A 54,528-nucleotide genomic window follows, 5' to 3' on the forward strand; every position below is an offset into this window, starting at 1 on the left:
GGCGCTGGCGTTCGGCATGAGCTCGGTCGCGGCGGTCAGCAGCGCGGCCGACACCGGGGCTCCGGCCGACAGGAACAGCCGCACGCGGCCGAGTGCCCGGCGGTCGTCGTCGGTGAGCGCCGACGCCGTCGCGACGACGTTCGCGATCGCGGCCGGCGACAGGAACACGACGGTGGCGTCCGCCGCGGCGACGGCGTCCGCGACCGCACGGGCGGTCAGGGTGCGCGGCGCGGTGACGTCCATGTCCGGTGCCACGGAGCGAGCGCCGAGCGCGGGACCGAGGAGCGCGAAGGGCGCGAACCCGGCGACGAGTCCGGTGCCGACGCCGACGTCGTACTGCCCGGCGAGCGCGTCCCGCACCGCGCCGAGCTGGCCGTGCGTGTAGACGACGCCCTTGGCGGGCCCGGTCGACCCCGAGGTGAAGAGCACCGCGGCCGGGGCGTCGGGCGCCGGGGCTGCCGGCAGCGCGGTGCCGGCAGCGAGGCGTGCTGCTCCCCGGCGGGCGACGGCGGCGAGGGTGTGCTCGACGCGCAGGGCCGCACGGGCCGGTGCGGGGAGCGCGATGGTGGCGATGCGGCGGCCGGGCCAGCCGAGCGCGCGTGCGGCGGCGAGTCCGGGCAGCGCGCCGATGACCCAGTCGGGCCGGGCACCGCGGACGGCACGGGTCAGCCCGCGGAGGCCGAGACCGGCATCGGCGACGACGACGACCGCGCCGACGCGCACGCAGGCGTACAGGGCGGCGGTCAGGTCCGCGCCGGGGGGTCACGAGGAGCGACACGCGGTCGCCGGGACGGACACCGAGGTCGACGAGTCCCGCGGCGACCTCCTCGATCCGTCGGGCGAGCAGCCGCCAGCTGATCGTGCGGGTCCCGCCGGGGGGCGGCCATCTCGACCAGGGCGGCGTCGTCGCTGTCCCGCAGCTCCTCGAGGTGGGCCCAGAGCGGGCGGCCCGGACCGGCAGGGAGCGGGCGACCCGGACCGGCAGGGAGGGGGGCGGCCAGGTCCGACAGCGACCGGCTCGCCCGCATCGGCATCGACATCGGCGGCCGGGAGGCCCGCACCACCGTCCGGCAGGCGGTCGCCGAGCCAGTCGAAGACCGTCCCGGCCACGTCGGCGTCGTCCGGCAGCAGGTGACCGGCGCCCTCGAACCGGTGCACGTCGGCCTGCGGCAGACGGGCCGCGAGGTCGTCGAGGTACCGCTCGAGGAACACCGGGTCGCGCGGTCCCCAGAGGAGCAGGGCGGGGACGTCGAGCGCGGCGACGCCGGCTGCGATGCGGTCGAGTTCGGCCGCGCTCGGGTGCTGCGCGTCGACGGGGATGTCCGCGACGAACCCGCCGACCGCCCCCCGTCGGGCAGCGCCGCGGTACGGGGCGCGGTAGGCGTCGGCGGTCGCCCGGTCGAGCCGCGGGTGCGCGATCGCGAGGGTGGTCTCGATGAACGCCGGCGTCACGACCGTGGCCCGGCCGAGCAGGTGCGGGCGGAGTGCGAGGCGCAGGGGTGCCGGGATCGGGGCGTCGTCGGGCTGGTGGACCGCGGTGTTGCAGGTCGTCACCGCGACGACGAGGTCGGGGTGGTCGACGGCCCAGCCGAGCGAGACGACACCGCCCCAGTCGTGACCGAGCGTGACGACCGGCCCGGTCAGGCCGAGCTCGTCGGTCAACGCGCCGAGGTCCGCGACCCGGTCGGCCAGACGGTGGTCCTCGCCGGTGCGCTCCGAGAAACCCATCCCGAGCTGGTCGACGGCGACCACACGCCACACGGGGCCACCGGCCGCGGCGACCTCGAGCGAGCGCGCGAGCACCGAGCGCCACAGGTAGGACCAGGTCGGGTTGCCGTGCACACACAGCAGGGTGCCGACGGGCTCCAGGCCGAGCTCGTCGAGCTGCCCGGCCGTGTCGAGCAGGTGCCAGGTGCGCTCGGGTCGGGCCGTGCCCGCCGTCGGACCGGCTGACGCGGGGACGGTGACCAGACGGGACCACGCCGAGTCGAGTCCGGGCAGGGGCGGTGGGAGCGTCGCCGGAGCCGTGGTCGCGGCGGCGCGCGGCAACCGCGGTGTCACCAGCGCAGTTCCATCATCGCCGTGTTGATGCCGGAGCCGACACCGCCGAGGAACACGCGGTCCCCGGGGCGGATGGAGCCGCGGGTGACCTCGTCCGCGAGGGTGATCGGGATCGACGCCGGGCCGACGTTGCCGAAGCGCTCGTAGGTGGTGGGGACCTTGTCGCGCTCGACACCGATCGCCTGGACGAAGGCGTTCGTGTGCACGTCCGAGACCTGGTGCAGGACGTAGCGGTCCATGTCGGCCCAGTCGAAGTGGGCGCGGGCCTCGTTCCAGGCGGCGACGACGAGTTCCATGCCGCCCTTGAGCAGCATCTTCGCGTCCGTGAACATCCCGTCCACGCTGCCGACGCACAGGTCGTACCACTGGGTCGCCGCGCGGGTGACGCCGCCGACGATCCGGTGGCCGGCCGGGTGCAGGTCGGCCGGGCCGAGCACGGCGGCGGCAGCGCCGGAGCCGAGCGTCAGGCTGGCGAACTCGCTCATGAAGTCCTTGCGGTTCCGCCCGCCCTGGTTCAGGCGGTCGATCGTGTTGAGCTGCACCTGGTCGGCGTCCTCGCCGTCCACGATGAGCGCGTACTTGATCTGCCCCGAGTCGATCATGCCCGCGGCGACGCTCATCGCGTTGACGAAGCCGAGGCAGGCGTTCGCGATGTCGAAGTTGATCGCCGACGTCGGCAGGCCGAGACCGTGGTGCAGCCGCACGGCCACCGAGGGCTCGAGGTGCGGACGGGTCACCGACGTGTTGATGAGCAGGCCGACGTCCTCCGGCTTGATCCCCGCGGCCGCCATCGCCCGACGTCCGGCGTCGATCGCGGCGGTCTGGAAGGACTGGTCCTCGCCCCAGTTGCGGCGCTCCCGCACCCCGGCGACGCGTTCAAGCAGCCCCATCGGCAGGCGCAGGCGGCGGAGCACACCGCGGAGCTTCTCCTCGATGTCCGCGGACGTGGTCACGCGCTCGGCGACGGTGGTCTCCACGGCGAGGATCGCGGCGTTCTGGAAACGGACGGTCGCGTTGCCGGGTCGCTCCGTCTCGGCGCTCGGGGTGTCCTGCTGAGGCCGCTCGGTCATGATCGTCACTTGCACATACTTCCGTATCGAGGCTGGGTCTCCGTTGCGACTGCGTCGAACGGACCCCGGGGTTGTCGTCCCCGTTGCCGATCCGGCAATCGTACTGGCCCTGGATGAGCGCCGGTGGGATGCTGCGCGCATGACTGCGTACCCCGCTCCCCGGTCCGAAGCCGAGACGTTCTGGACGGCCCGCTACGGGGACTCACCGATCTGGTCCGGGCGGCCGAACGCATCCCTGGTCGACACGCTCGGGCCGCTCGTCCCCGGAACGGACGACGATCGCGCGTCGGACCACGTCGGCGCCGAGACCGGCCCCACCGCCCTCGACCTCGGGTCCGGCGAGGGCGGCGACGCCCTGTGGTTGGCGGCGCAGGGGTGGCGGGTGACCGCGGTGGACATCGCGCCGAACGCGCTGGACCGGGGCCGGGCCGAGGCGGAGCGTGCCGGGCTCGGCGACCGGGTGCGGTGGGTGCAGGCCGACCTGGCCGGGTGGGACACCGACGACCGGTTCGACCTCGTGTCCGCGTCGTTCCTGCACTCGTCGGTGTCGTTCCCGCGGGCGGCGGTGCTGCGCCGTGCGACGACGTTCGTCGCCCCGCGGGGACGCCTGCTCGTGATCGGGCACGCGGGCTCGCCGTCCTGGGCCGCTCACGAGGAGCACGCGCACGCCGAGCCCCTGGTCGGGCCCGGGGAACAGGTCAGCCAGCTCGCACTCGGTGCCGGGTGGACGGTCGAGGTCGCGGAGCTGCGCACGCGGACCGTCACCGGACCGGACGGTGGCACGGCGACGCTCGAGGACTCCGTGGTGCTCGCCCGACGCACCTGAGGGCCGGACGTACGACCGGCCCGGACGGCCGGCTCAGACGACCGGAGGCCCGGGATGACGGGAGGCCCGGGGCCCGCCGGACAGGGACGTCGCCCTGCCTGCGTGCCCCGGGCCTCCCGGCCGGGCGGCGGCGTCAGCCGCGCAGCTCGAGGTACTTCGCGATGAGCGCCTTCGTCGAGGAGTCCTGCGCGTCGAGGACCGCACGGTCGCCCTGCACGGCCGGGGTGACCTGCAGCGCGAGCTGCTTGCCGAGCTCCACGCCCCACTGGTCGAACGAGTCGATGCCCCAGATGGTCCCCTCGGTGAACACGATGTGCTCGTAGAGGGCGATCAGCTGGCCGAGGACGCTCGGGGTGAGTTCGGGCGCCAGGATCGACGTGCTCGGCTTGTTCCCGGTGAAGGTGCGGGCGGCGACGATCGCCTCGTCCGTGGTGCCCTCGGCGCGGACCTCGTCAGCGGTCTTGCCGAACGCGAGCGCCTTCGACTGGGCGAAGAAGTTCGCGAGGAACAGGGTGTGCACGTCCTGGCCCGGCTGCACGGCCTTCCCGTCGCCGGTCTCGTCCTGCAGCGCGTGCGCGGGCTTCGCGACCGTGATGAAGTCGGCCGGGATCAGGCGCGTGCCCTGGTGGATGAGCTGGTAGAACGCGTGCTGGCCGTTCGTGCCGGGCTCGCCCCAGAAGACCTCGCCGGTGTCGGTGACGACGTCCGAGCCGTCCCAGCGGACCCGCTTGCCGTTCGACTCCATCGTGAGCTGCTGCAGGTACGCGGGGAAGCGGTGCAGGTACTGCGTGTACGGCAGGACCGCGTGGCTCTGGGCCCCGAGGAAGTTCGTGTACCAGACGTTGAGCAGGCCCATCAGGACCGGGACGTTCTCGGCGAGGGGCGCGGTGCGCATGTGCTCGTCGATGGCGTGGAAGCCGGCGAGGAACTGCTCCCAGTTCTCCTTGCCGATCGCGATGACGACGCTCGTGCCGATGGCGGAGTCGACCGAGTAGCGGCCGCCCACCCAGTCCCAGAAGCCGAAGGCGTTCTCCGGGTCGATGCCGAACGCGGCGACCTTGTCGAGCGCGGTCGAGACGGCGACGAAGTGCTTCGCGACGGCGTCCTTCTTCTCGTCGTCGCCGGCGTCGGCGAGGCCGAGACCCTGCCACAGCCACTGGCGGGCGAGACGGGCGTTCGTGAGCGTCTCGAGGGTGCCGAAGGTCTTCGACGCGACGATGAAGAGCGTGGTCTCGGGGTCGAGGCCGGCCGTCTTCTCGGCGATGTCGGCCGGGTCGATGTTCGAGACGAAGCGGACCTCGAGCCCCTGCTGCACGTACGGCTTGAGGGCTTCGTAGACCATGACCGGGCCGAGGTCGGACCCGCCGATGCCGATGTTGACGACGGTCTCGATGCGCTTGCCGGTGACACCGGTCCACGCGCCGGAACGGACCTGCTCGGCGAAGCCGTAGACCTTGTCGAGCGTGGCGTGCACGTCGGCGTCGACGTCCTGCCCGTCGACGGTCAGGGGCGCGGCGGGCACGAGGCCCTCGGTCGCCGCCGGACGGCGCAGCGCGGTGTGCAGGACGGCGCGGTCCTCGGTGACGTTGATCCGCTCGCCGGAGATCATCGCCTGGTACCGCTCGGCGACGCCGGTGTCCTCGGCGACCTGGAGGAGGGCCTGCAGGACCTCCTCGGTCACCAGGCCCTTGGAGAGGTCGACGGTCAGGTCGGCTGCCTGGAAGGTGTACTTCTCGGCACGACCGGGGTCGGCGTCGAACCACCCACGGAGGTCCGGGGAGAAGCCGTCGGCGATGCCGGCGAGCTGCTTCCACCCTGCGGTCGTCGTGGGGTCGACGGGTGCGGATTCGGTCACTTCGGTCCTCCTGGACGCCAGAGTTCGGTCAGCCCGCAGACCTGGCGCAGCATCGCGTCGCGGGCCGCGTCCGAGCGTAGTGCCGTCGCACTCACCTCGCGCACAGGGGGAGGCGCCCTGGGCGAGCAGTACGCCGACAGTCGTACTGTGGACGGGCCTCCCGGCGGCTCCACGTCCGCCGGCCGGTCCCCTGCACGACCAACGGAAGGACCCGCGTGACCCACGCACTCTTCGACCCCATCACCCTCCGCGGCCTCGAGATCCGGAACCGCGTGTGGATCCCGCCGATGTGCCAGTACATGGTGGAGGCGCAGGACGGCGTCCCGACCCCGTGGCACCTCGTCCACCTCGGCGCCCTCGCCCGTGGCGGTGCCGGTGCGGTCGTCGTCGAGGCCACCGGCGTCGTCCCCGAGGGCCGCATCAGCCCGCAGGACCTCGGCCTGTGGAACGACGACCAGCGAGACGCCTTCCGACCGATCACCGACTTCATCCACAGCCAGGGTGCGGTCGCCGGGATCCAGCTCGCGCACGCCGGCCGCAAGGCCTCGACCAGCCGCGAGTGGGGACCCACCGCGGGCGGCGGCAACGTCGCGCCGGAGCAGGGCGGGTGGCAGCCGGTCGGTCCGTCGCCGATCGCGTTCCCGGGCCTGCACGTCCCGACCGAGCTCACGACCGAGGGCATCGCCGAGGTCGTCCGTGCGTTCGCCGCTGCGGCCCGTCGCGCCGTCGACGCCGGCTTCGACCTGCTCGAGCTGCACGGCGCCCACGGGTACCTGCTGCACGAGTTCCTGTCACCGCTGTCGAACGAGCGCACCGACCAGTACGGCGGGGCACTCGAGAACCGGGCGCGGGCCCTGCTCGAGACCGTCGACGCCGTGCGCGCCGAGGTCGGCGAGGCCGTCCCGCTCGTCGTGCGCCTGTCCGCGACCGACTGGGTCGAGGGCGGCTGGGACCTCGCCGAGACCGAACAGGTCTCCACGTGGCTCGGCGAACACGGCGTCGACCTCGTGTCGGTCTCCACCGGCGGCAACGTGGCGGACGCCCGCATCCCGGTCGGCCCCGGGTACCAGCTGCCCTTCGCGACCGCGATCCGGCAGGCCACCGGGATCCCGGTCGCGGCCGTCGGCATGATCGACGACGCCTTCCAGGCCGAGCAGATCGTCGCCCTCGGGCAGGCCGACGTGGTCCTCGTCGGACGGGGTGCGCTGCGCGACCCGAACTTCCCGATCCGGGCCGCCCAGGCGCTCCGGGTGGACCTGCCGTACAAGCCCGCCCCGTACGAGCGCGCCTACCGCTGACGACCGGTCCGCCGCCGGGCGGCACGGCCGTGCCGCTACCGTGGTGGCATGACGGGCACGGGGGGCGACCGCCGGGGGGCGGTCCGACGCAGGACGACGGCTGGTCACGGCTGCCGGTGGGCCCCCGCGAGCACCGGCAGGACGCGGTCCTGGCGCTCGTGCTCGCGGGGGGCGCTCGCGGTCTCGGTGACCCTGTACTCCGCCGTGGGGCTGTACGACGACCCGGCGGCGTGGTGGGTGTGCGCACTGATGGTCGTCGCGAACGCCGGGCCCCTGGCGTTCCGCCGCCGGTTCCCGATGACGGTGGCCGTCGTCGCCGCGCTGGCCTTCGCGGCCACGCAACTGCTGCACGTGCCCGAGGGGCTCTTCACCAACTTCACGCTCTTCATCGCGCTCTACACCGTCGGGGCGTGGTGCTCCGACCGCGTGCGGGCCGAGGCCGTGCGCTGGGTCGTCATCGCCGGGATGTTCGCGTGGGTGTTCCTGGCGATCGTCTTCCGCTGGTCGGTGCCGAGCGCGCTGCCCGACGACGGTCACTCCGTCATCCCGCCGTTCGTCGCGAGTTCGCTCCTCACGATCGTCATCAACCTCGTCTACTTCGGCGCCGCCTGGTACTCGGGCAACCGGGCCTGGGCAGCGGCCGTCGCCGCGCACGAGCTCGGCCAGCGCACGGCCGAGCTCGCCGCGGAACGCGAGCGGTCGGCGGCGCAGGCGGTCGCGCTCGAACGCGTCCGGATCGCCCGTGAGCTCCACGACGTCGTCGCCCACCACGTCTCGCTCATGGGCGTCCAGGCCGGTGCCGCGCGGCGCGTGCTCGACCGCGACCCGGCGCAGGCGGCGGCGTCCCTCGGCGTCGTCGAGGACAGCGCCCGGACCGCGGTCGAGGAACTCCGCCGGATGCTCGGCACGCTGCGGGAACCCGGTACGGACGCCCCGACGACCCCGGCGGAGGCGCCGAGCACCGAGGGCCTCACCCGGCTGCCGGAACTCGCCCGGGCCGCCACGGACGCCGGGCACGAGACCGGGTTCAGCGTCGTCGGCGACGAACGACCGGTCCCGCCGACCGTCGCCGCGGTGACCTACCGCATCGCGCAGGAGGCGGTGACGAACGTCCTCAAGCACGCCGGACCGGACGCACGGGCCGACCTGCGGCTCCGGTACCTGCCGGACGCGGTGGAGCTCGAGGTGACGGACACGGGCGCCGGGGCACGGGCCTCCCGGTCGGCGGGCGGCAGCGGGCTCGGACACGTCGGCATGCGTGAGCGCGTGGCGGCGGTCGGCGGGCGGATCGAGATCGGACCGCGGGACCGCGGCGGCTACCTGGTGCGGGCATGGCTGCCGACGACGTGATCCGGGTGGTGCTCGCCGACGACCAGGACCTGGTCCGCGCCGGCTTCCGGGTCATCCTCGAGTCGGAGCCCGGTGTCCGGGTCGTCGCCGAGGCCGCCGACGGTGCGGGCGCGGTGGCTGCCGTCGCCGCGCACCGACCGGACGTGGTCTGCCTCGACGTGCAGATGCCGGGTGTCGACGGCCTCGAAGCGGCGCGCCGGATCACCGCCGGTGCGAACCCACCGGCCGTGCTCGTCCTCACGACCTTCGACACCGACGAGTACCTCTTCGACGCCCTGGCCGCCGGGGCGAGCGGGTTCCTGCTGAAGAACGCCTCGCCGGAGAAGCTCATCGAGGCCGTCCGGACCGTCGCCCGCGGTGACGCCCTGCTCGCTCCGGACGTCACGCGCCGGGTGATCAGTCGGGCGACCACGGCCAGCGTGCCCGTGGTCGACCAGGCCGTGCCCGACGCGGACGTGGCCCTGCCGGGTCTGACGGAACGCGAGACCGAGGTGCTGCGGCTGCTCGGTCGGGGGGCTCAGCAACGCCGAGATCGCCGGCCAGCTGTTCGTCGGCGAGGCGACCGTCAAGACGCACGTGTCGAACGTCCTCCAGAAGCTCGGCGTGCGCGACCGGATCCAGGCCGTGGTCTGGGCGTACGAGCACGGGGTGGTGCGCTCGGGCGAGTGAGCCGCCGCGGTCCTCCCCCGCGCGGCGGAGACGCCGACGCACGCGATCCCCGTCTCGTGCCGGAGGCGCCGCCGCCCGCCACCGCAATAGCGTCGGAGGCGCAGCGACGGCCGCTGCGGAAGGGGACCCCATGCTCACCATCGAGGGAGTGACGAAGCACTTCGGCGAGCGCCGTGTGCTCGACGACGTCGGCTTCAGCGTCGGACGCGGACGACTGACCGGGTTCGTCGGCGGCAACGGTGCCGGCAAGACGACGACCATGCGCATCATGCTCGGCGTGCTCGACGCCGACAGCGGCACGGTCGCGCTCGACGGCGCACCGATCGGACCGGCCGACCGCCGCCGGTTCGGCTACATGCCGGAGGAGCGCGGGCTGTACCCGAAGATGCCCGTCGCCGAGCAGGTCACGTACCTGGCCCGCCTGCACGGTGTGGACCGACGGACCGCCGCGGCCCGGACGGCCGAGCTGCTCGAGCGCCTCGAGCTCACCACGCACGCCGGCGACCCCGTCGAGAAGCTCTCGCTCGGCAACCAGCAGCGCGTGCAGGTCGCCGCCGCGCTCGCCCACCGGCCCGAGGTGCTCGTGCTCGACGAACCGTTCTCCGGCCTCGACCCGATGGCGGTCGACACCGTGCTCGGTGTGCTGCGGGAGACCGCGGCCGACGGTGTCCCGGTGCTGTTCTCGAGTCACCAGCTCGACGTCGTGGAGCGGCTCTGCGACGACGTGGTCGTCATCGCCGACGGCCGGATCCGTGCCGCCGGACCCCAGGACGAACTGCGGCGGGCCGCCGGTCCCGCCGCGTGGGAGCTCCTGGTGGCGGACGACGTGGCGTGGGTCCGCGACGAGCCCGGCGTCCGCGTCCGCACCTTCGACGGCGGGTACGCCCTGTTCGAGGCGGACGAGTCCGTGGCGCAGGCCGTCCTGCAACGGGCCGTCGCACGCGGCACCGTGGCGTCGTTCGGTCCGCGGGTCCCCCCGGCTCAGCGAGGTCTTCACGGAGGTCGTCCGATGAGCCTCCTCGACAGCAGCACGATCGACGCCGTCCGGCTCGTGACGGTGCGCGAGATCCAGGCGCGGCTCCGGAGCAAGGCGTTCGTCGTCTCGGCGGCGATCCTGCTCGTGATGGTCGTCGTCGGCATCGTCGTCGGCGGGATCGTCGGGAAGTCGGCGGCGGACGCCACGACCCCCGTCGCCGTGGTGAGCGGCGTGACCCTGCCGACGACGGACGGTCTCGACGTGACCGAGACGGCGGATCGGGACGCGGCGGAGCGCCTGGTCCGCGAGCGCGAGGTCGACGCCGCGGTCGTCCCGGACGGCGGCCAGCTCGGGTTCCGGCTCGTCGGCCTCGACAGCGCCCCCACCGACGTGGTGTCGGCGTTGAGCGTGTCGCCGCAGGTCGATCTGCTCGACCCCGACGCGCTCCCGCCCGGCCTCGTCTCGCTCGTCGGCATCGCGTTCGGCGTCGTGTTCTTCGCCTCCGCGGTGACGTTCGGTCAGTCCATCGCGCAGAGCGTCGTGGAGGAAAAGTCGACCCGCGTCGTGGAGATCCTGATGGCGGCGATCCCGGCACGGGCGCTGCTGGCGGGCAAGGTGATCGGCAACAGTGTCATGGCGCTCGGGCAGATCGTCACGATCGCGATCGCCGCGGCCGTCGCCCTGGCGGTCACCGGGCAGGACAACCTGTTCACGCTGCTCGGTCCGAGCGCGCTGTGGTTCGTCGGCTTCTTCGCGATCGGGTTCGTCCTCATCGCGGCGCTGTTCGCGGCGTCGGCGGCGCTGGTGTCCCGCCAGGAGGACGTCGGCAGCGTCACGACACCGGTGATGATGCTGCTGATGATCCCGTACTTCCTCATCGTGTTCGCCCCGGACGACCCGACGGTCCTCGGCATCATGTCGTACGTGCCGTTCAGTGCCCCGATCGGGATGCCGGTGCGGATCTTCCTCGGGACGGCGGCGTGGTGGGAGCCCGTGCTCTCGCTGCTGGTCGTCCTGGCATCCGCCCTGGTGGTCGTGCTCCTCGGCGCCCGGGTGTACGAGAACGCCCTGCTCCGCACCGGTGGCCGGGTGAAGCTCGGCGAGGCGATCCGCGGCTGAAGGGCTCGACCACGCCGACTGTGGCCCCGTCACGGCGGTTCCCGGACACGGGACGCCGGACGGGGCCTCCGACGTGCGACTCTTGAGGCGATGCCGATCGACGACGCGATGCCGGTGCGTCTCGAGGTGACCGGGACGGACATCGACGATGCCGCAGCCCACCTCGCCCGTGTGTACGACGCCGAGCTCGTCGCGACGCCGAGCGCCGTCCCGTTCGCGTTCCGGTACGCGTCCATGGGTGACGACACGATGTCACTGCACACGTCGCGGTTCGCCGGGCACATCGACGGCTCGCTGCCCCCCGTCGTCCTCCGTCATCGTGCAGTGGCTCCGGTCGGGGGGCGTCCCGGCTCGACACCGGCGGCGACCCCGTGGACATGGTGCACGGCGTCCCGGTGCCCCTGCTGCCGGACCGCACGTTCTCGTTCGAGATGGACGACTACGAGCAGCGGCTCGTGCACCTGTCCCGCGAGGTCGTGGAGCGCGTCGCGTCCGAACAGGGCGCGGACGTGACGGGTGGACTCCGGTTCGACGTCACCGCCCCGCCGTCGGAGCAGTCGGTGCGGACGTGGCACAACACGGTGTCACTCGTCTCCCACACCCTGCGTGACGGCGTCCCCGGGCGCCTCCTGCACGCCGAGATGGCACGGCTGGCGTCGGCGGCCCTGCTCGAGATGTACCCGCAGCAGCACGCCGCCACTCCCGACGTGCCCCCCCGCGCAGTCCCCGCACGTGCGCGCTGCGGTCGACTACGTGCACGAGAACGCCCGGTCGCCGATCACGACGAGCAGCCTGGCGCGCCACCTCGACATCGGCTTGCGGGCGTTGCAGGAGGCGTTCCAGCGCGACCTACAGACCACCCCGAACGCGTTCATCCGGCAGGTGCGACTCGACCGGGTCCGGCAGGAGCTCCTCGCCGCGGACCCGGCGACCCGGACGGTCCGCGAGGTCGCTGCGGCCTGGGGCTTCGCCCACCTCGGACGCTTCGCCCAGCAGTACGCGGCGGTGTTCGGCGAGCGGCCGAGCGACACCCTCGCCAGGTCCTGACCGCGACGGACGCCGCACGGTTGCCGGACCACCCGTGCCGCAGAGCGGACGGCGGCGACGTCAGATGAAGGCGGAGGCCGCGGTCGGCCCGTAGGCACCCATGAGCGTCACCACGGCGAGGCGTGCCGACCGGGCGGGTCGGGTCGTCCCGTGGATGGCCGCCTCGACCTTCGCGCCGTGGACGAGCAGCGAGAGCGCGTCGGCGACGTGGACCGGGAGTCCGGCGCGGGCGGCGAGGGCGTGCAGGTGCGCCTCGAGGATGGTGAGGTGCTCTTCCGCCAGTGCGGCGACGAGCGGCTCGGAGTGGCCGAGCTCGCCGTAGCCGTTGATGAACGCGCACCCGGTCCAGGCGTCGTCGTCGAACGAGGCCTCGAGGTGTGCGAAGACGGTGAGGATCTCGTCGCGGGCGTCCTCGACCCCGTCCGCTGCGGCGGCCAGCCCCAGCGTCCAGCGTTCCTGTCGGAAGCGGAGGACCGCGACGACCGCGTCGATCCGCTCGGGGAACAGCGCTCGCACCGTTTCGGCATCGGTCAGCGCGGCTCCCGCCACGCGGCCCGCGGAGAGTCCGGCCGCGCCGGAGGTGCTGAACACGCGGTCCGCGGCCTCGACGATCCGGGCCCTGACCCACGGGTCGTCAGCTCGTTCGCCGACCCCGCCCACGTCAGCGGTTCCTGGTCGGGGTGGTCGCGTCGCGGGAACAGAGCCGTTCCAGACGACCGAGCCGCGACCAGATGTGCTGGTGTTCCGCGGCGATGCCGGTCGCGCTCGTCCCGACCCGGAGCGGGCGGGCCACGGGCGCGACAGCGTCGGTCACGCTGCGACCAGGAAGAAGTCCGCGTAGGTCGGCTCGGCAGCGGTCCCCAGGGAGAGCTTCGTCTGCACGATGCGGTCGATCTCGGACGGGGAGGTCATGCCGTGTCGGCGCCACTCGAGCGGGTCTTCACGGAGGTGTTGCATCACGGACGGTTCACGCATGGAGGGCCTCCTGCTCACGCATCAGGGCGGTCATGTCGATCGGCTCGGTCAGGGCGACGGTGTCGTACCCGGACGGGGCGGTCGGGGCGCTCACGCGGCCACTCCGAGGACGATCACGGCGAGGGCGGAGGCGGTCACGGCCGCGAGGCCGACGACGAGCGCGCTGGCTGCCAGCAGACGGCGCCGCGCCGTCTCCCGGACCTCCGAGAACCCGGTCGCGGGGCGCGAGCTGGGAGTGACGGCGGACCGGGCGGTGGCCGTGGAGTGCTCGACGACGAGCGCGACGAGCGGATTGCGGACGACGGTGGTGGCGTGCATCTGCGACGCCTCCTCACTGGGACCTCGGACGGCCCTGACTGCGGCCAGGATCACCGTGTGAACGGCCTCCGCAGATCGCGGAGGATGTCTGAGGACGACGGTGGGGCGTGCGTCCTGGCACCCTCCACGCTAGGTGACGGGTCGGCCGTGCCACGAACGAACCGGACGATCCGCGAATCGCGGACACGGCAGCGCCGCGCATCCCGAGTGGTGGTGCCGCGCAGTCCGTCCCCGCGGGTCGGTCTGCGCCTGCGAGGGCCAGCCCGGGGACGCTCCGGTCAGCCCCGGCGCGTACCGTCCGAGGCATGAGCAACGTCATCATCCTCGGCGGCCACGGCCGCGTCGCCCTCCTCACCGCGCAGCTCCTCACCGCTCGCGGTGACACCGTCTCGTCGGTCATCCGGAAGGCCGAGCAGCAGGACGACGTCCGCGCCACCGGTGCCGAGCCGGTCGTCGCCGATATCGAGCAGCTCGACATCGCCGGGCTCACCGACCTGGTCCGCGGGCACGACGCCGTCGTCTGGTCGGCCGGTGCCGGTGGCGGGTCCGCTGACCGCACGTGGGCCGTCGACCGCGACGCCGCCATCCGCACGATGCACGCCGCGCTCGACGCCGACGTGCACCGCTACGTGCTCGTGTCCTGGTCGGACGCGGGCCTCGGTCACGGCGTCCCCGAGGACGACGACTTCTTCGCCTACGCCGAAGCGAAGACGGTCGCCGACGCCGTCCTCCGCGACTCCGCCCTCGACTGGACGGTCGTCGCGCCGAGCACCCTGACGGACGACGAGCCGACCGGGGCGGTCGAGACGGCTGACCCGTCGTCGAGCATCGCCCGCGGGGACGTCGCCGCGCTGGTCGCCGCCGCGCTCCACGACGACGCGTCGGTCGGCAAGACCTTCCGCGTCAACACCGGGAGCACGCCGATCGAGCAGTTCGTCCGCGACTGACCCGCGACCCACGCCGAGACGCCGGCGTCACCCCGGAACGCCGCCGAGTCCCCGAGACGCCGCCGGATCCGGCGGCGTCTCGCTCGTTCCGCGGCGTCGCACGCAGACGGGTCCGTCCCGCGTCGCACCGCCGTCAGTCGAGCAGGGCCGCGGCAACCGTCCGCGCGGTCGCGGTGTCCCCGCCGCCGTCCCGGAGCCGCATCGCGAGCGAGCCCGACACGACGAGGAGCAGCTGGTCGGCGAGGACCTCGGCGCGGTCGCCGACGAGCGGGACCGCCCGGTCGCGGAGCCGCTCGCGCAGCGTCGACGTCTCGCCGTGCAGGACGGCGGCGATCTCCGCTGGGGCGTCGGCGTACTCCGAGGCCGTCCCGAGGAACGCGCACCACCGCGACCCGGTCGGGGTCGAGCGGAAGGCATCGAGCGCGTCGAACACGGCCAGCAGGCGCCCGCGGTCGTCGACCGCCCGCGCCACGGCGTCGTCCCAGGTCCGGATCCACTCGTCGTGGCGACGGGTCAGCGCGGCCGCGACCAGCGCCTCCTTGCTGGGGTACCCGCGGTAGAGCGTCGCGGCGGAGACACCCGCCCGTTCCAGGACGGCGTCGATCGGGGTCGCGGCGATGCCCCGCGTGAAGAAGAGTGCCTCGGCGGCGTCGAGCAGCTTCCGCTCCGTCCCTGGACGCATGGTCATGGCAGCACCCTAGGGTGTGAAAAGTGAAACGACCGTTTTCGTTCTTCGCCCGTCCCGGAGCACTCATCGCCAGCGGCACGGCGCTCATCGCCGCGACCTACGGGCTGGTCCGCCTGGCGTACGGCCTGTTCCTGCCGGACGTCCAGCGGTCCCTGTCCCTCGGAGACGGTCCCGCGGGGCTCATCGCGGCCGGTTCCTCGCTCGTGTACTGCGTCGGTGCGCTCGTCGGGTTCCTGCTCGCCCCGACCCGGCCGCGCATGACCGTGGCGCTCGCCTCCGCGTCGGCCGGGCTGGGCGTCGCGGGGATGGCCACCAGCGCGACCTCCGCGGTGTTCGGCGTCACCGCGGTCGTCGCCTCCGCCGGGGCAGGGCTCGCGTCCCCCCGCGCTCGTCCGACTCGTGCAGCGGGACCTCCGCGCCGGTCGCGCCGACCGCGCGCAGGCCGTCGTGAACTCCGGGACCGGGCCGGGACTCGTCGTCGCCGGGCTGCTCGCCCTCGTGCTCCTGCCCGACTGGCGCACGGCGTGGACGGCTGCGGCGGTCGTCACGGTCCTGGCCGGAGCGGCGGTCCTCGTCGCGGACGCGTACACACACCCGCGTCGGCAGGTCCGGGAGGACCACCCGCAGCCCGTCGGTCTCCCGCCGTGGAGCTGGTTCGTCGCCCACGGCCGCCTCGTGGTCGTCGCGCTGCTGCTCGGCACGGGGTCCGCCGCGGTGTGGACCTACGGACGGTCACTCCTCGTCGACGCGGGAGCCCCGGCGTCCCTGTCGGTGCTCGCGTGGACCGCCCTGGGCGTCGGCGGTGCAGCGGTGGCCCTGACGGCGCGTGTGCTCGCTCGGCTGCGCGCACGGACGGCGTGGACGGTCACCTCGGCGGCGGTCGCGGTCGCCACGCTCGGCCTCGGACTGGCACCGGTCGCTCCCCCCGCGGCCCTCGTCGCGCTCGCGCTCGCCACGTGCGTGCTGTTCGGCTGGGGCTACACCGCGGCGACCGGGGCGCTCATCGCGTGGACGACCGAGGTCGACGCCGGGCGGGCGGCCTCGGGGACGTCGGTGCTGTTCGTCGTGCTGGTGCTCGGACAGGCACTCGGAGCGGCTGCAGCCGGAACGGTCGTCGCCACCGTGGGGACCGGGCCGGTGTTCGCTGCCGCGACGGCCGTGGTGGCGGCCGCAGCGCTCCTGACGGTCAGGGCTCCTGCAGGTCGGGGTACTCGTCCAGGTCCGGCACGTCGGTCATCTCCTCGCCCCAGGCCGGACGCGCCGGCTGCAGGCGGAGGGTCTCGCGCTCGAGGTACACGATGACCTCGTCGTCACGGGGATCGTCGGTACCACTGTCGACCGGCACCGAGAAGATCTCGCTCGCGGGGCCGATGAGGAGATGTGCGGTGGCGGCGTCCCCGGTCTCGGTGACGACGGGGACCTCGACGACGTCGGACCGGTCGGCCACCGCGAGCGCGCGGCAGTACCGGAGGAGGGCCTTGCAGGTGCGGTCAGCGACGAGGAAGGAGCTGTTGACGTAGTGGACACGGCGCATGTCGGTCAGGCTGTCCGCCGTTCGCTGGGTGAGCGCCTAGGATCAGCCGGAGCCGGCCAGAACGGCGCGGAAGGACAGCACCATGGGCAAACTCGTCTACGACTCGACGTTCACCGCGGAGTTCGACGACCGCCTCCTGACGCACCTGCAGATCGTGATCGGCATGAAGTTGCGCCGCGGTGAGTCGTTCATGTTCTCGTGGAAGGACGACGTCGAGCTCGGCGACGGCCGGACGGCGATCTGGCTCGACCGGTCGATGCCACTGGTCTTCCGCTACTCGGGCAGCCGCGTCCCCGCCGTGAACCGCGCCTGGGTCGAAGCCCTCGGTCTGACCGCGGGGTCGTCGGCCGGCCTCCGCATCGTCCCCGAACCGACCGACACCGGAGAGACCCTGTGAAGCGCACGGTGATCACGTACGGCGGAAGCCGTTACACGATCGCGAACGAGGACGTCGCATCCGTCCAGGCCCGGATCACCGAGGGGCTGCGGAACGAGCCGTGGATGTGGCTCGAGGTGAACCACGGTGACGGCCGCGCCACCCCTGCCCGCCTGCTCGTCTCCCCGGCGACCCCGGTGGCGATCATCAGCGAGCGCGACACCGATCAGCAGGACGAGGAGTCATCGGTCGCGCGGTACATCCTGCCCGACGAGCTCCGGCCGGTGTCCGTCGAGATGGGACCCGCCGACTCCTGACCGGGACCGGCCCCGTCAGGACCGTCCGCCCCCCGAGGAGCGCTCGGAGCGCCTCCTCGAGCGGGCCGGCGACTGCTTCGACCTCGGCGGACGCCAGCGGTTCCACGCGCGTGGCGGTCCGGAGCATCGTCATGCCGAGCACCACGGACAGTGCGATCTCGGCACGGACGAGGAGGTCCTCGTCGACGACGCCGTCCGGCCGGACCGCGCCCGCCAGACGATCGGCGTACCCCCCCGCAACGTCTCCCGACGGATGTCGTCGACGGCTTCGTCCCCGGAGCTCCGGAGCAGGAGCAGCAGCTGCATCGAGTCCTCGTCGGTGGGGGGAACGGATGATGTGCCGGATGAGTCCGCCGATCGCGCGCTCCAGGTCGGGCCCGGGCCGAGGCGTCGTGGACGTCGGCCTGGTGCGGACGAGACAGGCGCGGAACAACCCCTCCTTCGAGACGAAGTAGCGGTTGATGAGCGCGACGTTCACCCCGGCGTCGGCGGCGATGTCCCGGACGGTGGTGGCCCGGTACCCGTCGAGGGCGAAGCGCCGACGAGCCGCCTGGAGGAGCGCGAGACGGGTGGCGGCGGCGTCCTTGCTCATGCCGCGATCGTAGCGCGACACCGCCCGATGTAATCAGTTGTTGACATCTCGCCCGTTCCGCGTACCCTCGTCGAGTCAGCAACTGTTGACATCGACAGCGTCGTCGGCGTCCCCATCGACCGGACGGAGCACGATGTCCACCGCCACCGCGAGCCCACGCACGGGTTCCACGCCGACTCCCGCGCCCGCGCACCGCCCGAACAGCACGGCGATCATCGTCTTCCTGTCCCTCGGCGGCTTGTCCTTCGCGGTCCTGCAGTCCCTCGTCGCCCCCCGCGCTCGCGACGATCGGCCGAGACCTCGACGCCTCGACGAGCGACGCGAGCTGGGTGCTCACCGCCTACCTGCTGTCCGCGTCCGTGCTGACGCCGATCCTCGGTCGCCTCGGGGACATGGTCGGCAAGCGCAAGGTGCTCATCGTGGTCCTCACGATCCTGCTGGTCGGGGCGGTCCTGGCCGCGCTCGCCCCGAACCTCGGCGTCCTCATCGTCGCCCGCGCACTGCAGGGTGCGGCCGGCGCCGTGATGCCCCTGTCGATCGGCATCGTCCGCGACGAACTGCCGAAGGAGAAGGTGAGCGTCACGATCGGGCTGCTCTCCGCGATCTTCGGCATCGGTGCCGGCGTCGGCATCGTCGCCGCCGGTCCGATCGTCGAGCACCTGTCCTGGCACTGGTTGTTCTGGCTGCCCGCCGTCCTCGTGGTGATCGCCCTGCTCGGCACCGTCTTCGGCATGCCGGAGTCGCCGGTCCGCAAGCCGGGCCGCCTCGACGTGGTCGGGACCGCCGTCCTCGCCGTCTCCCTCGTCGCGGTCCTCCTCGCCGTCAGCGAGGGTCAGACCTGGGGCTGGGGTGACGGCAAGACCGTCGGCCTGCTCGTCCTCGGCGCCGTCGCCCTCGTCGCGTTCGTGCTCGTCGAGCTCCGCGTCGCCGAACCGCTCATCGACGTGCGGCTCTTCGCCGTGCGCGGGGTCTGGACCGCACACGTCGTCGCGCTGGTCTTCGGCTTCGCCATGTTCGGCACGTTCGTCCTCGTCCCGACGCTCCTCCAGCTCCCCGCTGCCACCGGGTACGGGTTCGGCAAGGACGTCACCGAGGCCGGGCTGTTCCTGCTGCCGACCGTCGTCATGATGGTCATCGCCGGCCCCGTCGCCGGCATCCTGGTGCGGAAGGTCGGACCGAAGCCCCCCGATGCTGATCGGCGGGGTCGCGATCGTCGCCGCGTTCGTCATCCCCGCGGTCGCGCACGCCGAGCTCTGGCAGGTCGTCGTGTCCGGCCTGCTCACCGGCGTCGGCATCGGCATGGCACTGGCCGCCTGTTCGAACGCCATCATCGAGAGCGTCCCCGCGAACCAGACCGGCGAGGCGATCAGCGCCAACACGGTCGTCCGGACGATCGGGTCGAGCGTCGGCACCGCGGTCATCGCAGCGCTCATCACCTCGCACAGCACGCCGCAGGGCCTGCCGACCGACGACGCGTTCACCATCGGCTTCTGGGCGTGCACCGGTGTCGCGGTCCTCGCGGTGGTCGCCGCGCTCGCGGCGCCGTCGATGCGCGCCCGTCGGGCAGCGGCCGTGGCCGCCGGTGTGACCGACTTCGACGACGTCACGCGCTGACCCAGCGGCCCGGACACACCGTCCGACGGGAGGCCCGGACCGGGTGGGCAGATCCGCTCACCCGGTCCGGGCCTCCCGTCCGTCAGGCGCGGCGGCCGGTCGGCTGCCGTCAGGCGCGGTGGTGGTCCCGGCTGAAGACCGCGGCGAGCCGCGCCACCAGGGCCTCCCGGATCCGGACGCCGACCGGCGGCGCGGCCGGGACGGTCCGGACCGGCGCGGTGAAGGCGAGGTCGTGCAGGTTGTTGCGCTTCGAGCCGTCCCAGTTCGCGAACAGGTAGGGCGTGCCCAGCGCCATCAGGCTGCGGACCGGCGCCCGGCGGCTGCCGGCGGCCGCGACGGCGTACCCGGAGTGCCCCGCTGAGATGGCACGGATGACGGTGTCCGCGTCGCTGACACCGTTGGCGGTGACGACGGTGGTGATGCCCGTGCGGTCGCGGGCGACGAATTCGATGATGTGTTCTGTCACGAGGAGCTCAGGGTCGCGAGTGACGTCTCGGCGGGGGTGGGCCGCGCGAGGCTTGGCCGGAACCGACGTTGCTTCCGTCCCAGAGGATACGTCCCACCTCGGGTACGGGGTCGCGGACGATCCCGAATGCGTCGCTGCAGGGCGGTCAGGGAACCCAGACGACGATGCCGCTGAGGTCGTTCAGCGTGGCGGCGACACCCGCGCGGAGCGCCCGCCCGGCCCGCTCGTCGGTGAAGGTGGACGGGTCGTGGTGGCTCGAGACGCCGAGGCCCTCACCGCGGAAGCCTGCACCGGTCCAGTCCGCGGCCGTGACGTTCGACGTCGGCTCGGCGATCTCGGCGCCCAGCACGAGGAACTGCTGGTGCAGGGCGGACGGTGACACCGCGGCGATCGGGTCGACCATCTCGTCGCCGACGCTGATGACCAGGTCGGACCGCTTCGCGATCGCCGTCGCGACGGACGACAACCGCTCGTCGACGGTGTCCGCGACGACGGGGACCACGGTGACGTCCTCGGCGTCAGCCCACGACTCGACGGCGTCCATGAGCGTCTCGGTCTCGGTGCTCGGGTCGGCGGGCGACAGGAGCACGACGCGGTACCCAGACGGCGGCGCGACGTCGTCCCATGAGCCGGGCGCCGGGTTCACCGTGGCCTCCGGGGCCGGCGGTTCCTCCGGGTCGACGAAGTCGGAGCCGAGCGTGCCCGTGCCGCGGACGGCCGTGGGGACACCGGCGGGTGCGCTGTGCCGGCTCGTCCCGGGGTCACGGTCCGCGGCCCCGTCCGACTGCGCCGAGCAGCTGGTGACCAGGACCGTGCCGGCCGCCACCAGGGCAGCGGCGGCGAGGACGACGGAGGCGCGGGGGACGAGTCGGGTCACGAGGTGCCATGCAAGCACACCGAGGACCCGCGACGGGCTCGGGACGGTCGCTGTCCAGCGCCCGTCCATCGGTTCGTTGCCGTCTGTTCGCCTGCGCGTCGCTCTCGGCCGCGATGGTCGGGCCGGTGAAGCACCGAAGCACCCTCCCCGCCCCCCGGCGGGCTGTCCCTCCTCCCCCCCGTCCGTCACGCGGATCGTCGCAGCCCTCGTGCTGTTCGGCACGGTCGTCCTGAGCCTGCTCGGCGGAGCGTCGGCGGCGAGCGCGCACGGCTTCAGCTCCGTCGTCTACGCGGACGTCAGCGGTGACGGTGCCGACACGGTCCGCGCCGGACTCGGGCTCGAGTACGACCTCATGCTCGTGTCCGTCGGCACGAGCGAGGACGACGACGCGCTCTACCGCCAGGGTCAGGCGGCCTGGGACGACGGTGACGACGCCGGGATGGTGCGAGCCGCCGAGGCGCACCTCGACTCGATCGGCCGGTACGTGTTCGACCGCTTCGCGGTGACGTCCGGTGGGCACGAGTGCACCGGCACGCTCGACGACTCGGTCCGTGTCGAGATGCGCGACGAGGTCCCGTACGCGATGCTCACGGCGGACTTCGCGTGCCCGGAGCCCGGACACACCGCGTCCGGCCACGTGGTGCGCTCGGAGCTGTTCCCGGACAGCGAGACGTTCGTGCAGGACACCAAGACGATCGTCACGTACGACGTCGACGACCAGGAGGGCACCGCGACGCTCGACGCCGACGAGCCGTCGTTCTCCACGGAGCAGTCCGCGGGCGCACGGTTCTGGGAGTTCTTCACCCTCGGCGCCGAGCACCTGCTGACCGGGATCGACCACATCCTGTTCCTCATCGCGCTCATCGCCGGCTCCCGACGGCTGCGCGAGGTCGTCTACACGGCGTCGGCGTTCACCATCGCGCACTCGATCACGTTCATCCTCGCCGCGCTCGGCGTCGTGAGTCCGCCGTCGATCGTCGTCGAACCGCTCATCGCGCTGTCGATCGCGGCGGTCGCCGGGTGGTACCTCTGGCGGCTGTTCCAGCGCCGGTCGCGCGCCGACGAGCTGGTCGTGGCCGACCACGGCCGGTTCGCCCTGGACCGGTCGGGGTGGTCGCGTCTCGCCGTGGTCTTCGCGTTCGGGCTCATCCACGGGCTCGGGTTCGCCGGCGCCCTCGGCATCCAGGAGGCGTTCTCGTGGCAGCTGCTCGTGTCGCTCCTCATCTTCAACGTCGGCATCGAGGCGGTCCAGCTCGCGATCATCGTCATCGTGTTCCCACCGCTGTCCCTGCTGCGGCGGAAGGCGCACATCGCGTCGCTCTGGGTGACCGGTGCCGTGACGGCAGGCGTGTTCGTGATGGGGATGGTCTGGTTCGTCCAGCGGCTCGTCGAGGGCTGATCTCCTACCGCTTCAGAGCTGTGAGACGGATGGTCACACAGCGTTTACTCACCATCCACCAGGGCGATGCAGAGTCTCTCTGCTGCACCATCCCTTCCCTTGAGAACGGACCCACATGAGTCTCCTGTCCGGCGCCCCTTCCCGGCGCAGAACCACCACCAGCCGCTTCGGCGGGGCCGTCATCGGCGCGGCCCTCATCGCCGGCGCCTGCCTCGTCGGCGCCAACCCGGCGACCGCGGCCACGAACACCCCGACGAGCAACGTCTCGTCCGGCGGCCCGCTCCACATCCTGCTCGGCGTCGGTGCCACCGAGAGCCAGCGCATCGCCTCGTGGTACTTCCCCGCGAACGTCGCCCAGTCGCTCGAGATCCAGAAGACCGACAGCATGACCGGCGGTGTCTTCACCGACGCGAAGAAGACGATCGACGCGTCGGAGGCCGCCAACACGGCAGCCGACACGAGCACGACCGACCGGTCGACCCGCTCGATCCCGGGCATCACCGCCGAGGCCGGCTACATCAACGCCCACGCGACGATCTCGGACCTCGAGCCGAACACCACGTACACCTACCACGTGGGTGCCGCGGACGGGTCGGCCTGGTCCGCCCCGTACACGTTCACGACGAAGAGCTTCAGCGGCGACTTCGACTTCCTGTTCTTCGGTGACCCGCAGATCGGTTCGTCGGGCTTCGTCGACGACGATGGTGCCGGCTGGGCCGACACACTCAAGTACGCGACCACCAAGGAGAAGGACGCCGAGCTCCTCGTCTCCGGTGGCGACCAGGTCGAGAACGCCAACAACGAGTACCAGTGGGGTGCGTTCGCCGACAGCAGCGACGTCCTGAAGCGCTACCCGTGGGCCTCGACCATCGGCAACCACGACGTCGGCGGCAAGGCGTACGAGCAGCACAACCAGCTGCCGAACTCCCTCCGCGTGCCGGACTTCTACCCGGGTGGCAACTCCACCGCGAACTCGGGTGGCGACTACTGGTACATGTACAAGGGCGTCCTGTTCATCGACATCAACTCGAACGCCTACGCCGCCGGTTCCGACGCGGCGCACGTGAACTACATCCGCGACGTCATCACGCGCCACGGCGACGACGCGAAGTGGACCGCGCTGGTCTACCACCACTCGATCTACTCGCCGGCCGACCACGCGAACGACCGTGACAACCAGCAGCGCCGCTTCGACTTCACCCGCGCCTTCTCGGACATGGGTGTCGACGTCGTCCTGCAGGGCCACGACCACTCCTACTCGCGCAGCTACGCGATCAAGAACGGCAAGAAGGCCAACCCGGACGAGCAGCCGGGTGCCGAGGACGTCTTCGCCGGTCCCGGTGGCGTCATCTACCTCACCGCCAACTCCGCATCGGGCTCGAAGTACTACGACCTGACCACCCCGGACGCGACCCAGGGTGGCTACGGCGCCGACCCGCTCGACCCGACCGGTCAGCGTCACTTCGCCAACTCGGTGGAGAACCAGGAGCACGTCCGCACGTACGTCAAGGTCTCGGTCACGGACGACAACCTCGCCGTCACGAACGTCCGGGCGGGCGACTGCACCACGCTCAACTCGGCCGTCCAGCACGGGAACGTGGACAGCTGCGGCGTGACCCTCAAGCCGACCGCGTCGGCTGACCCGGCGCCGATCGGCTCCACGGTCGACGACTTCACGCTCCACGCGGCCCTGCCGGCGACCACCACCACGCTCGAGGCTTCTGCTGCCACCCAGAAGTACGCGACCGCCACCCCGGTGACGATCACGGCGACGGTCGGCGGCGGCATCGGCGAGCAGTCCGGCACGGTCACGTTCTCGGACGGCGACACGGTGCTCGGCACCGACACGGTCGCGAAGGGCACGGCCAGCATCACGCTGCCGAGCAAGTTCGCGATGGGCAAGCACGAGATCACCGCGTCCTTCGCCAGCAGCTCGGACTGGGCCGGCGCGGACTCGTCGACCACGAGCAGCACCGTCGTCACCGTCACGAAGGCGACGTCCACCACGGGCATCTCCTACAGCGGCGGCAAGACGACCGTCACCGTCAAGGTCCCCGGCGTGACGGTCAACGGCACCGCGAAGGTCTACGAGGGCTCGAAGAAGCTCAAGACCGTCTCGATCGTCAACGGCAAGGCGACCACCACCTTCCCGCTGGCGAAGGGCACGCACAAGCTGCACGCCGTGTTCTCGCCCACCTCGATGATCAACACGAGCACCAGCCCGACCATCTCGGTCCGGGTGAAGTAAGACCAGCGACACAGGACCGGCCCCGTGGCGTCTGCCACGGGGCCGGTCTCGTTCGTGCTGGGGGGTCGGTGCTGGTGAGTCGGGCCGTCGGTTCGGGGACTCAGGCGTTCTGCCAGACCCGGATCCAGTCGACGAGCATCTGCTGCGGGAACGCGGTCGTCGCGTCCGGCGCACCCGGCCACCCGCCGCCGACCGCGACGTTGAGGACCACGAAGAACGGCTTGTCGAACACCCACGGGTCCCCGTTCGTGTCCGCGGGCGTGATCGTCCGGTAGGTCGCACCGTCGACAGACCAGCTGATCGAGCCCGGTCGCCAGTCCACCGCGTAGACGTGGAAGGCGTCCGCGAAGGCACCGCTCGGCAGCGTCGCCGCCGTACCGATGCCCTCGGCCCCGGAGTACCCGGGTCCGTGCACGGTGCCGTGGATCGTCCCGGGCTCGCGTCCGATGTTCTCCATGACGTCGATCTCGCCGCACGCCGGCCACCCGACCTGCGGCAGATCGGTTCCGAGCATCCAGAACGCGGGCCAGATGCCCTGCCCGCGCGGGATCTTGATGCGGGCCTCGACCCGGCCGTACTGCACGGAGTACGTGCCCTGCGTCGTCAGGCGGGCGGACGTGTACGAGCCGTCGGCCTCGCGCCGCGCGGTGATCGCGAGGTTGCCGCTGCCGTCGAGTGCCGAGTTCCGCCGCGAGTCGGTGTAGACCTCGAGTTCCCCGTTGCCCCAGCCGCCGCCACCCAGGTCGTGGCGCCAGATGCCCGGGTTCGGGGCGCTGCCGGCCGGTCCGTCGAACTCGTCGGCGGCGAGGAGCGTCGGCGCCGTGGCCGCTCGGGCCGCCTCCGGCCGCAGTGTCGCGACGCCCGTCAGGCCGACCGCTGCGGCGGCGCCCAGGCCGAGCGTGAGCAGGCGGCGGCGGTCGATCGCGCCGTCGGCGCGGGACTGGTCGTCCTTCGTCATGGGTCCTCCGGCACGGTGTGCTGTCATCGGGCAGAGGAACAGTAGACGACACGTTCCGCCGGAACACCATGCCCCCGTCCGGGTCCCCCCGCGCTGCGCGGCCAGACGGCGCGGTGACCGCAGGACGGACGGGAGGCCCGTGGCGGGTCGCGCCACGGGCCTCCCGGACGGCTCGGGGTGCGCCGATCAGGCGTGCCCGCCCGTGGCCTCGACCGTCTCCTCGAGCACCGCGGCCGGTGCGGACGTGCCGCCGGACCGGACGAAGACGGCGGCGAGGACCGCCACGACGACCGCGACCACACCGGCGACGACGAAGGCGGTGTGCATGCCCCCGAGGAACGCATCGCGGGCGGCCGCCGACGCCGCCGGACCGAGCCCGGTGGGCACGATGCCCTGGGCGAGCCCCTGCCGGTCAGCGCTCGCGAGTCCGAGCCCGGCGGTGCCCGAGAGCACCTCGGCGCTGACCACGGCGGAGAGCACCGAGGTGCCGAGCGCACCGCCGAGCTGCAGCGCGGTGGCCTGGAACCCGCCGGCGACCCCGGCGAGCTGCACCGGGGCGCTGCCGACGACGGCCTCGGCACCGGCCGTCATCGTGAAGCCAGCCCCGAGGGCGAAGACGACGAACGGGACCGCCATCCCGACGTACGCGGAGTCCTGCGTGGTGCCGGTCAGGGCGAACAGCGCGACCCCGACCATGAGCAGACCGATGGTGAGCGTCCGGCGGATGCCGAGCCGCCCCACGAGTGCCGCGCCGATCGGCGACGCGATGATCGAGACGCCGCTCAGCGGGAGCTGCATGAGCCCCGCCTGCAGACCGGTCACCCCGCGCAGGTTGAGCATGTACAGGGACAGGAAGAACGTCACGCCGAGCATCGCGAAGAAGTTCGCGCCGACGGCCAGGCCACCGATCGAGAGCGTCGACGACCGGAACAGCGACATCGGCAGCAGCGGGTCGGTCACGCGCAGCTCGACCAGCACGAAGACCACGAGCAGCGCGGCACCACCGAGCAGCACCCCGAGCGTGAGCGGGCTCCCCCCACCCCCACGACTCGGGCTGGACGACGGCCAGCACGATGCCGAACAGACCGAGCGCGAGCAGCACCACGCCGGCTACGTCGAAGCGTCCGCGGTGGGGAGCGGTGGACTCCCGCAGGACGAGCCCGCCGAACACCAGGCCGATCAGGGCGATCGGGGCGTTCACGAAGAAGACGGACTCCCAGCCGAGTGCGGCGACGAGGACGCCGGCGACGATCGGACCGGCCGCGATGGCCACCGAGGACGCACCGCCCCAGACACCGACGGCGACGCCGAACCGCTCCTTCGGGAAGGTCGCCCGCAGCAGCGCGAGGGTCTGCGGCATGAGCAGCGCGGCGCTGAGCCCCTGCACGGCACGGAAGACGATCACGCCCGTGGCGGTCCCCACGAGGCCGATCGCGACCGAGGCCAGCGCGAACGCGACGACCCCGATCAGGTACATGCGGCGGCGGCCGAACCGGTCCCCGAGCTTGCCGCCGAGGATGAGGAACACCGCCAGGGCGAGCAGGTAGGCGTTCGTGATCCACTGCAGCTGGGTGAAGGTGGTGCCGAGGTCGGCGGCGATCGCGGGGTTCGCGATCGACACGACGGTGGCGTCGAGGCCGACCATGAACAGGCCGAAGCAGACGGCGACGAGGGTGGCGATCGGGTTGCCGCGCAGGGTGCGGCGGGATCCGGGCATGGCTGTGCCCATGAGGGCTCCTTCGGACGACACGGACCGTGCTCCGGCGGTGGGACCGCACGACGAGAGGCACGAGGGGTGCGAACCGAAGGACGCGGGGTGGCACCGACAGGGAGCGGTACACGAGCCGACCGTCGTTCTCGCGTGACGGGCAGCCCCCCTTGGTTCTGGCACCACGACGGTAGCAGACAGCACCGCGCCGCACGAACGGCCGCACACCGCTGGACTCGGGGCGCTGTGCTCAGGGCTCAGGGCCGGGGTGCCGCTCCGACCGCGGAGCGCTCGGGCTCGCGCTGCGCACACACCTCGGCCCACACGGTGTCGAGGGACAGGCCGAGCACGCCGGCGAGCGCCGCCACGGTCGGGAAGGACGGCGTCGCGATCCGTCCGGTCTCGACCTTCCGCAGCGTCTCCGGCGAGACACCGGCCTCGAGCGCGACCGCGAGCATCGACCGGGTGCCACGTGCGGACCGGAGCACGGCACCGAGGCGCCGCCCGCGTTCGAGGTCGACCGGGGAGAGCGGGAGACGGACCATGCGCCTACAGTAATACCGGTATGACAATCGGAACAGAAACGGCACCCGCATGATCGAGATCCTCACCCCGGCCGAGCTCCCCCCGGGCCCGCGCCGCCGGCGCCCTGGTGGCCGACATCCTGCAGACCCTGCGGAGCCGCACCACGGTCGGCACGAACCTGCTCGACCTCGACCGGTGGGCGGCCGAGATGATCACCGCCGCCGGGGCCACGTCGTGCTACGTCGACTACGCCCCGTCGTTCGGGCGCGGCCCCTTCGGTCACCACATCTGCACCGCCGTGAACGACGCCGTCCTGCACGGTCTGCCGCACGACCGCGCCCTGGCCGACGGGGACCTGCTGACGCTCGACCTCGCCGTCGTGCACCAGGGCTACGCGGCCGACTCCGCGATCAGCTTCGTCGTCGGGACGAGCCGTCCGGAGGAGAGCGTCGCGCTCATCGAGACCACCGAGCGGGCCCTGGCCGCCGGGATCGCGGCCGCCCGCCCGGGCGCACGGCTCGGGGACCTGTCACACGCGATCGGGTCCGTCCTCACCGAGGCCGGCTACTCGATCAACCTCGACTTCGGCGGGCACGGCATCGGCTCGACCATGCACCAGGACCCGCACGTGGCGAACGACGGCCGGCCGGGTCGCGGGTACACGCTGCGTCCGGGCCTCCTCCTCGCTCTCGAGCCGTGGGTGATGGTCGACACCGACGAGCTCGTCACCGACGCCGACGGGTGGACGCTCCGCAGCGCGACCGGCTGCCGGACCGCCCACAGCGAGCACACCATCGCGATCACCGAGGACGGGGCCGAGGTCCTCACCCTGCCCTCCGGCCCGGTCGCCGGGTAGCCCGGTCGCCGGATGGCCCGGTCGCCGGGTAGCCCGGTCGCCGGACAGCCCGGTCGCCGGACAGCCCGGTCGCCGGATAGCCTCGACGCGTCGGGCGGTCGAGGGGGGCCGTCGACACGAGGGGGGACACCGATGCGAACCACCACCATGCCCGTCGCCGCGGCCGCAGCCGTCCTGGCACTGACCCTGGCGGGCTGCTCCGGCGGCGGGGACGACACCACCGGCGGTGCCGGAGCCCGGACATCGGCGCCCGCCCCGAGCGCCCCGGTGACGAGCGCGGCGCCCACGCCGTCGGCGTCGTCGACGGGCGGTCGCGCGTCCGCCCACACCGAGGCCGAGCTGACCGGCGTGTTCCAGCGCATCCAGTTCAGGCCCGCCGAGTTCACCACGACGGACGCGATGCTCGACTCCGTCTACCCGGGCCTGACGGTCTCCGATGCCAGCTGCCTCGCCCCGTTCGGCGTCGGGTGGGACGCCTCGGACGACGCCGGGACCGTGGTGTTCGGCACGAGCAACGACCGGTCGATGACCGCCGTCGTCGCCAGCACCGGGGAGACCGCTGCCGCGACGGACCTGGTCGAGGACGCTCGCAGTGCTCTGACCCGGTGCGCGGACGGCTCGGCGTTGTTCTCGATGCAGGGCAAGCCGATCGAGACCACCGTCGAGACGGCGGAGCCGTCCCTGACCGGTACCGACGAGGCGATCAGCTGGCGCGTGCGCGGCACCGTCGGCGGCAACGCGTTCACGCTCGTCGGCCACACCGCCAGGGTCGGCGGTGACGTCGTCGCGCTGGTCGGGTGGGACCCGACGTCGAACACGACGAACGTCCCGCTCGCGACGCAGATGTTCGTCGACGCGCTGTAGCCGGGTCGACGCATCGCCGCCGGGGATCCCGACGGTGACACGGCCGGCGGCGGGCGCTACATTGTTGAACAATCCCGACAGGAGGTCCGCGTGCCCACGATCGACCTGAACAGCGACCTCGGCGAGGGCTTCGGCGCCTGGACCGCGGGCGACGACGACGCGATGCTCGACGTGGTGTCCAGCGCGAACATCGCCTGCGGGGCCCACGCCGGCGACCCGACGATCATGCTCGACACGTGCCGGGCCGCCGCCGAGCGCGGGGTGGCCGTCGGAGCACACGTGGCGTACCGGGACCTGCTCGGCTTCGGCCGCCGCCCCGTCGCGGTCACCCCGGACGAGCTGTACGCCGAGGTCGTGCACCAGCTCGGCGCGCTCATCATGGCCGCCCGGGTCGCCGGGACCGCCGTCACGTACGTCAAGCCGCACGGCGCGCTATACAACACCGCCTGCGCCGACCCGGTGCAGGCCGAGACGGTCGTCCGCGCGGTCGCCGACGTCGACCCGTCCCTGTCGGTCCTCGCCCTCCCCGGCTCGGAGCTGGTGCTCGCCGCAGAACGCCACGGGCTCCGCGCGGTGCGCGAGGCCTTCGCCGACCGCGCCTACGAGCCGGACGGGTCGCTCGTGTCCCGCAGCCGCCCGGGGTCGGTGCTGCACGACCCGGACGAGGTCGCGGCCCGCGTGCTCCGCATGGTCACCGAGGGTGTCGCGACCGCGGTCGACGGCTCCGAGGTCCGCGTGGCGGCGGACTCCATCTGCGTGCACGGTGACTCTCCCGACGCCGTCGCGATGGCGCGGGCGATCCGGACGCTCCTGACGGAACAGGGCGTCGGCATCACGGCGTTCTCGACCGCCGCCGCGGCATGACGCCCGACGTCCGGGTCGCCGGGGCGACGGCGCTGCTGGCGACGTTCGACACCCTCACCGACGTCGTGGCGTTCCGAGCCGGCCTCACCGCGTCCGCGCTGCCCGGGGTCACCGAGGTGGTCTCCGGTGCGCGGACCCTCCTCCTCCGTTTCGACCCGACCGCCACCGACGCGGGACGACTCCGCGCGCTCCTGTCGGACGTCGAGCCGGTGCGCCCCTCGGACGACCGCGCGGACCGCGACCCGGTCGTGGTCCCGGTCACCTACGACGGCGCCGACCTCGACGCCGTCGGCGCGCTCACCGGCATGACCCGTGGGGAACTCGTGGCCTGGCACACCGGGCAGGTCTGGACGAGTGCCTTCTGCGGCTTCGCCCCCGGCTTCAGCTACCTGACCGGCACCGCACCGTCGCTCGACCTGCCCCGCCGCGACACCTCGCGCACCGCCGTCCCGAGCGGCGCCGTCGCCCTGGCCGGCGAGTTCAGCGCCGTCTACCCGCGGACCTCCCCCCGGCGGCTGGCAGCTCATCGGCCGGACCGAGGTGCCGATGTGGTCGCTCGACCGCACCCCGCCGGCGCTCGCACCGGCCGGCGTCCGGTTGCGGTTCGTCGACGCGGCGGCACGGTCGTGAGTGCCCTGACCGTCGTGCAGGTCGGTTACGGCGTGACGACACAGGACCTCGGCCGTCCCGGACTGAGCGACATGGGGTTGGGTGCGGCCGGCCCCGCGGACCGGGGGGTCGGCCGCACTGGCGAACCGGATGGTGGGCAACCGTCCGCACGCTGCCGTCCTGGAGGCCCTCCTCGGCTCCGTCGCGCTCCGCACCGACGCGCACGTGGTCGCCGCCGTCACCGGGGCACCGTGTCCGGTGTCGATCGAACGCGCGGACGGACGAGTGCGCGGTGCGGCCGCCTACGAGGTGCTCCTCCTCGAGCCCGGCGACACCCTGCGGGTCGGGCTGCCGGAGGACCGACTCCGCGCGTACGTCGCCGTCCGCGGAGGCATCGCGGTCGAGCCGGTGCTCGACAGTCGGTCGTGGGACTCGCTCGCGCAGCTCGGTCCCGCACCGCTGTCGGCCGGGGACGTCCTGCCGGTCGGGCCCGCCGTGCGCGGTGCCACGGCGACCACGGACGGTAGGGCGACGGCCGGGGACGGGCTCGGCGTCGGCCCCTGGCCGGTGGTCGACGCGGTACCGCCGCCGCTCCTGCCCCGGCCCGGCGACCCCGTGGTGCTCGACGTCGTGCCCGGTCCCCGTGACGACTGGTTCACACCGGCCTGGCGGGCCACCCTGACCGGCCAGGACTTCCACGTCACCCCGGACAGCGACCGGGTCGGGGTCCGCACCACCGCAGACGCCTCCCTCGTGCGTGCGGTCACCCGCGAGCTCCCCAGCGAGGGCGTCGAGACCGGCTCGCTGCAGGTCCCGCCGGCCGGCTTCCCCGTGCTGTTCCTCGCCGACCACCCGGTCACCGGCGGTTACCCGGTCGTGGCGGTCCTGACGCCGGAGTCCGTCGACCGTGCGGCGCAGCTCCGCCCCGGTGACACGCTGCACTTCCGCATCGCCCGCTGACGCAGCGCACCCGGAACAACTCCCCGCCGGTCGTGGTTGCCGTCACGGGGCGCCGTCAGCGGACGGGGTCCGACGACGAAAGGTGCACACCATGACGATGACGGTCTTCCTCGAGGTCCAGATCCGGAACGACGTCGCAGCGGACACGGTCGAGGCCGCGATCCGGGAGACCCTCGCGCAGACCGCAGCCCGGCAGGGCAACGAGTCGCTCGAGGTCCTGGTCGACGACGAGGACCCGACGCGCATGGTCGTGCTGGAGCGCTGGGCCACCGCCGAGGACCACGACGCCTACGTCGCCTGGCGCGCCACCCCCCGAGGGCGCGGCGGAGGCGCTCGGCGCAGTGCTCGCCGCCCCGCCGGTCACGAAGACCTTCGGTCAGACCATCCCGTTGCGCTGACACTCGTCGCGGTGCGGCAGGATCAGCGGGCTGCGTGCTCCCGGGCCTCCATGGCGTCCCACGCGAAGCTCGCCAACCAGTGCGTGGAGTAGTACTCCTCGCCGACGCTCGCGGCGAGCCCCGAGGCGAGCAGCCGGTCGGCCGCGCCGTCCAGCAGGGCCGTGAGGTCGGCGTCCTCGGCGTCGGCGGAGCGCAGGGCGTCGGCGATGCGCCGTGCCGATCCGGCCCGGGACAGGTCGAGGCCGAAGAGGTGCACCTGCTGCGGGTCGTTCTCGTCGCGGACGGTGGTCGGGGTCAGGATCGCGTCACCGGCGGAGACCTCGGAGAAGAACGCCCGCGCCCAGGTCTCGAACTCGGACGCCGGCAACACCGAACGCATGAGGTCTGCCTCGGCCAACCCGGCGGACAGGAAGTCGTGCCCGCTGCGCTCCCACGCGAACGGCCACCCGGCGTCGGCGCCGAACCACTCGCGGGCGGTGCGCTCGACCGTGGCGACGAGCTCGGTCCGGCCGAGCGACCGGGCACCCTCGAGCACGAGCAGCAGCCCGAACGCGGAGTTCGAGTGGACGCCGTGCCGGACCGGGTGCGCAGCGCCCTCGACCCAGCGGGTGACCAGGTCCTCGAGCACCTCGACCACGGGCGCGAAGCCCGGCGCGAGTGCGCGGACCGCCGGCACCTCGGAGGCGGCGACCTCGGCGGCGAGCCGCATCAGCCACGCCCAGCCGTAGGGCCGTTCGTAGTGCGGCGTGGCGCGGAGGTACGCGGCCTCGGTCGCGAGGTGGTCGGCGGAGAGGTGCGCCTGCAGGACGGAGGTGATCCGGGCCTCCAGGTCGGCGGGCACGCCGTACGCGACCAGACGCGTCGCGAGCCAGTGCATGTGCACGGACGAGTGCCAGTCGTACGACGTGGCGAAGGCGGGGTGCAGCTCGACGGGGAGCGCGCGGTCCTCCGGACCCGACGTCGTGTGGTGCGCGGCGTACGGGTACTCGCGCGTGGTGTTGTCGAGGGCGACGGCGGCGAAGCCGGCGGCCCAGGCGGCGCGGGCCAGGTCCGGTGCGGACGACGGCGTACCGTCGGCGGGGTCAGAATGCGACAAGGTACATCACTCCCATGTTGACGACGAGCAGGATCCCGGCGGTCGGGAGCTGCGCCTTGATCGGCCCGTACTTGTCCCGCATCTCGAGCAGGGCGGCGGGCACGAGGTTGAAGTTGGCGGCCATCGGGGTGACCAGGGTCCCGCAGAAGCCGGCGAGCATGCCGATCGCGAAGATCGCGGCGGGGTTGCCGTCGAAGCCCTGCACCAGGACCGGCCAGCCGATCGCGGCGGTCATGATCGGGAACGCCGCGAAGGCGTTGCCCATGATGACGGTGAACAGGGCCATGCCGAGGCAGTAGACGACGACCGCGGCGAACAGGGACCCGTCCGGCAGGACCGCCTTGATGATCGTGCCGACCGCCGTGCCGACGCCGGCCTGGGTGAACACGATGCCGAGTGTCGAGAGCATCTGCGGCAGGAGCGCCGCCCAGCCGATCGCCTGCAGCAGCCGTGCGCCCTCGCGGACCGGGGTGTCGAGCCGCGGCGGACGGAGCACGAACACCGCGACGACCACGGCGAGCACCGAGCCGATGCCGAGCCCGGTCAGGGTGGCGCTCCCCCTCGGCCAGGAGCGGCTCCCCTCCGATCCGGACGAGCGGGCCGAGGGTGGCGACGAGGACCGCCACGACCGGGATCACCAGCGCCGGGATGAAGAGCTTGTTCCCGTACCGCTGCGCGAACGCGGCGCGCTCGTCCGGGCTCGTCGTCGCGAGGACGCTCGTGCTCGAGCTCGGGCGGGTGGTGACGGCGGTCGGCTCGGCCGGGCCGGTCGCGGAGCCCACCCCGGCGCCGGGGACACTCGCGACGCGGGTGCGGCTCGTCGTGCCGGTGAAGCCGAGGCCGGCGAGCGCCACCATCACGAGGACGGCGATCCCGAGCACCCAGGCGGGGATCACCCCGGACACGACGAAGGTGCCGGCGAAGAACGACAGCCCGAGGATGCCCCAGAAGGCGGCGTTCCCGAGGCGCTTGGCGTGGGAGCGGTCCGTGACGATGAACACGGAGACGGCGATGAAGAACGCGCCGATGAGCCAGTAGAGCCATTCGCTGGTGATCATGCCGCGACCCCCCTCGGTCTGGCGGACGTCGGCCGCCATCTTGTCGAGCTTCCGGTCGAGCAGGAGCAGGCGGATGCCGTGCACGATGAGCGCCGCGATGCCGGTGGGGATCGCCCACAGCGCCAGGTCGATCGGTTCGAGCGCGAGACCGTACGTGGTGTCGACGAAGGTCGTGATGAGCAGGATCGACCCGACCGCGACGAAGACGTCCTCGCCGAAGAACACCCCGACGGTGTCGGAGGACGCCGAGAAGCCCTTGATCTTCTCGCGCATCCGCTCGTCGATGCGGCCGTACTTCTTGGTCGCCGCGCCCTCCGCCATCGGGTGCACGAGCGGGCGGACGGTCTGCGCCGGCCCGCCGATGCTCGTCAGGCCGACCGCGGCGGTGACCTGCCGGACCGCCAGGTACCCGGCGAGGATGCGGCCCGTCGTGAGCTTGTCGAGCTTCGCGATGAGCCGCTTCGCCTGGTCCTGGAGTCCGTAACGCTCGATGAGACCGATGACGGGCAGCACGAGCGCGAACGTCGTGACGCTCCGGCTCGACGCGAACCCGTTGCCGAACGCGGTGAGGATGCCGACGGGGTCGATCCCGCCGATGGCTGCCGTGACGATGCCCGCCACGGTGACCACGAGCAGCGCGTTGATGCGCAACGCGAAGCCGATGATCACGACGGCGACGCCGATGAGGACGAACATGCGGGCCAGTCTGGCGTGCATTGTTGAACAATCTCAAGACCCGGCCGGATCTGTAACACGCCGGTCACACGAGTGCTCTGCGAGGATCGGGGCATGACACGGACGGTCAGCGGAGCAGAGTCCACCGCGGCACGGCTGCGGTCCTCGATCGCGGACGGCGCGTTCATGCCGGGCACGCAGCTGTCCGAGGAGCGCCTGAGCGACCAGTTCGGCGTCTCGCGGAACACCCTGCGCGAGGCGTTCCGGCTGCTCGCGCGCGACCGGCTCGTCGAGCACGTCTTCAACCGCGGGGTGTTCGTGCGCCGCCTGTCCGTGGCGGACGTCACGGACCTCTACGCGGCCCGGCGCGTCCTCGAGGAGGCGGGCATCCGCGCCTGCACCCCGGAGTCCCCCGCCCTGGCCGCGGCTGCGTCCGCGGTGTCCGACGCGCGGTCGGCGGCCGCCGCCGGTGACTGGCGCGCGGTCGGCACGGCGGACATCCGGTTCCACTCCGAGCTCGTGCGGGCCGTGCCGAGCGAGCGGCTGCACGTGCTCATGGACGCTCTGCTCGCCGAGATGCGCCTGGCGTTCCTCACCACCGACGACCCGGCGGCGTTCCACGCGGACTTCGTCGACCGGAACGAGGCGATCGTCGCGGCGCTGCGGGCCGGCGACCGGGACGGCGCGGCAGCGCTCCTGGCCGACTACCTCGACGACGCGGAGGCGACGCTGCGGTCTGCCGCCAGCGCGGGCTGACGGCTGGGAGGCACGACCCCCCCCCCCCTCGTGCGCGCGCCCGCGGTCGAGCAGGACGCCGGCCACGGCCGCGTCCGGCGCTGCACGCCGACGGCGTCACGGCCACCGCCCGCGTGCCCGCTCAGGGCTTCGCCGCCTCCGCCGGGGCTCCGGGTTCGTCGTCGCCCGTCGTCAGGTCCGACCGCGTGTCGGCGTGGATGACGGTGTCGTGGCCGAACGTGCGGGCAGCGGCGCGCAGTCGGGCCACGAACTCGTCGTTCTCGAGCTCGAGCTCGTCCTCCTCCGCGTCGGCGACGACGACCTCGCTGGACGGGCCGATGAGGATCTTCGTCGTCGTCATGGTGCCGTCCTCGGCGACCGACGGCACCGCCACGGTGTCGGCCCGGTCACCGCCGGAGAGCGCCGCGGCGTACTCGATCACGGCGTCGGCGACGTCGTCGCTCGTGAGGATCACGGTGTTGTCGTAGTGGATGGTCTTCATCGGGAGCCCCTTTCGCTAGACCATCAAAGCCCCCGCTCGCCGGGAACCCACCAGGCGGGCCGGGCGGGCGCGCGTCCTGCGGACACTCCGGCGTCGCCGCACCGCACCCGCCGACGGACGCAGCCGTGCGACGACCGGGACCGTTCACCGTAGGGCCTTGCGCAGCTCCAGTTCCTCGCCGTACGGCGGCAGGGGGGTAGGGCACGAGTCGGCCGGTGGGGACGAACCCACGACGACGGTAGAAGGCGATGGCGCGCGGGTTGTCCTCGTGCACGTGCAGGAGGATCCGGTCGCCCCGGCCCCGCGCCCAGTCCTCCACCGCGTCCAGGAGCGCGTCCGTCACGCCGGACTCGCGCCCCCCGGTGCTCGGGGTCGACGAAGACGCCGACCAGGAGCGGGTCGCCGCCGTCGAGTCGACCGCCCATGATGCCCGCCCACCCGCCGGTCGTCACGTCCTCCGCGACGAACCAGGGCGTGTCGGCCTCGGCACCGCTGCCGGCGCGCCGACGCCACTCGTCCTCGCCGAGCTGCCGTGCGTGCTCCAGGGTCTCGAGGAACGCGAGCGGGGTGTCCGCGAGCATCCGCAGGCGCAGGTCGCGGAACACGGGCCAGTCCTCGGGGCCGGTGCGGCGGATCACGATGTGGTCGGGCAGTGGCATCCGGTGGTCCTCCCGGTCCGGTGTCGTCAGGGTCCCGCTGCCGTCAGGCGCCGCCGCCCCGCAGCCAGGCGAGGACGGCGAGCACCCGCCGGTGCGCGTCGGGTGTCGGTTCGAGGTCGAGCTTGGTGAAGATCGAGCTGATGTGCTTCTCGACGGACGCGACCGCGATGCGCAGCCGGTGCGCGACCGCCTGGTTGGTCTGTCCCTCGGCGATGAGCCGGAGGACGTCGCGTTCCCTCGGGGTGAGGCGCTCGACCGGGTCGGTCCGGCGGGTGATGAGGCGCTGGACGATCTGCGGGTCGAGGACCAGACCGCCGCGGGCGACCCGGGCGACGTCGTCCCGGAGGTCGTCGATCGACGAGATCCGGTCCTTCAACAGGTACCCGACGTGGTGTTCGCCGGTCGCGAGGAGCTCTCGTGCGTAGTCGAGTTCCGCGTACTGACTGAGCAGCAGCACAGCCACCTCGGGGTGCTCGGTCCGGATCCGGATCGCCGCGCGGAGACCCTCGTCCCGGAACGTGGGCGGCATCCGCACGTCGAGCACGGCGACGTCCGGTCGCACGGTCGCGAGCTCAGCGAGCAGGCCGCCGGCGTCCCCGTACGACCCGCCGATCGTGAACCCGGCCTCCTCGAGCAGGCGGATCGTGCCCTCCCGGAGCAGGACCGAGTCCTCGGCGAGGACGATGCGCAACGCGGCGGGGACTGCACCTGCTCCGAGGGTCACCCGGTCAGGGTACGACCTCCGGTCGCCGGTGCCTCGACGGGGACCGGGATGCGGACCCGCACCACGGTCGGTCCCCCGGGCGGGCTGATGACCGTGAACACGCCCTGGAGACCCTCCACGCGGTCCCGGAGTCCGTCCAGCCCGTGTCCGGGGTCGAGTCGGGCGCCGCCGACCCCGTCGTCGCGGACCTCCAGTTCGAGGTCGCCGCCCGGGGCGGCCACCGCCCGGATCGTCGCGCTGCTCGCATGGGCGTGCTTCGTCACGTTCGTGAGCAGTTCCGACAGGATCGCGTAGGCACTCCGCTCGACGGCGGCGAGCCCGGCCCCGGCGGCGTCCAGCCGGACGTCCGCCGTCGTCGGCAGGACGCTGTCCTCGGCCAGGGCCTGGACGGCCGCCGCGAGACCGCGGTCCTGGAGGATCGGCGGTGCGAGTCCGCGGGAGAGGTTCCGGATCGTCTCGAGCACGACCTTCGACCGGTCCAACGACTCCTCGACGAGCCGCTCGGCGGCTGCGGTGTCGTCCGGGAACCGGCGGAGGGCGATGGCCAGGTCGTACTGCAGGCGGAGCAGCTGCTGCTGGGGGGCCGTCGTGGATGTCCCGCTCGAGCCGGCGCAGCGAGGCGTCCTCGGCGAGGAGGGCGGCCCGACGTCCGGCCTCGGCGCGCTGCGCCCCACGGAGCAGCTGCACGTCCTGCCGCTCCCCCGAGGAGGAGTCCGGCGAGCACCAGGTGCGGCACGACCAGGACGCGTGTGACGAACGGGAACGTCGCGGCGAGGACGAGTCCGGCGAGGACGACGACCACCGGCCGGAGCACCGTCCCGGTCCACTGCCCGGTCTCCCCGATGCCCGCGGCCACCCGCTCCAGCCAGATGTCGTCGGCCGGGGTGACGGCCCAGCTCCACGCCGGGTACGTGACGGCGCCCAGTGCGAGCGCGCCCCACGTCACCGTGGCCACCCACGTGGCGACCGACACCGGGAAGGTCGCGAGGGTGTGGACGGTCGCGGCCCAGTTCCTGGTGTCCGCGAGCGGCGCCACCAACCGCACCCCGGGGACGCCGGTCGGGAGGGTCGGACGGACCGTCCAGTCCGGAGCATCCGGGACCTCGCCGACCCTGCCCGCCCGGCGGCGGGCGAACACCCCGAGCAGGCGTCCGGTCCGCACGGTCACGGCCAGCACCGGGAGCCCCACCCACACGATCCCCAGCCCGATCCCCAGGCACAGCAGGGTCAGGACGACGACGAAGCCGACGAGGTCCACCGGGAGTGCCGTCAGGAGGTACCAGGTCCGCCCGGTCCAGCCGCGCCACTCGTCGACGTACCGTCGTCGTCTCTCCGTCACGGGCCTATCCTCGCGCTGCCAGGAGCGTCGCGGGGCCCTGACGCGTCGCGACCGCCGCCGCCACGAGCCCGGCCGCCCCCGTCAGGACGAGCCCGCCGCCGCTCGCCGCGACGACGAGGAGCCACGGCACGTGCAGCACCGCTGCTCCCGTGGCCTGGGCCGTCCCGGCGAGCACGGCCGCCGCGGTCATCGCGGTCGCGACGAGCGCCAGCCCGACCGCTGAACCGGCGACGAGGACGGTCTCGAGTGTCGCCGCGGCCAGGACCTGTCCGCGCGTCATCCCGCTCGCGCGGGCCACCGCGAAGGCCCGGCGTCGGCCGGAGGTCGCGATCGCGACGGCGTTGAGGACACCGATCACCGCGTAGAGCGCACCGACCGCCATCACGACGAGCAGGACGCGGGTGTTCTGGTCGAGCCCGGCGGCCCCGGCGTCCTCGGCCCAGGCGTCGGTCTCCGCCACCGTCCCGATGCGGGCGAGGGCGGCGGTGACGGCGTCGCGGTCCGCACCCTGGCGGAGGACGACGAACGTGGTCGCGGGACTGTCGGCCAGGACGTCCGCCGGCACCAGGCCCCGGGGGGACGACGATCCCGACCTGCCCGGCGCTCCCGGCCGGTACGGGGACACCGAACCGGACCGCCCCGAGGGCACGGTCACCGATGGCCACGGTCCCGGCTCGTCCGAGACCGAGTCCGGTCGCACCGGGGCCGGGGGCCGCGGACCGACCGCCGAGGTCCTGCATCGCGGTACGCGCACCGGGGTGTGCCGCCGCGAACCCCCTCGGGATCGACCACGAGGGCCTCCGTCGTGACGGCGAGCGGCGTCCCCCGCGAGTTCCTCGGACATCCCCGGGACGGCCGACCCGGACGGCTGGACCCGCACGGGGACGGCCCACTCGGTGGACGCGGCCGCGACCCCGGGCACCGAAGCCGGGTCCGCGGTGAACGCGCCGGTCGTCTGCAGCACGAGGTCCGCGTCCGTGCCCCGCGCGATCTGGGCGGTCGCGGCGTCGGTGAAGGACAGCATCGCGATCGGCTGGCTCAGCACCAGGGCCAGCAGGACGACGAGCGGGGCGGCGGTGGAGGCCGAGCGGGTCCGGGCGTCGCGGAGTTCCGCGACGGCCAGCGACCCGACCGCCGAACGCGGACGCGGGAGGACGGCTGCCACGAGCGGCACGAGCACCGGGGCGGTCATCGTGATCGCGAGTGCGCCGGTGATGCCCGCTGACATCGCCATCGCCTGCGCGCCGGCGAGCCCGCCCACGGGTGCGAGGACGACCAGGGCGACCGTCACCACGGCGAGCACCAGCCCGCCGACCCATCGCGACCGCGTCATCGGTCGTGCGGCAGCGCAGGTCTCCCGCACCGCGTCGAGCGGGTCGATGCGCGCTGCTCGGCGCGCGGCGACGGCGACGCCCGCCGACGCCAGGCCGATCCCGACGGCGAGGGACGCGGGCACGACCCAGACCTGCCAGGACGGGGAGAAGCCGGACGGCACGAAGCCGGCGGCCACGAGCATGCGCGTCTCCACCGCCATCAGTGCGATGCCGGCCGGGATGCCGAGCACGGCCCCGGCGAGGCCGAGGACGACGGCCTCGCCACGGAGCATCCGTCGTACCTGCCCGACCTCGGCTCCGACGATGCGCAGCAGGGCGAGGTCCCGTCGCCGCTCGGTGACCGAGAAGGCGAAGGTCGACGCGATGATGAACACCGCGAGGAAGGCCGCGAACCCGAGGGTGACGGACACGACGGTGACCGCGACGATCCTGCTGCCGTCCGCCCGGGCCTGGGTGAGCGCATCGGCGCCGGCCGCCGGCTGCATGCCGAGCACGGACAGCAGGAGCAGCAGCGACGCCTGCACGAGCCCGACGCCGAGGGCGACGGTGACGATCGCGCCGACGTACGTCTGCCAGCGTTCCCGGAAGCCGCTCAGTGCGATGCGGTTCATCGTCCCGTCTCCAGGCTGACGAGGCGGTTCGCGATCGTGGCGGCGTCGGCGCCGGTGAGGGCGTCGACGAGCTGGCCGTCGCGGAGGAACACGGTGGAGTCGGCGGCGGCCGCGGCAGCCGGGTCGTGGGTGACCATGAGGATGGTCTGCCCGGCGTCGGTCATCTCGCGCATCATCGCCAGGACCACGCGGGCGGCGGTGGAGTCGAGCGCCCCGGTCGGCTCGTCGGCGAACAGGACCTCGGGTGCGGTGATCATCGCGCGGGCGATCGCGACGCGCTGTTGCTGCCCGCCGGAGAGCTCCCGTGGCCGGTGTCCCACCCGGTCGCCCAGCCCGACGCGGGCGAGGGCGTCGCGGATCATCTGCCGGGACGGGTGACCGCCCGCGAGCTCGAGCGGCAGCGCGACGTTCTGCTCCGCGGTCAGCGACGCGATGAGGTTGAACGCCTGGAAGACGAACCCGATGCGGTTGCGGCGCAGCAGCGTGCGCTCGTGGTCCGTGGCGTCGGTGATGTCCGTCCCGCCGAGGACGACGCGGCCGGAGTCGACCTGGTCGAGGCCGGCGGCGATCTGCAGGAGGGTCGACTTCCCGGAGCCAGAAGGACCCATGATCGCGGTCCAGGAGCCGGTGTGGAGTTCGAGGGTGACGTCGCGGAGCGCGGTCACGCTCGCGTCACCGGTGCCGTGGGTCCGGGTGACGCCGAGGAGCGCCAACGCGGTGTCGTGGTGGACGAGGGGCTGGGTGGGGGTGGTCGTTGTCATGCCTCGATCACAGCCGTCCCGACGCCTCCGGAACAGCGTGCGGACCCGGCCGTGACCCCCCTGGCCAGCCAGGGGGGTCACGCAGCCAGCCGCGCCTCCGACCGGTGCCTAGGCTGGCATCGTGACCCCGCCCCGCACGTTGCCCGTCCGCACCGCTGCGAGGACCCCGTGAGCGCGCGCGACCGACTCGCGGCGGCCGTCGCCCCGAGCGCGGCGCCGCTCGTCACCGGGATGCCCACGGCACCGTCACCGCGACGTGCCGCCGTGCTCATGCTGTTCGGCGTGCTCGACGAGGTGCCGAGTGAGCGCCCGGCCCGGGCCGGTGACGTCGCACGGGACCTGGACGTGCTCCTGCTCGCGCGCGCCGCGACCCTGCGGTCCCACGCGGGCGAGGTCGCCTTCCCGGGCGGCCGTGTCGACCCCGGTGACGCCGACGCGGTGGCGGCAGCGCTCCGGGAGGCCCGTGAGGAGACCGGCCTGGACGTCACGGGCGTCGACGTGCTCGGGACCGCGGCTCCGGTGCCGCTGGCGTTCTCACGGCACCTGGTGACGCCGGTGCTCGGGTGGTGGCGAGCGCCGTCACCGGTGCGGGTGGTGGACGAGGCGGAGTCGGCCGCGGTGTTCCGCGCACCGGTCGCCGACCTCCTCGACCCCGCGAACCGCGGGGTCACGGCCTTCCACCGCGACGGCCGGGAGTGGCGCAGCCCGGCCTTCACGGTCCACACCGCATCCGGCTCGCACGTCGTCTGGGGCTTCACCGCGACACTGCTCGACGGTCTGTTCGACCGGGTCGGGTGGACCGAGCCGTGGGACCACGACCGGGTGGTGGCCCTGCCGGGGCGATGAGTGCGTCGGGCCGTCGACCGCACGACGGACGGGAGGCGCGGTGCCAGCCGGCACCGCGCCTCCCGTCCGTCGACGGACCGAGTCGGTCAGCGACGCCACTTGTCGAGGATGCCGGCCTTCGACCGCTGCTGCTCCCCCTGCTGCGCACCCATGACGAGGAGCACGGCGGTGAGGGCCGGGGTCGCCCACTGCAGGATCTTCTGCTGCCGCTGCGCCGCCTTGAGCGTGCCCGACGCGTCGGCGCTCGGCTCGGTGGCGCCCTCGGCGCCCTCGCGGGCGTGCTCGGCCATCTTCTTGCCGACCGAGGCCGACCAGAAGGTCGTGACGAGGGCCGCACCGGTCAGCACCAGCTTGATGCCCGTGTTCGTGCGGGCACCCTGCTGCACGCCGAGGCGGTCGCGGTTGGCGACGATGAGGCCGATGCCGCCGATGCCGTGCACCGCGAGCGCGGCGAGCTGCACCGGTGCCCACTTGCCCCAGCCGACGCTCGACAGGGTGAGGCGCTCGACGGGGTCCTTCGCGCCGGCGGCGGCACCGTTCAGCCCGGTGGCACCCATGAGGTTGCCGCCGAACCAGGCGGCGAGGCCGAGGTCGTGCATGCTGCGGATGAGGGTGTTGTTCTCAGACATGGGAGTCGCTTCCTGGTCGGTGGCGCTGGCGCGGCGAGGCGGTCGGCCGCGCGGGGGGCGGGCAGCAGCGCGAGGCCGTGCCCGCGGCGGGGTCCGGCTGCAGATCGCGTTCCGGGTCGCTCCGTCGTGTGTCCCCGACGGTACGCGTCGGCGGTCCGGTGTCGGCTCAGGTCCGCGGCGTGCGTGGCCGGGTCACGACGGACGGGAGGCACGGTGCCCGCCCGCCACCGTGCCTCCCGTCCTGATGCTGCAGCCGGTCAGGCGCCGTGTGCCGCTTCGGCGACGGGCTGCCACTCGCGCCACGTCGCGAGGCGCGACTCGTAGTCACGCTCCGCGATACCGAGCGGAGCCTTGCCGAAGAACACCCGGAGCGGGGGCTGCTCGGCGTCGACGACCTTCAGGATCGCGGCCCGCGTGGCCTCCGGCTTGCCCGGGTCGGCCGCCGAGGGGCGCTTCGCCGCGGCTTCGCGGACCTCAGCGTAGGCCGGGTTCTCCTCGCTGTGCTTCGACGACGGGCCGGACCAGTCGGTGGAGAACCCGCCGGGCTCGATGAGGGTGACGGAGATGCCGAAGCCCGCGACCTCCTGGGCGAGCGACTGCGACAGGCCCTCGAGTGCCCACTTCGACGCGTGGTAGGCGCCGACCGTCGGGAACGCGCTGATGCCGCCGATGCTCGACACCTGGATGACGTGCCCGGAGCCCTGCTCGCGCATGATCGGCAGTGCCGCCTGGGTGACCCACACGGCGCCGAACAGGTTGGTCTCGAGCTGGGCGCGGAGCTCGTCCTCGCTGAGTTCCTCGACCATGCCGAAGTGGCCGAAGCCGGCGTTGTTGACGACGACGTCGAGCGACCCGAAGTGCTCCGCGGCACGGGCGATGGCATCGCGGTCGGCGTCCCGGTCGGTCACGTCGAGCCGGAGCGCGAGGAACGTGTCCGGGTACTGGTCGACGAGGTCCTGCACGTCGTCGAGGTTGCGCGCCGTGCCGGTGACGGAGTCGCCGCGTTCGAGTGCTGCTTCCGCCCACTCGCGGCCGAAGCCCTTGGATGCTCCGGTGATGAACCAGGTCTTGCTCATGTGTCCTCCAGTCGTGTGACCGGGCCAGTCAACGCCGTGGCCGATCGGTGCGCGTCGATGTCCGGATCCGGGTGCAGTGTGCGCGGCGTCAGATCGACGCCTCGGTGCCGTGTCGCTTCCCGACGACCACGTCGACGATCCCCGCGACCAGCGCCACCGCGACGAACCCGAGCGACACCGCGAGGCCGAGCGGCAGGCCCTGCGCGTAGTCGCCGCGCGAACTCGCGAGCGTGGAGTAGAACACGCTGCCGACCGCTGCGATGCCGATCGCGGAGCCGACGCGGGCACCGACCTGGATCAGCCCGCCCGCCGATCCGCCCTGCTCGACCGGCACCTCGGAGAGCGTGAGGGTCTGGTTCGGCGAGATGGTGAGCCCGGACCCGATGCCGGCGACGAGCAGCGGCAGGACGAGCCACCATCCCAGGTCCGACTCGAAGTGGTTCGCGACCACCCAGACGACCGCACCGAGCCCGATGAGGACGAGGATCGTCCCGATGACGATGAGCTGCCGACCGAAGCGGTGCACGACGCGGCCGCCGACGGTCGACGCGATGCCCGAGCCGATGGCGAACGGGATCGACGCCAGTCCGGCCATCAGCGCGGAGTAGTGCAGGCCGGACTGCAGTGCGAGCGTCAGGACGAAGAACAGCGGGGTGAAGCCGGCGAAGTACACCGTCGCCAGACCGACGCCGAGCGAGAACGACCGGCGGCCGAACAGCCGCAGGTCGACCACGGGCTCCTTCGTCCGCCCGTAGTGCCGCTCCCACAGGACGAACAGCACGCCGAACACGACGGCGACGACGATGAGCCACCACTTCGCGTTCCCCTTCCACTCCTGCGACTGCACGAACGGCAGCAGCAGGGCGACCACGGCGGCACCGAGGAGCACGATGCCGACGGGGTCGAAGTCGTGCTTCTTCCCCCGCTCGTCCCCGTTCGGTGCGGGCAGGTACCGGAAGGCCAGGAGGATCGTGACGAGTCCGACGGGCAGGTTCACGAAGAAGACGAACCGCCAGCCGTTCTCGGTGCCGAAGGCCGTGATGAGCAGACCGCCGATGAGCGGACCGATCGCGGTCGCGATGCCGACGGTGGCGCCGAAGAGGCCGAACGCGGTGCCGCGCTCCTTGCCGCGGAACAGCTGCTGGATGAGCGCGGTGACCTGCGGCGTGAGCAGGCCGCCGGCCAGGCCCTGCAGCAGACGGGCGACGACCAGGACGATGCCGTTCGGTGCGAAGCCGCAGAGGGCGCTCGCCAGGGTGAACAGGCCGACCCCGATCACGAACATCCGACGTCGGCCGGTGGCGTCACCGAGTCGTCCACCGGGCACGAGCAGCAGCCCGAAGGACAGCGCGTACCCGGACAGGATCCACTGGACCGCCTCGGGCGTGGTGCCGGGCAGCCCCGTTGAGATGGACTGCAGCGCGACGTTGACGATCGAGACGTCGAGCAGGACGATGCCCCCGCCGAGCAGGCAGATGACGAGCGCCTTCCAGCGGTTCGGGTCCGGCTGGTCGCCGGAGCTGCGGTCGTCGGTCTGCGCGGGCTTCGACGCATCGGCGGGCGCAGCGTGGTGCGCCGTGTGGTGGGCGACGGACGGAGCCGCATCGGGCTCGGCGGGTCTGCGGTGTTCGGCTGTCATGACGCCCTCACGGTAGGCGCGTCACGGTGCGGGGTCCGCAGGGAGGACGTTTCCTGTCCACACCCCGGCGCTGTCACAGCCGTCCGTGAACGAGCGCTCAGCCCCACCGGTGTGACGACGGGCGGGACGCGCCCCCCCAATGGCCGCTTCCCGCCCGTCGTCGGTCAGTCGCAGACGGTCTGCGGCAGCTGCGACTCGTCCCCTATCCGGATGCCGACCACGGTCTCCCCATCGATGCCCGTCTCGAAGGTGATCGTCCCGCTGGCGCTGGACGCCTGCCAGACGGACCACTGACCGGAGGCTGCCGGGTTCGCCGGGCGGAGGTCGTGGTACTCGGATCGGAGTTGTGTGAGCGTCGCACCGCGGCCGAAACCCCCCCCGCGGTCCTCGGGCCGGGCCGTGACGGGTCGGGGAGATCGGCCGTCGGGTCGGCGCCGATGACCCGGACCATGCGGACGACGTTCCCGAGATCCGAGAGGACCTCGATCTTCGTTCCGTCATCCCAGGTCCAGACACCCTGACCCGGAGCAGGGCACGCGTCGTCCACCGGCGGCCGGACGGAACCGGAGCCGAGGTCGTCGACCTCATCGTCGAACTGCCCGCCGAGGGCGACCGGTCCGACCTCGTTCGCCGAGATGGTCCACGTCGACGGGTCGTCCAGCACGAATGCGCCCCTCGTCGGCGTCGGCGTCGGTGTCGGTGTCGGGACGGGAACCGGGACCTCCTGGACCGGTGCCGCTGCTGGGGTGCTCGGTACGGCCGGCGCTGTGGGGCTCGGCGTGGAGGTGGGTGCGGGCTCGGCGAAGGGCTGCGGGATCATCCCGAGGGCGACAGCCCCGCTCGTGGCGCCGAGGCCGAGCAGCGCGATCACGCCGATCGCGATGCCGGCACGTCGGCCGCGACGGCGCGGTGCGGGGCGACGGTCCTCGGCGCGGTCGAGGACGGTCTGCTTCATCGAGACGAGCATCCGCTGCAGGTCGTCTCCGGTGGGGGGGCTCAGTGTTCATCGTGCATCACCGCCTTCTTCAGTCGTGCGCGCGAGCGGGAGACCCGCTGGGTGACCGCCCCGACGCTGAGGCCGAGGATCTGCGCGGCCTCAGCGTAGGAGTGGCCCTCGAGCAGGCACAGCTCGCAGATGCGTCGGTCGGTGGGTGCCAGTGCTGCGATCTCGTCGCGGACCCAGCGCAGGCGTTCGCGGGCCTCGTCGGCATCCGGATGTGCCGCGAGCTCCTCGGGGAGCTCGTCCCCGCGGTTCTTCGCCGAGCGTCGGGCCTGGTTGCGGGCGTGGTTGCGGCACACCACGAGCAGCCACGGCAGCAGCGCACTCGTGGCCAGGTCGAGCCCGGCAGCCTTCTGCCAGAGCGTGAGGAAGGTGTCCTGCACGAGTTCCTCGACGTCCTGTCGGCTGTCGGCCAGCGCCCACGCGTAGCGCGTCAGGGTCGGCGCGAACCGGTCGAACGCGTCGGCCAGCGCCGTCCGGTCCCCGTCCGCGAGCCGACGAGCCAGTGCTGCGTCGGCTTCGGTGTCGTCATCCACTGATGCCCCCCTCTCACCTGGAAGTGTCCGGGACGGCGCGATCCTGACGAGCAGTTCCGAGCTCCGGCGTGTCGGTGCCGTCACGGTGGTGCTGCCGAGGTTGCTGTTCGGTCTCGTTCCGGCGGACCGCGGCCGATCCGCGGGCGCTGCACCGCAGAGTGAAGTGCATGGACACCTGGGACATCGGCGACACCGTCGGACTCATCGGCCGGAGCTTCCTCTGGATGGCCGCGGTGACCGTCCCTGTCGGCACGGCGGCCGTCCCCGCGATCGTCGCCGTCACCAGTGGCACCGCTCCCGACGCTCTCTCATGGGTGTGGTGGAGCCTCCTGTTCGTCGTCGTCACCGACGCGCTGGCTCTCCTCGGCGCCGTCCTGTCCGCGCCGTTCACGCATCTGCTCGGCTGGGCACTGCAGCGGGTGCGCTCCCGCGCGGTCCACACGGCAGCACACGCGGCACTGGCCGGCGTGCTCGGCGCGGTGACGTCGTCGCTCGCCATGGCGTGGTGGATGTCGGGCGCCGACCCGTCGCTCTCCCTCGGCATCGCGATCGCTGCCGGAGCCGCTGCAGCGATCGCGACGTGGCGTCGGATCGGACCGCGTCGGGACCGGTCCGTCGACGACGACACCGATGTCCTCGCCGACGCGCACGCGGTGGTGGTCGGCCGATGACGACACGTGCGGACACGCATCGGAGGCAACCCGACGTCGGCGCGCTGATCGCGATCCTCCTGGTCATCGCCTGGTGTGCCGTCCTCGTCACCACCGGCGCGCTCGGCCCGCAGCGCGACACCCCGCCCTCCCTGTTCGACCAGGCCGGCGGGCAGCTGTCGACAGCGGCGGCCGGCGCCAGCGCGACCCTGCAGGCCTTCGTGTTGATCGGCTCGCTGCCCGTCTCCGTCGTCGCACTGTGGATCTCGGTGCGGTCGCTGCGGAGGTGGAGGCAGCCGGTGACGGCCGTCGTCGCGACCACCGTCTCGAGCCTCGCGACCCTGGTCGGCATCGGTCTCGCGTGGATCGGGTTCGAGACGTTCGTCTTCTCCTCGTGACGCTGTCCGGCGCCGAGCCCGCCCCGGTCCCCCGCTAGCCTCGGCGCATGGCTCCGAGGAACACCGAACTGACGCTGACGACCGCCCGCCTGAGCATCGAGCCGCTCGCGGAACGTGACATCGACGCCTTCACGGAGTACCGACGTGACCCCGATGTGGCTCGGTTCCAGTCGTGGGACACCGACTACTCCCGGGCGGACGCCGAGCGCCTGGTCACCGATCAGCCCGACGGGCGGCTCCCGTCGTCCGGGTCCTGGCTGCAGCTCGCCGTCCGCGAGACCGGGTCCGACGTGCTCCTCGGCGACCTCGCGCTGCACCGCCTCGAGGACCAGCCGGACACCTTCGAGGTCGGCGTGACCCTGGCGCGGTCATCGCGGGGCCGCGGGATCGCAACCGAAGCGCTGGCGGCTCTGCTCGACCACCTCTTCGACGACGAGCACGCCCACCGGGTCGTCGCGTTCTGTGATCTGCGCAACGACGCGGTCGCACGGCTGTTGACCCACTCGGGATTCCGACAGGAGTCGAGGCAGGTCGACGCCGACTGGTTCAAGGGCGCGTGGACCACGCTCGACGGCTACGCGCTGCTCGCCCGCGAGCGCAGCGGGGTGGCACGGAGCGGCACCCGCCCCTGAGGGGCACTGGCCCCGCCTGCCGCACCCGCGCCTCCCGGCCGAGCACCCCGTCTCACGGTGGCCTGCTCCAGCGCGGCCTCCGCGCGCTCCTCACTGCCCGCCGCAAGCCCGCGGTTGATCCGGCCGCGCGACGCCAGCCAGATGCCCACGCCGGCCAGGACGACCAGGACGACCAGGACCTCGGTGAGGGTCAGCGCTCAGATGATCCCCGCGAGTCCGAACCACAGGTCGCCGAGCAGGACGATCGAGATGAACAGGATCCCCTGCGCCATCGACATCACGATCGCCGGGGTGACGAGCAGAGCGGCCTGGAACAGCGAGGTGACGAGCCCGGTGAACCCGTTGACGACGGTCGCGACGAGCTGGGCGACCAGGACCGTCAGACCGATGGCCAGCACCGAGCCGCGAGGTCCCGTGGCTGCGAGGACCCACATACGCAACCCGTGGTCCCACGGATGTCCCCGGATCGTCCCGATGTGAGACTGCTCCTCCTGCCACCGAACACGATCGAGGGAACCCGATGCCCACCGAACCCCGCGCCACCGCCCTCGGCGGCCCTGTCCGGCACGGGCGGCAGCGCCGCCGTGGTCTCGTCCTGCCGACCATCGGCGGTGCCCTCACGATGGCACTGCTCCTGACCGGTGGCTACGCGGCGTGGTCGTACGAACAGCTCGACTCGAGTCTCACCAAGGTGCACATCGCGCAGTCCGCTGCGGACGGCTCCACGGTCGAGGACGCGGCCGACGACGCCGACGGGAAGGCCCAGAACATCCTGCTCATCGGGGACGACCACCGCCCGGCCGACGCCACGCCCCAGGAACTCGCCGAGCTCAGCACCCAGCTCGACGACGGCGCGACCAACACCGACACCATGATCGTGCTGCACATCCCCGCGGACGGCGGTAGCGCGACGATGATCTCGTTCCCCCCGCGACTCCTGGGTCCCCATCCCCGGCCACGGCACCTTCAAGTTGAACAGCGCGTTCTTCGACGGAGCCGCGGACGGGGGCGGTGACGCCGGTGGGATGAAGCTCCTCATCCAGACCATCGAGAACACCAGCGGCCTCACCATCGACCACTTCGTGCGGGTGTCGCTCCTGGGCTTCTACCAGCTCGTCAAGGCGTTGGGGCCGATCGACGTCTGTCTGAACCAGGCGGCCCACGACACGAACTCCGGCGTCGACCTGCCCGCGGGACGATCGACCCTGAACGCGTCCCAGGCCCTGTCCTTCGTCCGGCAGCGTGACGGGCTGCCGCGCGGTGACCTGGACCGCGAGGTCCGACAGCAGTACTTCCTCTCCCAGGAGGCCCGGGAGGCGTTGTCGGCGCGCACGCTCCTGAACCCGGTGAAGGTCGCGGACCTGCTGCACGGCGTCGGCGACGCGGTGCAGGTCGACGACACACTGAGCATCCCCGACCTGGTCTCGACGTTCAGCCACATCGATCTGTCCGCCATCCGCTCGACCACGATCCCCACGGCCGGCACCCCGACGATCGACGGGTACGCGACGGTGGCCGTCGACTTCGCCGCCATGCCCGCCTTCATCCAAGACATCGTCGGGCCGCCTGCCGCGTACACCGCTGCGTCGGCAGCTGATCCCTCGACCGTGCACGTCTCGGTCCTGAACGGCGCCGGGACCCCGGGCGGTGCCACGACGGCGTCGAACGCGCTGACCGCGAAGGGATTCGTCGTCGGAGCGCCCGGCGACGCCCCGAGCACCAGCACGACCGTCATCGAGTACCCCGCGGGAGCGGAAGCGCAGGCGAAAGCGGTCGCAGCGGTCGTGCCCGGCGCCACGCCGGTCATGTCGACGACGGTGAGCGGGGTGACGCTCGTCCTCGGCACCGACGGGCACACCGTCTCGACACCTGCACCGGCACCGGCTGGCGGAGCGAGCAGCGCGCCGGCAGCAGCACCCTCCGCTGCGAGCCACGCAGCCGAACCCGCACCCGCACCGTCGAAGCCGGTCGGCGACGCGTATGGGGCGAAGGGCACCTGCATCAACTGACCGGCACGGGTCGACGCGGAGGGACCACCGCCTCCCGTCCGGCCGTTCCTCGGTGCCGGCCGTTCCTCGGCGCCGGCCGTTCCTGGGTGCCAGCCGTTCCTGGGCTCCGGCCGGGGTCGGCGGGGCAGGATCGGCACCGGCGCGGCAGGAGCCGCGCCGCGTTCGCCACCCGACAGGAGCAGCACCATGGACGACGGATCCCCCCGCCTCCGGGACACCAGCCGACGACAGCGACGCGGTCCTCGTCGTCGGGGCTGGCGGCGTCGTCGGGCGCAGCGTCGTGGAGCACTTCGCCCGCAGTGGTGTCCGCACGCGAGGTGCCAGTCGCCGCGCTCCGCAGGGCCCCGTGTCCGGCTGGGACCACCTGCCCGTCGACCTGTCCGACGCGGACGCAGCGGTCGACGGACTCCGGCTGGCCGCCGACACCACGCGCCTCGCGTTCGCCGCCTACGTGGAGCACGCCGATCTCGCCGAGCAAATCGCCCCGAACGTCGCGCTCCTCGAGAACACGCTCGACGCCCTGGATCGGCTCGATGCACCACTCCGCCACGTCACCCTCTACCAGGGCATGAAGTACTACGGCGCACACCTCGGCCGGTTCAGGACACCGGCGAAGGAGGACGACCCGCGACTCATGGTCCCGAACTTCTACTACGACCAGGAGGACCTGCTCCGCGAGCGCGCGGCGTCCCAAGGGTTCGCGATGACCGTGCTCCGCCCCGAGGCCGTGATCGGGTACGCGCAGGGCACGCCCATGAACCTGCTCATGGCGATCGGGACGTACGTCAGCATGACGAAGGAGCTCGGGCTGCCGCTGCGGTTCCCCGGCGCCCGCACCACCTACGACGGCATCTTCTACCAGATGACGGACGCCGAGCTCCTCGCCCGCGCCACCGACTGGGCGGGCACGACCCCCCGCTGCGGCCGGAGAGGCGTTCAACGTCACGAACGGCGACGTGGTGCGCTGGAGCCACCTGTTCGAGCGCCTGGCCGACCACCACGGCCTCGACCTCGCCGAGCCGCAGTCGATGGAACTCGCACAGGTCATGCCCTCCCGCGAGGACCTGTGGCAGCGGATGGTGGAGCGGCACGGGCTCGTCGCCACGCCCTACGCCGACCTCGTCGACTGGCGGTTCGCCGACATGATCCTGAACTCGACGTGGGACAACGTCTCCTCCCTCATCAAGATCCGGCAGGCCGGGTTCGGGGGAGTGCCACGACTCGGCGGACCGGCTCGTGGAGCTCCTCGACGACCTGGGGCGGCGCCGGATCCTGCCCGTGCCGACCCAGTGAGCGCACCCCGCGATCATCGTCCGGAGCGATCCTGCGCTGAGGCGTTCACCCAGCAGGCGTCAGTGCCGAAGCGACGCGCTCCGCGATCGTGCTCTGCACGATGATCGCGCCGCGGGTCGTTTCCAGCCGAACTCCCGTGCCCGCGGACATCGCGAGCACGCGGGCCCCTTGAGAACGTCGGATTCCCACACCACCGAGGCGTACAGGATCGATCGTCACCACGGTCGCTCGCCGTATCTCCGCGAGTTCGAACGCGACCCTGAGGAACGGGAAGAACGAGATGCGGACCGTTCCGCCGGTCACGAGGATGGTGATCCGCGCGACCACCCCCCGACAAGCCCGCCAGGAAACCGACCAGCGTGGCGACGAAAGTCTCGGCGTCGAAGCCGGTGACTGCGTTGGTGATGATGATCCCGCCAGCGAGAGCGCCGACCGCGGTCCCGAGCACTCGGACTGCGAATGGTGCTGCGATGCGATCGCGTAACTCAATCTGCGTGCTGTCGAGCGACAAACCAGTCTCGCTTTCTCGGGAAGATGTCTCCGTAGGAGGCGTTCGTAGGGACCAGGTGCAGGAGGAGCGCAGCCGCCATCACCAGCGAGAACGAGGTGATGCCCATGACGAGCACGATGGCGCCGTGGAGGATCAGCCCGAGCACGAGGAGACAGCGCCGGACCCTGGGAGCGAAGAGCGGTCCCATGGCGAGGACGAACTCGAGTGCGATGACCAGGAAGGTCGCGGGACCAGCGATGAGCGGCGCAATGGTCGCCGCCTGGATCACCGGAGCGAGCAGCGGCCCCGGACCGAAGGTCGGACTGCGGAGCCAGTAGTAGAGCGCGGTCCCGTTCGCCCACTCCGGTACCGCGAGCTTTCCGACGGATGCCTCGAGGTAGACGACGAAGATCTGCGATCGAACGAGCGCCCATCCCACGAACGCCAGGCTGCCGCGTCCTGCAGCACATCGATCCGATGTTCTACTCGACCACGAGGTCCGGCGCCAGTCCGTGCAGCTGAGCGGAAGCAGCAGAAGGCCGAGGATCCCGTAGAGCTGGTCGCCCCCGTCGCCCAACGTCATCGTCACACTCGCGCTCACGATCAAGTAGGCCGCCGGTACGGCCGTGAGCCACGGGAGAACGCCACTGGCGAAGACCAGAAGGCACGAACCTGCAAGAACGCGAGCGACGTCGAGGTGTTGATCGAACAAGCAGAACAACGCCCAGCCGTTGTACGAGTCACAGACCGGCACTTCCGGCTGAGCAGTGCTGACCGTGAACAGGATCCATGCGGGGTTCATGAGCAGAGTCAGCGCCATCCCGGCGTAGAGCACACTTCTGGCAACTCCGAGCCCCGCTCCCCACGGGTAGGGGATCGTCCACCTTCTGCGATCAGGCATGTCGGCAACGCACCTCGAGCGCGATCGCCTCGCTGACGTATGTGCCTTCGTTGGAGATGTACCGCCACTCCCAGGGCGTCGGCTTCGTCGCTGCCAGAACGACGTTGCCGCAGAGCGTGGGATGGGGAAGCGGATTCAGGACGGACTGCCGTCGCTGACCGCTGACGCACTGCGGCAGATCCCTGCCATCGCACTCCCGCCATGCTTTCCTCGGGATCCCGGTGAGGACGGACGCCATCTCCACGCCCTGCCGACGCCCCTCCCGGCTCAATCCGCCGAGGAAGCGGAGCTGCGCGTTCGACAGACCCGCTATCTGGACCCATCGTCCGCCGTCATGGGTGTACGCGGTCGGGGTCGCTGAGCGAGCGGGCTTGGTGAAGAAGGCCCAACCTTGCGGAGCGATCCGGGAGAACAGAGCTCCGACGTCACCCTGCGCGGGCATCTGCACCGCGGCCGTTCCGCCGAGCCGACCTGCCAGCAGGTAGCTCGCGAACAGGACCGCGACGAGGAGCCCACAGGCCGTCACGGTCCGAGATGCTCTCCAGCGACGGACTCGATCATCGAGCACGGA

General features: G+C 72.6%; 56 protein-coding genes and 11 pseudogenes (2 of these 67 cut by a window edge). 29 read left to right on the top strand and 38 right to left on the bottom strand.

Annotated elements, in window-relative coordinates; all coding sequences use genetic code 11:
• The 3 genes in view from DEJ15_RS19050 to DEJ15_RS16040 are tightly spaced (at most 39 nt apart) and all read right to left on the bottom strand, a layout consistent with a single transcriptional unit that may run on beyond the window.
• Positions 1-723, bottom strand: the 5' portion of a protein-coding gene (locus DEJ15_RS19050; RefSeq protein ID WP_349814750.1) for an AMP-binding protein. The gene continues 306 nt to the left of window position 1, outside the view; only the first 723 of its 1,029 coding nucleotides appear in the window; its start codon is at positions 721-723; the stop codon falls past the left edge of the window.
• Between the two features lie 39 nt (positions 724-762).
• On the bottom strand, positions 763-2,061 hold the full coding sequence (locus DEJ15_RS19055) for an alpha/beta fold hydrolase (protein ID WP_349814751.1): 1,299 nt from the start codon (positions 2,059-2,061) through the stop codon (positions 763-765).
• Positions 2,058-3,131 carry a 3-oxoacyl-ACP synthase III gene (locus DEJ15_RS16040; protein ID WP_110826038.1) on the bottom strand — a complete coding sequence of 358 codons (1,074 nt, stop codon included), beginning with the start codon at positions 3,129-3,131 and terminating at the stop codon, positions 2,058-2,060. Before DEJ15_RS16040 ends, DEJ15_RS19055 begins: the two co-directional genes overlap by 4 nt.
• A gap of 139 nt (positions 3,132-3,270) precedes the next feature.
• Here DEJ15_RS16040 and DEJ15_RS16045 point away from each other — a divergent pair, with 139 nt between their 5' ends.
• Entirely contained in the window at positions 3,271-3,957 is a 687-nt protein-coding gene (locus tag DEJ15_RS16045; RefSeq protein ID WP_110825912.1) for an SAM-dependent methyltransferase, read from the top strand.
• 133 nt (positions 3,958-4,090) lie between these two features.
• On the opposite strand, the gene pgi is transcribed toward DEJ15_RS16045, so the two are convergent.
• Positions 4,091-5,812, bottom strand: coding sequence for a glucose-6-phosphate isomerase (gene pgi / locus DEJ15_RS16050; protein WP_110825911.1), 1,722 nt, complete (start codon positions 5,810-5,812; stop codon positions 4,091-4,093).
• A 215-nt stretch (positions 5,813-6,027) separates the two neighbouring features.
• Here pgi and DEJ15_RS16055 point away from each other — a divergent pair, with 215 nt between their 5' ends.
• The 6 genes and pseudogenes from DEJ15_RS16055 to DEJ15_RS16080 all read left to right on the top strand — a co-directional run bounded on the left by DEJ15_RS16055 (position 6,028) and on the right by DEJ15_RS16080 (position 12,271).
• Positions 6,028-7,110: an NADH:flavin oxidoreductase/NADH oxidase gene (locus DEJ15_RS16055; protein ID WP_110825910.1), complete on the top strand. Its 1,083-nt coding sequence runs from the start codon at positions 6,028-6,030 to the stop codon at positions 7,108-7,110.
• A gap of 186 nt (positions 7,111-7,296) precedes the next feature.
• Positions 7,297-8,460: a sensor histidine kinase gene (locus tag DEJ15_RS16060; protein WP_284175272.1), complete on the top strand. Its 1,164-nt coding sequence runs from the start codon at positions 7,297-7,299 to the stop codon at positions 8,458-8,460.
• Positions 8,442-9,129, top strand: a pseudogene (locus DEJ15_RS16065) (response regulator). Before DEJ15_RS16060 ends, DEJ15_RS16065 begins: the two are co-directional and overlap by 19 nt.
• A gap of 130 nt (positions 9,130-9,259) precedes the next feature.
• Positions 9,260-10,142, top strand: a pseudogene (locus DEJ15_RS16070) (ABC transporter ATP-binding protein).
• A 59-nt stretch (positions 10,143-10,201) separates the two neighbouring features.
• Positions 10,202-11,224, top strand: a pseudogene (locus DEJ15_RS16075) (ABC transporter permease); the annotation flags it as partial.
• Between the two features lie 732 nt (positions 11,225-11,956).
• Complete coding sequence (locus DEJ15_RS16080; protein ID WP_284175273.1) at positions 11,957-12,271, top strand: helix-turn-helix domain-containing protein; 315 nt, start codon at positions 11,957-11,959, stop codon at positions 12,269-12,271.
• A gap of 60 nt (positions 12,272-12,331) precedes the next feature.
• Here the strand turns inward: DEJ15_RS16080 and DEJ15_RS16085 are convergent, their stop codons facing one another.
• The 4 genes from DEJ15_RS16085 to DEJ15_RS16100 form a co-directional block, all read right to left on the bottom strand.
• The gene (locus DEJ15_RS16085) at positions 12,332-12,931 is read right to left on the bottom strand and encodes a TetR/AcrR family transcriptional regulator (RefSeq protein WP_110825904.1); all 600 of its coding nucleotides are present in this window, start codon (positions 12,929-12,931) and stop codon (positions 12,332-12,334) included.
• A 1-nt stretch (position 12,932) separates the two neighbouring features.
• A complete protein-coding gene (locus DEJ15_RS16090) occupies positions 12,933-13,064 on the bottom strand; it encodes a hypothetical protein (RefSeq protein ID WP_284175274.1) in 132 nt (43 codons plus the stop codon).
• A 17-nt stretch (positions 13,065-13,081) separates the two neighbouring features.
• Positions 13,082-13,246 (bottom strand): hypothetical protein, encoded by a 165-nt coding sequence (locus DEJ15_RS16095; RefSeq protein ID WP_181419614.1) that lies wholly within the window; start codon positions 13,244-13,246, stop codon positions 13,082-13,084.
• Between the two features lie 90 nt (positions 13,247-13,336).
• Positions 13,337-13,564, bottom strand: coding sequence for a hypothetical protein (locus DEJ15_RS16100; RefSeq protein WP_110825903.1), 228 nt, complete (start codon positions 13,562-13,564; stop codon positions 13,337-13,339).
• Between the two features lie 305 nt (positions 13,565-13,869).
• Between DEJ15_RS16100 and DEJ15_RS16105 the strand changes: the two genes are divergently transcribed.
• A complete protein-coding gene (locus DEJ15_RS16105) occupies positions 13,870-14,511 on the top strand; it encodes an NAD(P)H-binding protein (protein WP_110825902.1) in 642 nt (213 codons plus the stop codon).
• A gap of 133 nt (positions 14,512-14,644) precedes the next feature.
• Here DEJ15_RS16105 and DEJ15_RS16110 read toward each other — a convergent pair whose 3' ends face one another.
• Entirely contained in the window at positions 14,645-15,199 is a 555-nt protein-coding gene (locus DEJ15_RS16110; RefSeq protein ID WP_110825901.1) for a TetR/AcrR family transcriptional regulator, read from the bottom strand.
• A 393-nt stretch (positions 15,200-15,592) separates the two neighbouring features.
• On the opposite strand from DEJ15_RS16110, the pseudogene DEJ15_RS16115 reads away from it, so the two are divergent.
• Positions 15,593-16,501 (top strand): annotated as a pseudogene (locus tag DEJ15_RS16115) (MFS transporter); the annotation flags it as partial.
• Here the strand turns inward: DEJ15_RS16115 and DEJ15_RS16120 are convergent.
• Positions 16,386-16,733, bottom strand: a complete 348-nt coding sequence (locus tag DEJ15_RS16120; protein WP_146232898.1) for a hypothetical protein — start codon at positions 16,731-16,733, stop codon at positions 16,386-16,388. The pseudogene DEJ15_RS16115 and the gene DEJ15_RS16120 overlap by 116 nt on opposite strands.
• 82 nt (positions 16,734-16,815) lie before the next feature.
• Between DEJ15_RS16120 and DEJ15_RS16125 the strand changes: the two genes are divergently transcribed.
• Positions 16,816-17,130 carry a DUF7882 family protein gene (locus DEJ15_RS16125; protein WP_110825899.1) on the top strand — a complete coding sequence of 105 codons (315 nt, stop codon included), beginning with the start codon at positions 16,816-16,818 and terminating at the stop codon, positions 17,128-17,130.
• Between the two features lie 186 nt (positions 17,131-17,316).
• Here DEJ15_RS16125 and DEJ15_RS16130 read toward each other — a convergent pair whose 3' ends face one another.
• Together DEJ15_RS16130 and DEJ15_RS16135 are read right to left on the bottom strand one after the other, a co-directional pair.
• Positions 17,317-18,018: a TetR/AcrR family transcriptional regulator gene (locus DEJ15_RS16130; RefSeq protein WP_284175276.1), complete on the bottom strand. Its 702-nt coding sequence runs from the start codon at positions 18,016-18,018 to the stop codon at positions 17,317-17,319.
• Positions 18,019-18,093: 75 nt separating this feature from the next.
• Positions 18,094-18,234 carry a hypothetical protein gene (locus DEJ15_RS16135; protein WP_284175277.1) on the bottom strand — a complete coding sequence of 47 codons (141 nt, stop codon included), beginning with the start codon at positions 18,232-18,234 and terminating at the stop codon, positions 18,094-18,096.
• Between the two features lie 71 nt (positions 18,235-18,305).
• Here DEJ15_RS16135 and DEJ15_RS19060 point away from each other — a divergent pair.
• A pseudogene (locus DEJ15_RS19060) lies at positions 18,306-18,965 on the top strand (MFS transporter); the annotation flags it as partial.
• Positions 18,966-19,206: 241 nt separating this feature from the next.
• Positions 19,207-19,632, top strand: coding sequence for an MFS transporter (locus DEJ15_RS19065; protein WP_349814752.1), 426 nt, complete (start codon positions 19,207-19,209; stop codon positions 19,630-19,632).
• Between the two features lie 109 nt (positions 19,633-19,741).
• Here the strand turns inward: DEJ15_RS19065 and DEJ15_RS19070 are convergent, their stop codons facing one another.
• Complete coding sequence (locus tag DEJ15_RS19070; RefSeq protein ID WP_110825895.1) at positions 19,742-20,098, bottom strand: hypothetical protein; 357 nt, start codon at positions 20,096-20,098, stop codon at positions 19,742-19,744.
• A 145-nt stretch (positions 20,099-20,243) separates the two neighbouring features.
• Entirely contained in the window at positions 20,244-20,975 is a 732-nt protein-coding gene (locus DEJ15_RS16145) for a type 1 periplasmic-binding domain-containing protein (protein WP_110826037.1), read from the bottom strand.
• Between the two features lie 208 nt (positions 20,976-21,183).
• Between DEJ15_RS16145 and DEJ15_RS16150 the strand changes: the two genes are divergently transcribed.
• Both DEJ15_RS16150 and DEJ15_RS16155 read left to right on the top strand, forming a co-directional pair.
• The gene (locus tag DEJ15_RS16150; protein WP_284175278.1) at positions 21,184-22,374 is read left to right on the top strand and encodes a HupE/UreJ family protein; all 1,191 of its coding nucleotides are present in this window, start codon (positions 21,184-21,186) and stop codon (positions 22,372-22,374) included.
• A 115-nt stretch (positions 22,375-22,489) separates the two neighbouring features.
• Positions 22,490-24,622, top strand: coding sequence for an Ig-like domain repeat protein (locus DEJ15_RS16155; RefSeq protein WP_110825893.1), 2,133 nt, complete (start codon positions 22,490-22,492; stop codon positions 24,620-24,622).
• A 100-nt stretch (positions 24,623-24,722) separates the two neighbouring features.
• Here the strand turns inward: DEJ15_RS16155 and DEJ15_RS16160 are convergent, their stop codons facing one another.
• From DEJ15_RS16160 to DEJ15_RS16175, 5 genes and pseudogenes are all read right to left on the bottom strand, one after another.
• Entirely contained in the window at positions 24,723-25,580 is an 858-nt protein-coding gene (locus DEJ15_RS16160) for a glycoside hydrolase family 16 protein (protein WP_110825892.1), read from the bottom strand.
• 186 nt (positions 25,581-25,766) lie between these two features.
• On the bottom strand, positions 25,767-26,048 hold the full coding sequence (locus DEJ15_RS16165) for a hypothetical protein (RefSeq protein ID WP_284175279.1): 282 nt from the start codon (positions 26,046-26,048) through the stop codon (positions 25,767-25,769).
• Between the two features lie 75 nt (positions 26,049-26,123).
• Positions 26,124-26,519: pseudogene (locus DEJ15_RS19075) on the bottom strand (MFS transporter); the annotation flags it as partial.
• 199 nt (positions 26,520-26,718) lie between these two features.
• Positions 26,719-27,309, bottom strand: a pseudogene (locus DEJ15_RS19080) (MFS transporter); the annotation flags it as partial.
• 236 nt (positions 27,310-27,545) lie between these two features.
• Positions 27,546-27,833: a helix-turn-helix domain-containing protein gene (locus DEJ15_RS16175; RefSeq protein ID WP_110825890.1), complete on the bottom strand. Its 288-nt coding sequence runs from the start codon at positions 27,831-27,833 to the stop codon at positions 27,546-27,548.
• A gap of 49 nt (positions 27,834-27,882) precedes the next feature.
• Here DEJ15_RS16175 and map point away from each other — a divergent pair.
• From map to DEJ15_RS16210, 7 genes and pseudogenes are all read left to right on the top strand, one after another.
• Positions 27,883-28,669 (top strand): annotated as a pseudogene (gene map, locus DEJ15_RS16180) (type I methionyl aminopeptidase).
• Positions 28,670-28,801: 132 nt separating this feature from the next.
• Complete coding sequence (locus DEJ15_RS16185; RefSeq protein ID WP_146232897.1) at positions 28,802-29,533, top strand: hypothetical protein; 732 nt, start codon at positions 28,802-28,804, stop codon at positions 29,531-29,533.
• A gap of 90 nt (positions 29,534-29,623) precedes the next feature.
• Positions 29,624-30,397 carry a LamB/YcsF family protein gene (locus DEJ15_RS16190; RefSeq protein ID WP_110825887.1) on the top strand — a complete coding sequence of 258 codons (774 nt, stop codon included), beginning with the start codon at positions 29,624-29,626 and terminating at the stop codon, positions 30,395-30,397.
• A pseudogene (locus DEJ15_RS16195) lies at positions 30,394-30,843 on the top strand (carboxyltransferase domain-containing protein); the annotation flags it as partial. The gene DEJ15_RS16190 and the pseudogene DEJ15_RS16195, both read left to right, overlap by 4 nt.
• A 94-nt stretch (positions 30,844-30,937) precedes the next feature.
• Positions 30,938-31,027: a hypothetical protein gene (locus DEJ15_RS16200; RefSeq protein ID WP_284175281.1), complete on the top strand. Its 90-nt coding sequence runs from the start codon at positions 30,938-30,940 to the stop codon at positions 31,025-31,027.
• Positions 31,028-31,156: 129 nt separating this feature from the next.
• Positions 31,157-31,966 (top strand): 5-oxoprolinase subunit C family protein, encoded by an 810-nt coding sequence (locus tag DEJ15_RS16205; RefSeq protein ID WP_284175282.1) that lies wholly within the window; start codon positions 31,157-31,159, stop codon positions 31,964-31,966.
• A 91-nt stretch (positions 31,967-32,057) separates the two neighbouring features.
• Positions 32,058-32,456, top strand: coding sequence for a putative quinol monooxygenase (locus DEJ15_RS16210; RefSeq protein ID WP_284175283.1), 399 nt, complete (start codon positions 32,058-32,060; stop codon positions 32,454-32,456).
• Here DEJ15_RS16210 and DEJ15_RS16215 read toward each other — a convergent pair.
• From DEJ15_RS16215 to DEJ15_RS16225, 3 genes and pseudogenes are all read right to left on the bottom strand, one after another.
• Positions 32,387-33,460, bottom strand: coding sequence for a DUF2891 family protein (locus DEJ15_RS16215; RefSeq protein ID WP_258365998.1), 1,074 nt, complete (start codon positions 33,458-33,460; stop codon positions 32,387-32,389). The two genes, DEJ15_RS16210 and DEJ15_RS16215, sit on opposite strands and share 70 nt — an antisense overlap.
• Entirely contained in the window at positions 33,447-33,983 is a 537-nt protein-coding gene (locus DEJ15_RS16220; RefSeq protein ID WP_284175284.1) for a 5-oxoproline transporter, DUF979 family subunit, read from the bottom strand. Before DEJ15_RS16220 ends, DEJ15_RS16215 begins: the two co-directional genes overlap by 14 nt.
• Before the next feature lie 139 nt (positions 33,984-34,122).
• Positions 34,123-35,235 (bottom strand): annotated as a pseudogene (locus tag DEJ15_RS16225) (DUF969 domain-containing protein); the annotation flags it as partial.
• Positions 35,236-35,307: 72 nt separating this feature from the next.
• Between DEJ15_RS16225 and DEJ15_RS16230 the strand changes: the two are divergent.
• Complete coding sequence (locus tag DEJ15_RS16230; protein WP_110825881.1) at positions 35,308-35,949, top strand: GntR family transcriptional regulator; 642 nt, start codon at positions 35,308-35,310, stop codon at positions 35,947-35,949.
• 121 nt (positions 35,950-36,070) lie between these two features.
• Here the strand turns inward: DEJ15_RS16230 and DEJ15_RS16235 are convergent, their stop codons facing one another.
• The 7 genes and pseudogenes from DEJ15_RS16235 to DEJ15_RS16260 form a co-directional block, all read right to left on the bottom strand.
• Complete coding sequence (locus DEJ15_RS16235; RefSeq protein WP_110825880.1) at positions 36,071-36,430, bottom strand: hypothetical protein; 360 nt, start codon at positions 36,428-36,430, stop codon at positions 36,071-36,073.
• Positions 36,336-36,773, bottom strand: a complete 438-nt coding sequence (locus tag DEJ15_RS16240; RefSeq protein WP_349814753.1) for a GNAT family N-acetyltransferase — start codon at positions 36,771-36,773, stop codon at positions 36,336-36,338. Before DEJ15_RS16240 ends, DEJ15_RS16235 begins: the two co-directional genes overlap by 95 nt.
• Before the next feature lie 359 nt (positions 36,774-37,132).
• Positions 37,133-37,813, bottom strand: a complete 681-nt coding sequence (locus DEJ15_RS16245) for a response regulator transcription factor (protein ID WP_258365997.1) — start codon at positions 37,811-37,813, stop codon at positions 37,133-37,135.
• Entirely contained in the window at positions 37,810-38,487 is a 678-nt protein-coding gene (locus tag DEJ15_RS16250) for a sensor histidine kinase (RefSeq protein ID WP_284175285.1), read from the bottom strand. The genes DEJ15_RS16245 and DEJ15_RS16250 overlap by 4 nt, the downstream gene beginning before the upstream one ends.
• A 41-nt stretch (positions 38,488-38,528) precedes the next feature.
• Positions 38,529-39,152: pseudogene (locus tag DEJ15_RS19085) on the bottom strand (sensor domain-containing protein); the annotation flags it as partial.
• Positions 39,153-39,156: 4 nt separating this feature from the next.
• Entirely contained in the window at positions 39,157-41,097 is a 1,941-nt protein-coding gene (locus DEJ15_RS16255; RefSeq protein WP_284175286.1) for an ABC transporter permease, read from the bottom strand.
• Positions 41,094-41,858 (bottom strand): ABC transporter ATP-binding protein, encoded by a 765-nt coding sequence (locus DEJ15_RS16260; protein ID WP_110825876.1) that lies wholly within the window; start codon positions 41,856-41,858, stop codon positions 41,094-41,096. The genes DEJ15_RS16255 and DEJ15_RS16260 overlap by 4 nt, the downstream gene beginning before the upstream one ends.
• Before the next feature lie 231 nt (positions 41,859-42,089).
• Here DEJ15_RS16260 and DEJ15_RS16265 point away from each other — a divergent pair, with 231 nt between their 5' ends.
• Entirely contained in the window at positions 42,090-42,704 is a 615-nt protein-coding gene (locus DEJ15_RS16265; RefSeq protein WP_110826034.1) for an NUDIX hydrolase, read from the top strand.
• Positions 42,705-42,790: 86 nt separating this feature from the next.
• Here the strand turns inward: DEJ15_RS16265 and DEJ15_RS16270 are convergent, their stop codons facing one another.
• The 4 genes from DEJ15_RS16270 to DEJ15_RS16285 form a co-directional block, all read right to left on the bottom strand.
• Positions 42,791-43,333 (bottom strand): hypothetical protein, encoded by a 543-nt coding sequence (locus DEJ15_RS16270; protein WP_110825875.1) that lies wholly within the window; start codon positions 43,331-43,333, stop codon positions 42,791-42,793.
• 257 nt (positions 43,334-43,590) lie between these two features.
• Entirely contained in the window at positions 43,591-44,409 is an 819-nt protein-coding gene (locus tag DEJ15_RS16275) for an SDR family oxidoreductase (RefSeq protein ID WP_110825874.1), read from the bottom strand.
• Between the two features lie 88 nt (positions 44,410-44,497).
• Positions 44,498-46,048, bottom strand: a complete 1,551-nt coding sequence (locus DEJ15_RS16280; RefSeq protein WP_110825873.1) for an MFS transporter — start codon at positions 46,046-46,048, stop codon at positions 44,498-44,500.
• A 996-nt stretch (positions 46,049-47,044) separates the two neighbouring features.
• Positions 47,045-47,584, bottom strand: a complete 540-nt coding sequence (locus DEJ15_RS16285) for an RNA polymerase sigma factor (protein WP_110825871.1) — start codon at positions 47,582-47,584, stop codon at positions 47,045-47,047.
• A gap of 167 nt (positions 47,585-47,751) precedes the next feature.
• Between DEJ15_RS16285 and DEJ15_RS16290 the strand changes: the two genes are divergently transcribed.
• Genes DEJ15_RS16290 through DEJ15_RS16300 form a run of 3 tightly spaced genes read left to right on the top strand, consistent with a single transcriptional unit; the run spans position 47,752 to position 49,264 of the window.
• Positions 47,752-48,255: a hypothetical protein gene (locus DEJ15_RS16290; protein WP_110825870.1), complete on the top strand. Its 504-nt coding sequence runs from the start codon at positions 47,752-47,754 to the stop codon at positions 48,253-48,255.
• Positions 48,252-48,632, top strand: a complete 381-nt coding sequence (locus DEJ15_RS16295) for a hypothetical protein (protein ID WP_110825869.1) — start codon at positions 48,252-48,254, stop codon at positions 48,630-48,632. The genes DEJ15_RS16290 and DEJ15_RS16295 overlap by 4 nt, the downstream gene beginning before the upstream one ends.
• Before the next feature lie 47 nt (positions 48,633-48,679).
• A complete protein-coding gene (locus DEJ15_RS16300) occupies positions 48,680-49,264 on the top strand; it encodes a GNAT family N-acetyltransferase (protein WP_110825868.1) in 585 nt (194 codons plus the stop codon).
• A 197-nt stretch (positions 49,265-49,461) separates the two neighbouring features.
• Here DEJ15_RS16300 and DEJ15_RS16305 read toward each other — a convergent pair whose 3' ends face one another.
• The gene (locus DEJ15_RS16305) at positions 49,462-49,704 is read right to left on the bottom strand and encodes a hypothetical protein (protein WP_146232895.1); all 243 of its coding nucleotides are present in this window, start codon (positions 49,702-49,704) and stop codon (positions 49,462-49,464) included.
• A gap of 80 nt (positions 49,705-49,784) precedes the next feature.
• Here DEJ15_RS16305 and DEJ15_RS16310 point away from each other — a divergent pair, with 80 nt between their 5' ends.
• Genes DEJ15_RS16310 through DEJ15_RS16320 form a run of 3 tightly spaced genes read left to right on the top strand, consistent with a single transcriptional unit; the run spans position 49,785 to position 52,606 of the window.
• Positions 49,785-50,279, top strand: coding sequence for an LCP family glycopolymer transferase (locus tag DEJ15_RS16310; RefSeq protein WP_284175287.1), 495 nt, complete (start codon positions 49,785-49,787; stop codon positions 50,277-50,279).
• A complete protein-coding gene (locus tag DEJ15_RS16315) occupies positions 50,236-51,273 on the top strand; it encodes an LCP family protein (protein WP_284175288.1) in 1,038 nt (345 codons plus the stop codon). The genes DEJ15_RS16310 and DEJ15_RS16315 overlap by 44 nt, the downstream gene beginning before the upstream one ends.
• Positions 51,245-52,606 carry an NAD-dependent epimerase/dehydratase family protein gene (locus DEJ15_RS16320; RefSeq protein WP_349814754.1) on the top strand — a complete coding sequence of 454 codons (1,362 nt, stop codon included), beginning with the start codon at positions 51,245-51,247 and terminating at the stop codon, positions 52,604-52,606. Before DEJ15_RS16315 ends, DEJ15_RS16320 begins: the two co-directional genes overlap by 29 nt.
• 5 nt (positions 52,607-52,611) lie before the next feature.
• Here DEJ15_RS16320 and DEJ15_RS16325 read toward each other — a convergent pair whose 3' ends face one another.
• The 4 genes from DEJ15_RS16325 to DEJ15_RS16340 all read right to left on the bottom strand — a co-directional run.
• A complete protein-coding gene (locus tag DEJ15_RS16325) occupies positions 52,612-52,869 on the bottom strand; it encodes a hypothetical protein (RefSeq protein ID WP_284175290.1) in 258 nt (85 codons plus the stop codon).
• 182 nt (positions 52,870-53,051) lie between these two features.
• The gene (locus DEJ15_RS16330) at positions 53,052-53,957 is read right to left on the bottom strand and encodes a sporulation-delaying protein SdpB family protein (RefSeq protein WP_110825863.1); all 906 of its coding nucleotides are present in this window, start codon (positions 53,955-53,957) and stop codon (positions 53,052-53,054) included.
• Entirely contained in the window at positions 53,950-54,483 is a 534-nt protein-coding gene (locus DEJ15_RS16335; protein ID WP_110825862.1) for an SdpA family antimicrobial peptide system protein, read from the bottom strand. The genes DEJ15_RS16330 and DEJ15_RS16335 overlap by 8 nt, the downstream gene beginning before the upstream one ends.
• A gap of 31 nt (positions 54,484-54,514) precedes the next feature.
• On the bottom strand, positions 54,515-54,528 hold the 3' portion of the coding sequence (locus DEJ15_RS16340) for a sporulation delaying protein family toxin (protein WP_146232893.1). Its footprint extends 694 nt past the window's final position; only the last 14 of its 708 coding nucleotides appear in the window; its start codon lies beyond the right edge, outside the window; the stop codon is at positions 54,515-54,517.

The sequence above is a fragment of the Curtobacterium sp. MCJR17_043 genome (genome assembly GCF_003224315.2).
Lineage (GTDB): Bacteria > Actinomycetota > Actinomycetes > Actinomycetales > Microbacteriaceae > Curtobacterium.

What these genes read in the sequence shown, in the direction of transcription:
- DEJ15_RS16040 (WP_110826038.1), bottom strand. Translation starts at nt 3,131, where the DNA reads ATGACCGAGCGGCCTCAGCAGGACACCCCGAGCGCCGAGACGGAGCGA.
- DEJ15_RS16045 (WP_110825912.1), top strand. Translation starts at nt 3,271, where the DNA reads ATGACTGCGTACCCCGCTCCCCGGTCCGAAGCCGAGACGTTCTGGACG.
- DEJ15_RS16095 (WP_181419614.1), bottom strand. Translation starts at nt 13,246, where the DNA reads ATGCGTGAACCGTCCGTGATGCAACACCTCCGTGAAGACCCGCTCGAG.
- DEJ15_RS16100 (WP_110825903.1), bottom strand. Translation starts at nt 13,564, where the DNA reads ATGCACGCCACCACCGTCGTCCGCAATCCGCTCGTCGCGCTCGTCGTC.
- DEJ15_RS16105 (WP_110825902.1), top strand. Translation starts at nt 13,870, where the DNA reads ATGAGCAACGTCATCATCCTCGGCGGCCACGGCCGCGTCGCCCTCCTC.
- DEJ15_RS16110 (WP_110825901.1), bottom strand. Translation starts at nt 15,199, where the DNA reads ATGACCATGCGTCCAGGGACGGAGCGGAAGCTGCTCGACGCCGCCGAG.
- DEJ15_RS16120 (WP_146232898.1), bottom strand. Translation starts at nt 16,733, where the DNA reads ATGCGCCGTGTCCACTACGTCAACAGCTCCTTCCTCGTCGCTGACCGC.
- DEJ15_RS16125 (WP_110825899.1), top strand. Translation starts at nt 16,816, where the DNA reads ATGGGCAAACTCGTCTACGACTCGACGTTCACCGCGGAGTTCGACGAC.
- DEJ15_RS16130 (WP_284175276.1), bottom strand. Translation starts at nt 18,018, where the DNA reads ATGAGCAAGGACGCCGCCGCCACCCGTCTCGCGCTCCTCCAGGCGGCT.
- DEJ15_RS16135 (WP_284175277.1), bottom strand. Translation starts at nt 18,234, where the DNA reads ATGATCGCCGTGCTGTTCGGGCGGTGCGCGGGCGCGGGAGTCGGCGTG.
- DEJ15_RS19065 (WP_349814752.1), top strand. Translation starts at nt 19,207, where the DNA reads ATGCTGATCGGCGGGGTCGCGATCGTCGCCGCGTTCGTCATCCCCGCG.
- DEJ15_RS16155 (WP_110825893.1), top strand. Translation starts at nt 22,490, where the DNA reads ATGAGTCTCCTGTCCGGCGCCCCTTCCCGGCGCAGAACCACCACCAGC.
- DEJ15_RS16160 (WP_110825892.1), bottom strand. Translation starts at nt 25,580, where the DNA reads ATGACGAAGGACGACCAGTCCCGCGCCGACGGCGCGATCGACCGCCGC.
- DEJ15_RS16175 (WP_110825890.1), bottom strand. Translation starts at nt 27,833, where the DNA reads ATGGTCCGTCTCCCGCTCTCCCCGGTCGACCTCGAACGCGGGCGGCGC.
- DEJ15_RS16185 (WP_146232897.1), top strand. Translation starts at nt 28,802, where the DNA reads ATGCGAACCACCACCATGCCCGTCGCCGCGGCCGCAGCCGTCCTGGCA.
- DEJ15_RS16205 (WP_284175282.1), top strand. Translation starts at nt 31,157, where the DNA reads ATGGTGGGCAACCGTCCGCACGCTGCCGTCCTGGAGGCCCTCCTCGGC.
- DEJ15_RS16210 (WP_284175283.1), top strand. Translation starts at nt 32,058, where the DNA reads ATGACGATGACGGTCTTCCTCGAGGTCCAGATCCGGAACGACGTCGCA.
- DEJ15_RS16230 (WP_110825881.1), top strand. Translation starts at nt 35,308, where the DNA reads ATGACACGGACGGTCAGCGGAGCAGAGTCCACCGCGGCACGGCTGCGG.
- DEJ15_RS16235 (WP_110825880.1), bottom strand. Translation starts at nt 36,430, where the DNA reads ATGAAGACCATCCACTACGACAACACCGTGATCCTCACGAGCGACGAC.
- DEJ15_RS16255 (WP_284175286.1), bottom strand. Translation starts at nt 41,097, where the DNA reads ATGAACCGCATCGCACTGAGCGGCTTCCGGGAACGCTGGCAGACGTAC.
- DEJ15_RS16260 (WP_110825876.1), bottom strand. Translation starts at nt 41,858, where the DNA reads ATGACAACGACCACCCCCACCCAGCCCCTCGTCCACCACGACACCGCG.
- DEJ15_RS16265 (WP_110826034.1), top strand. Translation starts at nt 42,090, where the DNA reads ATGCCCACGGCACCGTCACCGCGACGTGCCGCCGTGCTCATGCTGTTC.
- DEJ15_RS16270 (WP_110825875.1), bottom strand. Translation starts at nt 43,333, where the DNA reads ATGTCTGAGAACAACACCCTCATCCGCAGCATGCACGACCTCGGCCTC.
- DEJ15_RS16275 (WP_110825874.1), bottom strand. Translation starts at nt 44,409, where the DNA reads ATGAGCAAGACCTGGTTCATCACCGGAGCATCCAAGGGCTTCGGCCGC.
- DEJ15_RS16280 (WP_110825873.1), bottom strand. Translation starts at nt 46,048, where the DNA reads ATGACAGCCGAACACCGCAGACCCGCCGAGCCCGATGCGGCTCCGTCC.
- DEJ15_RS16290 (WP_110825870.1), top strand. Translation starts at nt 47,752, where the DNA reads ATGGACACCTGGGACATCGGCGACACCGTCGGACTCATCGGCCGGAGC.
- DEJ15_RS16295 (WP_110825869.1), top strand. Translation starts at nt 48,252, where the DNA reads ATGACGACACGTGCGGACACGCATCGGAGGCAACCCGACGTCGGCGCG.
- DEJ15_RS16300 (WP_110825868.1), top strand. Translation starts at nt 48,680, where the DNA reads ATGGCTCCGAGGAACACCGAACTGACGCTGACGACCGCCCGCCTGAGC.
- DEJ15_RS16310 (WP_284175287.1), top strand. Translation starts at nt 49,785, where the DNA reads ATGCCCACCGAACCCCGCGCCACCGCCCTCGGCGGCCCTGTCCGGCAC.
- DEJ15_RS16320 (WP_349814754.1), top strand. Translation starts at nt 51,245, where the DNA reads ATGGGGCGAAGGGCACCTGCATCAACTGACCGGCACGGGTCGACGCGG.
- DEJ15_RS16330 (WP_110825863.1), bottom strand. Translation starts at nt 53,957, where the DNA reads ATGCCTGATCGCAGAAGGTGGACGATCCCCTACCCGTGGGGAGCGGGG.